Genomic DNA, 55,316 nt, shown 5'->3' with positions numbered 1-55,316 from the left:
GCCTGCTCGTTTTAGGCGCTGCATCCAAAGGACATGTCAAAAAATGCTCTTGCAGGCTCTGTCCGTACGTCAGCCTATGTCATAGTGCGTTCAGGGTGAAGTACACTATTGTGCGCTTAAGCCTGAGATACCCACCTCGCTCTGCGCGGAGCTGCATCAATGAACCAAGCTGTGAAAAGCCCATATGACAAGCAAATGTCTGATATTCTACAGGTTGCTCTAGGAGTGCAGCGAGCTTGGGCTGCACCAAATCAGCCCGGTGCGACGCTCGAAGCCGCGGGAGAAGCCTTTGCCAAAACAGTCGGACATCGTCTTTATACCGTAACGCAGATGTTGAGCGGCGGACTTGAGGTCGAGCGCATATACTCGACGAACATCACTATCTATCCTGTTGGCGGTCGTAAGCCGATGCTACCGAATGCGCACACTCAGCGTGTGCGCGCTGAGATGAAGCCGTTTCTTGCGAAAACCCCTGCTGAGTTCGCACCGCTGTTTCCCGATCACGAGACGATCACGAGCCTTGGTTTGGGAAGCGTGATGAACTTGCCGGTCGTTTTCGGTGGGCTGTTACTTGGAACGGTGAACCTGCTTGATAGTGAAGGGGCCTATCAAGAGCAGCATGTCGAGCAAGCCATGTTGATCGCCCAGCAGATTGCGCCGGCACTTCTGGGGCCTAGCGTCCAAGACGCGATCCATTGATCACAAAGGTCACCGGTCGAGATGCGAACCTCAACAGGCTTGTCCTGCCCGGCTAGGCCTTGCCTATTCGAAGTCACCCGGAAGACGGCGTTTGCCGCGAACTTCTCACAACCGGTTTATGAGAGTAACGACGTCATGGTTCAAACGCGAGTATCAGCCGCTAGGGCGGCTCGATTCGGTGAGGGCGTCGTTTTCGGCGGCATTATCGGTATTGGGTGGATGCGGCTACTGGCTCGACCTAAAGGCGCTGGGCAAGTGTCAGCCGCAGATCGCCTGCATGGAGAACAGGCTGCGCCGGATCGATGTGGTCGAGCTCCTGGATCTGGCCGAGATCATCGGCTTTGATCCGCATGAGATGCTGGACGAGCTGATGAAGACGCCCCGGAAATAGCCACTTCAGCTGGTCCTGATCACAATAGGACAAAAGGGCCTCGAAGAAAGCACTGTTCTTGCTCTCATTGCGCTCGACTTTTGCTCGCCGGCACGCATCCATGGAGCCGCCAACGACGCGGAGACAGACACGGGCAGCGGACTCATCATCGCCGAAAGCTTACGGGCCGCGAGCCGGCGGCTCGACACGGCGGTCACCCTCGCACGGGTCGCTCACTTGCGCTGAGGGCGGAGCGGAGACGGAGGCAGTGCGGATGACCCTTGAGCTGGGTCTGGAGGTGTTCCACAGCGAGGTGGTGACGCTGCTGCAGCGCATGAGCGGTGGTCCGGATGACACTCTCGGAGCCGCAGTCATCGCACCGGTCTCAAGCTAAACAGCCGTCTCTGGTCGATCACCTTTTAGGCGTTCTGAAAAAGCCGGATGCGATGGCGGTAGATCGGATCCACTTAGTGCTAGCTGCGCAGAGCGGCGTCGTCTTCAATCTTGCCCGACGATACGACAAGAGAAGCATCTGGAGACCGATGGATCATGCCTCGGGCAGTCGGATCTCAAAGGCAGCGCCTTTCCCGGCAGGCAAGAGTCTGATTGATCCGTGATGTGCTTGTAGCATCGCTTGGACAATGCCGAGGCCCATCCCCGTTCCGCCCGACTCCCGGCGTGTCGTAAAAAACGCCTCAAAGATTCTAGTTTGATTGGCCTTAGATATGCCCTCTCCATTGTCATGTACCGAGATGACAACAATCTGATTGGATACGAATGCGGATATCCGGAGGGTACCCGCCTTATGGCGAATGGAATTATCTGCAAGATGGGAGAATACGATAGACAGGTTCTCCGCAGACATCGCAACACGGCGGTCAATCGATCCATCGGCTTGGATGTTCAAGCTCGGGAACTTACTTAGAATTTCAGTAACAACTGTCGAAAGAGTCGTCTGCCCTCCTACAGGTGGATTTTCAGCACGGGCGAGCTCACGCAGTCGACGAAGCATGAGCGTTAAGTGAGAGGTGTCGGCAACGATGTTGTCGAGGAAGCGGAGCCGCTCAGGAGGCGTCATGGAGCCTGATGTAGCAACGACGTCATCCCGCAATAGCTCCGCCGCACCCTGAATTGAAGTCAGGGGTGTCTTGAGTTCGTGCGTCACATGGGCCGCAAACGTCGCGATATAGTCTGAGCGATCATGGAGGCGCCGGGCCATGTCGATGAAGCTTTGAGATAGGAGCGCGATTTCCCGGGTTCCATGATGAGCAAGCGGCTGCAGCGCTTCACGCCTGCCATGGCCCACCTCAACCGTTCGCGCGACCAGAGCATGGATCGGCCTTGTGATGGCACGCGAGAAAATCAGTCCGATGATCAGTGTTGCTCCGAGAACCGATAGTCCGGCAAGGATCAGTTTACGCTGCTGGTCGTATATATGCTTGATGATATTGTTCGGTGTGCGGGATGCATAGATCACGCCTGCCACGTGATCCCGCACGATAACAGGCATGGCCGTGAAGACGCGAATACTCGTGCCTCGGCTGAGGGAATAAAGCGGAGGCGGCGGCTCGTTGGAGATACGCGTGCGCAGGACCGCTTTGTAGCGCCCTTGAAGAGCGGCTTTTACTTCCTCAATGTGGCTCAGAGACAAACCTACTTCATCACGACCTGCAATGACCACACCCTGGGGGTCGAGCAATCTGAAGCCTGCCAGGGTTATGGATTGTGTCTGTTGAACAATCCCCTGCAGACGTTGACCGATCGTCATCAAAGAGACCGCGGGCGGTCGGAGGGCCGGGGCCGCGTCCGGCCTTGGACCCAGCACATTGTCGCTGGCCAGGTCGAGAGAGGGCTGCAGGAAGCGGCTAAAATCGTCATACCCTGATTGCACGGGAGGAGCCGTTGCACCAAACAATAAGTTTGCGTCAGGCATCTTCTCCACCTCCTGCCCGAAGATTGCAGCGAGTGCGGCACTTTGTGCAATCAGCTCAGCTTCGGTTTGGCGGACGAGCTCGTTCTCATAAAGCCGAAAGAAGAACAGACTGACGAGGGGAAGTGCTAGGACCATCACGAGGACCGCAAACACGATCATTCCGAGGGTTGGCCGCCACTTGGCTGCAACCTTGCTCGTCATTTGGCACTCTCGCAAAGGCCCAACATAAAACCGACTCCGTGAACCGTATCGACGATACTCGCACAACCTGCTGCTGCGAATTTCGCTCGGATATTCCGAATGTGGCTGTCGATTGTCCGGTCAGATACGTAGATCTGAATGTCGTAGGCGGCATTCATAATCTGCTCACGCGTCAGCACAATTCCAGGCCGAGTGAGGAAACTCTTTAGGATCGTGAACTCGATCGCTGTGAGCGTGACAGGAGATCCGTTGAATATCACGCTATGACCAAGTGGATCCATCGATAGGCGGCCCTGTGATAGGAGCTTGGCTTCAGGTGCCGATGCTTCTCTCTTCGCAGCGCTGCGCCTGAGGATGACATTGACGCGAGTCACGAGCTCCCTTGGGCTGAAAGGCTTGGTGACGTAATCGTCGCCCCCGATCTCCAAGCCGAGAATGCGATCGATCTCATCACGGGCTGAGAGAAACAGGATCGGGGTATCGGAGGCCTTCCGAATCTGACGGCAGATCTCCAACCCATCCATCTCGGGCATGCCGACATCGAGGACGATCAGGTCTGGGCGGATCTCTCGAAAGCGGTTGAGCGCCTCCCTGCCATCCCGGGCAACCGAGGTTGTCATGCCCCCCTTTTCGAGAGCAAAGCAGATAACCTCGCGGATGTGCGGGTCGTCATCGACGACAAGGATCCGATGTGCCACTCCTGTCTCCTATGGGATGATGGGCTGTTCGATCGTCGTGGAGACTGCTGCTTTACCATCCATTGGTCCGGTGAGATAGTGTTGCAGGCGCAGGTCGCGGAAAGTCCAGGCCCGCCAATCCTTCATGCGCTCGCTATGGGCGACAACGGTGCGGTTACGCCATTGGACAAGGTGGTCCGAAGCTGCGAGAAGCTTGCGGGCGATGTAGCGGTCGACGGCGGGGATGCTGTGCGGACCCAGTGTCCAGATGTAGTAAGTGTCGATCGATGTGACGCCTGGCGTAGTCTCGCGCTTGTAGGACAGGTTGTGGTTTGCGATCACGGCCGCGAAGTTGACGAAGCTGCAAGCATAGAGAGTGAGAGCGAGGGAAAGCACATTGGCACCCACAAGCCAGCCGTTGGAGCGCCTCAGGGCGATGCGAGCCATGATGAGGATGAGACCGACGGCCACGAGCAGCATCCAAACGAAGGCAGCCACGCGGAGCAGGGTCAGGGAGTAGGTGGCCACATACAGTTCGAGGCGCAGGATCGAGGAGATCACGAGCAGGACGTTCTGCGCGACCCAGAGATAAACCAGCCGCCGGATGACAGGCGATTGCTCACCGGCCCCGCGAGGGCGCATGGCAGCCAGCACAAAACCGGCGGCCAAGAGCGCGGTGATGATCAGGGGGTAGGCGCCGCGATGCGCGTAAGCGGCATAGGTCATGCCCTCAGGCAGCGCCGCTCCGCCCCACAGATATATGGCGTCGAGGCCGGATTGCACGGCGAACAGCAGATTGAAAACAACGAGCGACCGCAGGATGGCTCCCGGTCCGAAGAGAATGCTGCCTGTAATATTTGGCGCTTCGGCCTCCAGCAGGCCCTGTTTGATCAGTGGCTTCTCGCACAGGCGCACCGACAGGAAAGGCCAGATAACAGCGAGCAGAATGATCCAGACGACCATCCGCGCGACATCGACTTCCCAGCTCTGCCGGGACAGATCGAATACGGACAACCATTGTTCGATCAACGGATTGGCTGAGGCAAACAGAGCGACGAAGACGGCGCAGCATAGGACAGGGACAACCCACCCTGCCATTGCCTCCAATCGTAGCCACTTGCGACCTTGGCTTTGGGCTTCTCGTCTGGCCTGGATAAAATCAGGGATGAGCTGGAGCGCCCCGATGAGGAGCAGCCTTTGGGCCGAGGCGGCTAGAGTGTTCCATCCTCGGGGGATCCCTCCGGTTACGACAACCGCCGCCAGAGCTGTTCCCAAAACACCGAAGAAGATGGCGGCGATGCCGGTGGCTTCCAGAAGTGGCAGGAGCGCGAAGGTCAAGAGGATGGTTGCGATCAATAGGCTGCGACGATCACGTCTCGGGCTCACGAGGCATGCGCCGCCGGCAAGAATGATCAGGAAGATTACCAGCGAAATGCCGACATCATGATCGTAGAAGAGCCAGTCGCCGAACGCCGCGACCAAGAGGGCCAGAGCTAGCTTTGTGCTGAAGGTAGATTGGGCCAGATTGGCCAGAGGCTTCAGGGCAGTGGTCATGGGAAATCAGCCTGTCTTTGCGAGGAGTGAACTGCGATCCCATCCGAGTTCTTGTTCCCTTCAGCCCTGTCCCTCTGCCTTCGAGGAAAGGGAAGGATGACGGCTGTCGGCTTGTTATCCTCTTGAGAGAGCCACCAGCCATCTTTCAGAAGGCGGGTGGGCAAACCGGGAGGCGACTGGATGGATGAGTTCATGCCGGCAAAGCTGGCAGACCGCTTTGCACGGAGACCCCAAACTTTGCGCAGGATTTAAGGATTGTTCTGCAGGATTTGTGCAGAAGGAGCCGCTCGTCCCGCAACCGGACTGGGTGGTTTGGGGGCGGAGGAGGCGCCCAATATCGGAGGTGAAATTACCGTCACGACCGCCTTATAGAGAGGGCACAGAGAATAGTTATACCGCAATACCTTAATGAATGCCGGTACTTGTGAGGAACGTCAGAAATCAAGAAAGCTTGGATTTTCAGCGGCTTGATGAATGGCGGAGGGAGCGGGATTCGAACCCGCGATACGGTTTCCCGTATACACACTTTCCAGGCGTGCGCCTTCAACCACTCGGCCACCCCTCCAGCGCGAGCCCCAGGGGACTCAGCGACCCTTGAACTCACATTCTGCCGTGAGAGGGTCGTCCGCGGTGTCTGCGGAGCGCCCGTGTATCTCTAAATGAGGGCAAAAGGCAAGACTGATCTTGAGAGAAATACGTCTGAATCGCCTTTGCCATTGCGACAAAACGCACTACATATTTTCCTCTCTGTTCAGAGAGGTATCTCCTTGAAATTCGTTGCGCGTAGCCTTGGCCTCCTGCTCATCGCGGCGGGATTTATCGGGTTGGTGATCGATGGAACATGGTGCATCGTCAACAACGATGTATCGTTTGCGACTATTGGTAAAGTCATAGGCGTGCTGGTTCCGGGCGGCGTGGCGGGTCTTGAGGGGGCAGTTGCCCAGCGCGGTTACCCCTGGTTGTGGGACCCGATCGTGACCTCTTTCCTGCAGATGCCAGCCTCGCTCACTGGCTTCGTGATCGGAGTCCTGCTCATGTGGATCGGGCAGAAGCCGCTGGAGCCGATCGGGTACCTCGCCGAGCGCTGAACACCTTCACGGGAAGGTGACGCGAGCAGCCTCTCCCGCAAGCCAAGGGCAGTGCTTACATAACCGGGGTCACGCGAGGGATCCCCCATGTTCAACTTCCGCAAACGATTGGACCTGCCCAGTGCCGCCGAGGCTCTGCCGGGCCGGTCGAGCCCCATCCCCACCGCCGAGCGGCACTTCATCAATGGCAATCCGATCCTGCCGCCCTATCCGGAGGGCATGGAGAAGGCCGTCTTCGGCCTCGGCTGCTTCTGGGGTGCCGAGCGCAAGTTCTGGCAGCTGGGCGACGGCATCTGGGTCACGGCCGCGGGCTATGCCGCCGGGACGACGCCGAACCCGACCTACGAGGAGGTCTGCTCGGGCCTGACGGGCCACAACGAGGTGGTGCTGGTCGTCTTCGACCCGAAGAAGATCTCCTATGAGACGCTGCTGAAGACGTTCTGGGAGAACCACGACCCGACCCAGGGCATGCGCCAGGGCAACGATACCGGCACGCAATACCGCTCCGGCATCTACGTGTTCGACGAGGCGCAGCGGCAGGCGGCCGAGGCGTCGAAGGCGGCCTATGGCCAGGCGCTTGCCGCAAAGGGCTACGGACCGGTCACGACCGAAATCCGCGATGCCGGCCCGTTCTACTTCGCCGAGGACTATCACCAGCAATATCTGGCGAAGAACCCGAACGGCTATTGCGGTCTGGGTGGCACCGGCGTGTCGTGCCAGATCGGCGTCGGGGTCGCTGCCGAATAGTTCGTCCTGCTCGACGAAGAGAGCGGCCCGGACCCAGTGAGGTCCGGGCCGCTTTTTCATTTTAAAGGCCGCTCAGGGCGCATCGAGAACCCGGCGGCACTCGGTGGGCAGCTGGGCCATCGTCAGGGGCGGGCGGGGCTTTCCGGGCTTCGGATGCAGCATCTCCGGCGTGAACCATGCTGCCAGCTCCGGGCCGCAGCCATCGCCGTTCGGAGGCGGATCCTGATCGGAGCAGCCGGCCTCGCCGGCGGGGCAGGCGAGGCGGATATGGAAGTGGTAATTGTGGCCCCAGGTCGGCCTCACCTTGGTGAGCCATCCCCGGTCTGCTCCGGCTTCCCGGCAGAGCGCCTTCTTGATCGCCGGGTTCACGAAGATGCGGGCAACGCCGCGTTCCGACGCCACGGCGCGGATCAGGGCCGTGTGCTGCGGCGTCCAACGGGAGGGATCGATGTCGAGCCAGTCGCTACGCACCACATTGGTGGCGGACATCTCCTCCCGCTCGGCACGTGAGAGCCGGCGATCGGGCATCGGGGTGAGCCAGATGTCGGCATCGAGCCCGATCTGGTGCGAGGCATGGCCCGTGATCATCGGCCCGCCGCGCGGCTGCGAGATATCGCCGACGAGAAGGCCGGGCCAGCCGTTCACTGCGGGCAGCCGCGTCGCGAAACGCTGCAGGAAGTCGATCATCCGCGGATGGCCCCAATTACGGTTGCGGGACAGGCGCATCACCTGCCAGTTCTCGCCATCGATCGGGATTGCCGCCGCACCTGCGACACAGCCGCGGGCATAGCCACCGATCGAGCGCGAGCTCAGATCGGCCGGTGTGGCACGTCGCCCGAACAATTCCTTCGCCGCCAATTTCGGATCGCCCGGATTGGCGAGAGGCGGCAGGGGCTTCGGATCGAGCGTGCCCTTGTCCTGGGCGGAGGCCGTCCCGCCGGCAAGGAGAGCAAGAGTGATGGCAAGGCAGCGAATCGTGTTCATCGGACAAGGCTAGCGTGCATCCGCCAAGTTCGGAACGCGCCCGCCGCGGCCATCTTGTCGCTCTTGGAAAGGGGGGGGCCGAGCGGCCCGCTCCCGCCATCTCGTCAATGCCTCGGTTGTGAACGGCCTTCGCTTGCGACGCGCTGGCTCACATGCCCTGGTCCGAAGGTGTGCTTGTCATGCCCGTTGCCGCTGCGCCTTATGGTGTGCTGGTAGCGCGAAATCGGCCGCCGCCTGACTTCTCTGCGCGGACGGCGAGCGCCTACCATCCAAGGAGTGACAAACAACGCCGCGACTCCGGCCGCGATGCCTGCCAGGATTGCAGCGGACAGGAAGGGATGGAGCTGCGCTTCGAGCAGCAGGCTGGTCTTGCGCGGCTCGCCGGGCAGGGACGAATAGATGTCGCCGTCCTCACGCGCTTGATAGAGATTGTCGCGCATGGCCGGGCGCTCGGGGTGGTCCGTCGTCTGCGAGCCATGGCCCGTCCATTCCATGGCCTTGTCCACGAGGCGGGGCGCGACCTTGCCCATCGCGCCGATCACCCAGCCGCCGAAGCCGATCGTGATCTCCCGGCGCCGGTGCTCCGCCGCGAAGACGATGGCCTTCGCGACGAGATGCGGATCGTAGGCCGGTGGCGGAACGGCCGTTTCCCGGTCGAGATAGTTGCGGGCATGCTCGACGTAAGGCGTGTCGATGGAGGATGGCTTGATGAGCGTGACGGAAACCGGAGCGCCCTGGCTCTCGAGTTCCATGCGCAGCCCGTCGGTGAAGGCCTTCACCGCATGCTTGGAAGCCGAGTATTGGGTCTGCAGGATCATGGCGCGCTCGGACAGCACGCTGCCGACATTGACGATGGTGCCGCCGTTATGGCGCAGATGATCCGCTGCGATCATCGAGCCGTCGACGACGCCCCAGTAGTTGATGTCGAAGAGCTGCCGCTGATCCTTCATCGGGATCTCCGCGACGCTGCCATAGAGAGCCACAGCCGCGTCGTTCACCCAGGTGTCGAAGCCGCCGAAGGTGTCGATGGCCATGTTGGCCACCCTTTCCAGATCCTCGTGCCGGCTGACATCCGCGGCCACCGCGATCGCATAGGTGCGGCCGCCGCTGAGCTCATCGGCGATGCTGCGCAAAGCCTCTTCGTTGCGGGCGACGAGAACCAGGCCCCTGGCTCTTCGCGCACGGAACGCATGCGCCGTCGCAAGGCCGATCCCGCTGGATGCGCCGGTGATGACGATCACCTGTTCCTCGACCGGCTTCTGGCGAAAAGCCATGGCATTCTCCTTCCCGTTCCTCAGGGCTTCACGAAACGTGGATCAACGTGAGGGTCCTGAAGGGGGTTCCTATGGCAGCGCTTGGCGGGATGCCGGAAAGCCTGGAAATCCCTGGTGCCGCGGTCAAGGAACCGCCTTTTCCGCACATGCGTTGCTGTAGGATCCTGACAGAGGAAGGAGCGAGACAATGCAGACGACGGCTCAAAGCGGTGATCTTCGCGAAACCCACAGCCTGATCGCCAGCGACAAGGTCGAAGGGACACCGGTGCGCCGCTCCGACGGCGAGAAGATCGGCACCATCGAGCGCGTGATGATCGAGAAGCGGTCCGGCAAGGTCGCCTATGCGGTCATGAGCTTCGGTGGCTTCATGGGGCTCGGCGAAGAGTACTACACGCTGCCCTGGGGAGTCCTGAAGTACAATGTGGAGCTGGATGCCTACGAGCTGAACCTGTCCGAGGATCAGCTGCGGGGTGCCCCCCGCCGAAGCGCCGAAGGGCATGATGCATCCTATGACCGGGAGTGGGAGGAGCACGTCCACCGCTACTACAACGCCACGCCCTACTGGGGCGACAGCGACCCGATGAGCACGGGCCGCTAGAGCATTTTTCGGCGAAGTGGATCCGGTTCGCCGTCAAAAAATGCGGCAAAGCAAGGCAGAGAGGTGATTCCACGCAAGTGGAAACAGCTCCAGGCTCTCACCCCTCAAAAAGCAAAATCGCCCGGCTTTCGCCGGGCGATTTTTTATGCGCATGCGCCGATGAAGGATCGCTCCTTCCCGGCGCCTGCGGCATGGCGGTCCTAGCGCTTCTTCGCAGGGCTCTTGCGAGCGCTCTTCGAAGACCGCTTGGCGACCTTGCCCGACTTCTTCGTCGCCGAGGTCCGGCTCGAAGCGGCCGCGGCGCGCTTCGTGGTGCGAGCCTTGGAGGCGGAGGCCTTCTTCACCGCGCCGCGGCTGGTGCTGCGCGAAGCCGTCTTCTTTGCGGAAGAGCGGGACGCAGCGGAACGCGCCGGAGCCTTCCGTGCCGAGGACTTCTTGACGGCCGAGCGAGCCGTCGTCTTCTTGGCAGCGGTCTTCCGGGCGGTGGTCTTCTTGGCTGCCGTCTTGCGGGCAGTGGTCTTCTTCGCTGCCGATTTGGCGGTGGTTTTCTTGGCTGCCGTCTTCTTGGCAGTGGTCTTCCTCGCCGTGGTCTTCTTGGCAGCGGTCTTCTTGGCGGTGCTCTTCTTCGCAGCCGACCGCGAGGTCGACTTCGCTGCGGTCTTCGTTCCGGCCTTCTTGGCAGTCGCCTTCTTGGCGGTGCTCTTCTTCGCGGTCGACGAGCGGCGTGCGCTGCTCTTCTTCGCGGTCTTCTTGGTGCTGGTCGCACCTGTGTCACCCGTGAACAGCATCGTCAGCGGGTTCTTGGTGTCTGTCGGCATTGCCGCCTCCTTCAAGGGCCTTCGCGTGCAACCGTCACGCTTGCAAGGCAACGTCGTTATACCAAGGGGGTTCCGATTATCGGAAAGTGTAGACAGTAGATCGCTCACTTTTTCTGTGGATATTTCAAGCGCAACGACGCTCTTCGCTTGCAGGTCTGAGTCGCGAGATCGGGTTCAAGATGAGGCAGTTAGAGTCACCCTCGCAGGCGCATCTCACTCGGTGCATGTGATGAACCGCTGTAATGGATGTTCAGAAAACGACTTATCTTTTAATGACTTAGGGTGTTCGTAAAGATGACGTTTACGTCCTTGTGAGTATTCGAACGTCTTCAAGCTCGTTCAACATCGCAGCGTGAATCCTATCCACTTGGAGAGGGCGAAAAGCGGTTTTCGCGCCTCCAAAAATCTCTTCTCGCCGAGTCGAAAAATTTTTGTCTCTCAGGCCCTCGAAGCGGGCTGCGAACCATCGGACGAGTCGAGAATCACGTGCGAGTGAGTCGCTCGCGAGCCGAGATCGCCGACGTCGTCGCGTCCCAGCTGACCTGTGCGTCATCACCGCTGTGCCTCGTGTGACGATGAAGGCTTCACGCAATGAAGGAGGCAGGGTAATCGGAGGAGACGTTCACATCGCTTGGTCCGCCGTGCCCCATCGCAGCATTCTCGCCGTCGTCCTCTGGATGAGCGGCGCTCTTCTCGCCTTCTCCGCCACCGCCATCGCGGTGCGGGCTCTTGCGTCCACCTTCTCGATCTTCGAGATGCTGGCCGTCCGCAATGCCGCCGGCGTCCTGATCCTGCTTTTGCTCGCGCTCGTCAAACCGGAGCTGCGGCCGGGCCTGAAACCGAGGCGCTTCAAGCTCCACCTTGCGCGCAACGTGCTCCATTTCGCGGGCACGGACGGATGGGCCTTCGGCCTCACGCTGCTGCCGCTCGCGACCGTCTTCGCGCTCGAATTCACCACGCCTGCCTGGGTTGCGCTGCTGGCGATTCCGCTGCTCAACGAGACGATGACGAGAGGGCGTCTCGTCGCCGTCATTCTCGGCTTCATCGGGATTCTGATCATCCTCCGCCCGGGCATGGAAACCTTGCAGCCGGCCAGCTTCCTCATGCTCGGCGTGGCGTTCTGCTTCGCTCTCGTGGCCATCATGACGAAACGCCTCACGATGACGGAGAGCACCTTCGCGATCCTGTTCTTCATGAACCTGCTGCAGCTGCCCATGAACCTTCTCGGGGTAAGCCGGGCCTTCTGGCTTCAGGTTCAGACGTCCCATGTGGTGCCGCTCATCGGCATCTGCCTCGGCGGCCTGCTCTCCCACTACTGCCTGACCAATGCCTACCGACGGGGCGATGCGACCATGGTCGTTCCGCTGGACTTCATGCGCATCCCGCTGATCGCCTTCGTCGGCTGGCAGTTCTACGGCGAGGCGCTCGATCCTTACGTCTTCCTCGGCAGCTTCTGCATCATCGTCGGCCTTCTCTATTCCCTGCATCGCGAGGCGAAACCCGCATGACCTGGTCGCCGCAACAGGACGCTGCCCTGAAGGCCGTCGCCGATTGGCTCCGCCGTGGCGAAAGTCCGGTGTTCCGCCTCTTCGGCTATGCCGGTACCGGCAAGACGACTCTCGCCAAGCACATCGCCGAGACGGTGGACGGCGAGGTCGCCTTCGGCGCCTATACCGGCAAGGCCGCCCTGGTGCTGCGCACCAAGGGATGCGTGGATGCATCCACCATTCACTCCATGATCTACCGCTCACGGGAGTCGGACGAGAACGGGCCGCAATTCGTCCTCAACCGCCAGAGCCCGGCCTCGAAGGCCGACCTCATCGTCATCGACGAATGCTCAATGGTGGATGAAGAGCTCGGGCGCGATCTCCTGTCGTTCGGTCAGCCCGTTCTGGTGCTCGGCGATCCGGCCCAGTTGCCGCCGGTGAAAGGCGGTGGCTTCTTCACCGACGGAGAGCCCGACGTGATGCTCACCGAGGTGCATCGTCAGGCCAAGGACAATCCGATCATCCATCTGTCGATGATGGTGCGCGAGGGCGGGCGTCTCGAGCCCGGCAGCTATGGCGAGAGCCGCATCATCCGGCGCCGCGAGATCGATGCGGCCGCGGTCATGGCAGCCGATCAGGTGCTCGTCGGCCTCAACAAGACCAGGCGAATGTACAACACGCGCCTGCGCGAGCTGAACGGCTACCGCGATCCGATGCCGGCGGCGGGCGAGAAGCTGGTGTGCCTGCGCAACGACAAGACCAAGGGCCTGCTCAATGGTGGCACCTGGTCCATCCAGGCTCTGCGCGGCATCCGCAACGACTTCATCCGCATGGATGTGCTGCCCGACGACGATGCCCGGCGCAGGTCCGTGGACGTTTCGGTGCACAAGGCCTTCTTCGAGGGTACGGAGGAGGAGGTGCCCTTCGTCCTGCGCAAGGAATCGGACGAGTTCACCTACGGCTACGCGCTGACCGTGCACAAGGCTCAAGGCTCGCAATGGGACGATCTCGTGCTCTTCGACGAGTCTTATGCCTTTCGCGAGCATCGCAGCCGCTGGCTCTACACGGCGCTGACGCGGGCGGCGGAAAAGATCACCGTCGTCATCTGATCGGGCATGCGGGCTTCGGAACCGGATCAAGCTTGAGCGCTTATGTCCTGTAGCTGAACCGTTTCCATCAAAGGTGCAGGCATGCTGAAATGGGCCCTGATCTTTCTTGTCGTGTCGCTGGTCGCAGGCGCTCTCGGCTTCACCGGTGTCGCCTCGGGTGCGAAGACCCTCGCCAAGATCCTGTTCGGCCTCTTCCTCCTCGGCTTCATTCTCCTGATCCTGCTGGCCTGGGGAGCGGGTGAACTGATCTTCTGACGCGGCAAGACCGACTCGCACAAATTCTTTGGCTGTCTCCCGCGGATTCGCCGCAAAGCGGAGCTATGCATGCGCTGAACGCATGAACTCCCTGCCCAGGAAGGCCTCCCTTCTTCTGCAGGGGTCGCTATAGGGGCGTCTCAACCGTTCGTTTGAGAGCATCGCAGTGAAACTTTCTGTCTCGCATGCGTCCTCAAACGCATCTGAATGAAAGTGACGCTTATGAAACGCCGTGCATTCCTCCAGGCCGCCGCGCTCGGCGCAGCCGCGGGAAGTGTCGCCAAGCCTGCCATCGCGCAGTCGAGCCCCGAGATCCGCTGGCGCCTGACATCGGCCTTCCCGAAATCCCTCGACACCCTGTTCGGCGGCGGCGAGACCTTCGCCAAGCTCGTGTCCGAGGCGACCGACGGCAAGTTCCAGATCCAGACCTTCGCACCCGGCGAGATCGTCGGCACGCCGCAGGCGCTTGACGCCATTGCGGGCGGAACGGTGGAGATGGGCCACACCTGCTCGTATTATTACGTGGGCAAGGATCCCACCTTCGCCATCGGCACCAATCTGCCCTTCGGTCTCAATTCACGGCAGACCAATGCCTGGCTCTATCACGGCAACGGCACCGCGCTGCTCAACGAATTCTATGCCAAGCATAATGTCTACGCGCTGCCGGCGGGCAATACGGGCGCGCAGATGGGCGGCTGGTTCCGGAAGGAGATCAAGACCGTTCAGGATCTGCAGGGCCTGAAGATGCGCATCGCGGGCCTCGCGGGCCAGATCGTGCAGAAGCTCGGCGTGGTGCCGCAGCAGATCGCCGGGGGCGACCTCTATCCCTCGCTCGAGCGCGGCACGATCGATGCCGCCGAATGGGTCGCTCCTTACGACGATGACAAGCTCGGTCTGAACAAGGTCGCGCCGTACTACTATTATCCCGGCTTCTGGGAGGGTGGCCCTGCCATCCACATGTTCATCAATCTGCAGAGATGGAATGAGCTGCCGAAGAGCTATCAGGCGGCTATCCAGGCCGCTGCGGGCTATGTCAACGTGGACACGCAGGCCAAGTACGACGCCAAGAATCCGGCAGCCCTGCGCAACCTGATCGGCAACGGCGCGCAGCTGCGTCCGTTCTCGCAGGAAATCATGGAAGCGGCCTACAAGGCGGCCAACGAGATCTATGACGATCTCTCGTCCAAGAATGCCGACTTCAAGAAGCTCTACGACAGCTACAAGGCGTTCCGGAACGAGGAATATCTGTGGTTCCAGGTGGCCGAATACGCCTATGACACCTTCATGATCCGCGCCCGTGCCCGCGGCTGACGGAAAGGCGGGCTTCGGCCCGCCTTTGCGGCCTTGGCCATGGACACGCAACCGTTACGCTTCGTGCGCGTTGCCATGGAGAGCTCACGGCGGCTGGAGGCCATGGTGCACAGCATGAGGGAGTGGCGATCGTGGCCTTTAGGGGCCATCGTTCTGGCAGGGCTTGCCGGCGCCTCGCTTGCGCATGCCTCCAGCGATCCGCTCGATGCGACCGTTCCGAACCAGGCCATCGAGGCGCGGTTCAACGCTGCCGCGCAGCAGACGCTGGTGACCGGCAAGGCTGCGCCCGACCTGTGCTTCTCCCTGTCTCTTCCGGAAGAATGGCAGCAGACCGAAGAGGGTCTGAAGGCCGTTCGCTCGGACGCCTCTCTTACGGTCGGCCTGCGCTCGGCGGAGGAGTTGAGCAGCCTGCCTCAGCCCGATCTCGTCAGCCGCGATGCCGCCGCTCTGCAGCAGGATTATGAGGGATTGCTCGGACGGCCCGCGCAATCGGTCTCCCTGTCCACCGATGCCGGTGCCACCCGCTGGTCCGCGACCTGGGTCGATGCCAATCTGCCAATGGCCTCCCACGCCATGACGATCGAGACGCTGATCGTGCCGCTCTCGAACGCATGGGTGCTCGAACTCTCCCTGTCTGGAATCGAGACGCGGGAAGTCTATGATGCGCTGAGTGAGCGGATGCTCGCGCGGCTGAAGGTGCAGGGCAGGGCGGCCTGCCACGGCTGACACCATCCGCCGTCAATTTCTCCCCTCTCAGGGATCTGCCATGGACGTGATCATCTACCACAACCCGCAATGCGGCACCTCGCGCAACACCCTCGGCCTCATCCGCAACGCCGGGATCGAGCCGCATATCGTTGAATATCTCAAATCCCCGCCGACGCGCCTTCTCCTGCGCCAGCTCATCGCGCGGATGGGCGTGAGCGTCCGCGACGCGATGCGCAAGAAGGGCACGCCCTTTCATGAACTCGGGCTCGACGACCCCACGATCAGCGACGAGAACCTGCTCGATGCGATGATGGAGCACCCGATCCTGATCGAACGCCCCATCGTGGTCACGCCGCTCGGCGTCAGGCTCTGCCGCCCGTCGGAAACCGTGCTCGACCTCCTGCCGCCGCAGCTGGGCGAGTTCACGAAGGAGGATGGCGAGCCTGTGATCGATTCATCCGGACGGCGCATCGGCATCGCCTGAGGCAGCGGGAACCAGCGGCCCTGCCTCAGGTTCAGGATCAAGGACCCAACGAAAGGCAACGCCATGGAACTTCAAGGCAAGGTCGCGCTCGTCACCGGTGCGGGATCGGGAATCGGCAAGGCGGCCGCCCTGCTTTTCGCCCGCGAGGGCGCTGCGGTCGGCGTGCTGAGCCGCACGGAAGCCGAGATCCGCAAGACCGCCGAGGAGATCGAGCACGCGGGCGGCAAAGCCATCCCGCTCGTCGCCGACGTTGCGGAGGAAGGGCAGATGAAAAAGGCCGTTGCCGATCTGGTGCAGGCCTATGGCAGGCTCGACATCGTCTTCGCCAATGCCGGCATCAACGGCGTCTGGGCTCCCATCGACGAGCTGCAGCCGGCGGAATGGGACCGCACCATCGCCATCAATCTGCGCGGCACCTATCTCACGCTGCATCACGCCGTTCCGCATCTCAAGAAGGCGGGCGGCGGCGCCATCGTCGTCACGGCCTCGATCAATGGAACCCGCACGTTCACGAGCGCCGGCGCGACGGCCTATTCCGCCACGAAGGCCGGGCAGGTGGCGATGGTGCAGATGCTGGCGGTCGAACTCGCCAAGCACAGGATCCGCGTGAATGCGGTCTGTCCCGGCAAGATCGAGACGGCGATCACCGACAATACGGAGAAGCGGCACACGCAGGAAGCGGGAGTCGCCGACTTCAACGAGGACCGGATTCCGCTGACCGGCGATGTTCCCGGAACGAGCGAGGAGGTGGCGGAACTCGTGCTGTTTCTCGCCTCCGACCGCGCGCGCCACATCACCGGAACGCCGGTGTGGATCGACGGCGCGCAGTCGCTGGTCGTGTAGGTAACGGCGTTCAGGACGCCTCCAGCCGTGTGCCCACGGGAATGGCAGGTTCGGGAACGAAAGTTTCCTTGTCCTCCGTCGGAGGTGCTGCCCGCTGCAGGCTGCGATAGGCGCCCCAGATCGCCATGAGCGCCTGAGCGATGATGACCACATAGAGCAGGCCAAGGCGTCCGAATTCCGTCATCGCCATGCCGGCGATGACGGGGCCGATGGTGGCGCCCACGCCCTGCAGGATCAGCAATCCGCCCGCAGCGGCCACGAACTCGCCGGGCTTGACCATGTCGTTCACATGCGCCGTGACGATACTGTAGGTGGGAATGACGCTGCCGCCGAAGATGGTCACATATACGAAGACGAGCCGGACCGGCACCGTGATCGGCACGAAGTGGATCAGGACGAGCAGGATTGCCGCCGCCATGCCCGAGGCGCCGATGATCACATGGCGGCGGTCCATGCGGTCGGAGAGGAAGCCCAGCGGCCATGTGGTGAGAAAGCCGCCGAGCGTGCCGAAGGTCATGAAGAGCGCGATCTCGGCGGTGTCCAATCCGCGCTCCTGCGCCCAGATCGGCCCGAGTGCGAAGAACGAACTCGTGGTGATGCCGCACAGAACCGCCGCCACCACGCCGAAGGGCGATTGCCGGTAGAGCTGCATCAGGTTGATCTTCGTATCGCTCACCGCATGGGCCGGCGCGCTCGCCCGCGACAGGGCGGTCGGCACGAGGGCGAGCGAGATCAGGATCGCGACGAAGCAGAACAGCCGGTACCCGTAAGGATCGCCGGTCGGCAGAAGCAGCTGTCCGCCGATGCCGGCGACCAGTCCCGTCATGCCGTAGACGCTGAGCACCTGTCCGCGCGTCTGGGCGCTCGCGGAGGCGTTGAGCCAGCTCTCGACGGCGATGAACAGGCCCGCGAAACAGAAGCCGGTGAGCCCGCGCGCGGCGATCCACACGGCCGGGCTGATCACGAGCAGATGCAGCAATGCGGTCGAGGCAGCCACCGCCGCGAGCGCCGCGAAGGTGCGCGTATGGCCGACCTGCTGGATCACACGTCCGGCATAGAGCGAGCCGACGACGATGCCGGCCCAGAAGGCCGCGCCGACGGCTCCGATTTCCGTGGGCGTGAACTGCTCGATGCTGCCGCGCACGCTGAGCAGCGTGCCTTGCAAGGTGTTGCCGACCTGCATGAGGGCATAGCCGAGAAGCAGCGCGAAAAGGGTCGGCAGCGTGGTCCGCAGGGACGAAGTCATGGGCTCTCCTGTGAGGCTGAGATCCTGTGGTTCGGATGTGCGGTCGACGGGGCTGCCCATGCGGACGTGAACGTGCGGAAGCCCGGCCTCGAACGAGGCCGTTCTGCCGATATTCACCATGACGGACATTCAAGCCCCGCGCCCTGATTGAACTCAGGGGGCAGGGGGATGTTCCTGCTTTTGTTGCTGCAGTGCGAAGTCAAAATAAAAGGCCCAGCTTTTCGCGAGCTGGGCCTTTGAACCGTGCCAGATGGCCTGGATCAGGTATCCATCTTCAGTGCCGCGATGAAGGCTTCCTGCGGGATGTCGACCTTGCCGTATTGGCGCATCCGCTTCTTGCCTTCCTTCTGCTTGTCGAGCAGCTTGCGCTTGCGGGAAGCGTCGCCGCCATAGCACTTGGCGGTCACGTCCTTGCGCAGCGCGCGGATGGTTTCGCGGGCGATGATCTTGCCGCCGATCGCCGCCTGCACGGGGATCTGGAACATGTGCGGCGGGATGAGCTCCTTCAGCTTCTCGCACATGGCACGGCCGCGGCCTTCGGCACGGTCGCGGTGCACCAGCATGGAAAGCGCGTCCACCGGCTCGCCGTTCACCAGCACCGACATCTTCACGAGGTCGCCCTCGCGATAATCGGAGATGTGGTAGTCGAAGGAAGCATAGCCCTTCGAGACCGATTTCAGGCGGTCGTAGAAGTCGAACACTACCTCGTTGAGCGGCAGGTCGTAGACGACCATAGCGCGCTTGCCGACATAGTTGAGGTCGATCTGCACGCCGCGCCGGTCCTGGCAGAGCTTGAGCACGGCGCCGAGATAATCGTCGGGCGTGAGGATGGTGGCGCGGATCCACGGCTCCTCGATGGTCTCGATCTTCATCACGTCCGGCATGTCGGCCGGGTTGTGCAGCTCCATGGTCGAGCCGTCGCGCAGCTTGAGGTGATACACCACCGAGGGCGCAGTCGAGATGAGGTCGAGATTGAACTCACGCTCCAGGCGCTCCTGGATGATCTCCAGGTGCAGCAGGCCGAGGAAGCCGCAGCGGAAGCCGAAGCCGAGGGCGGCCGAGGTCTCCATCTCGTAGGAGAAGCTCGCGTCGTTGAGGCGCAGCTTGCCCATGGCGCCGCGCAGGTTCTCGAAATCGGCGGCATCCACCGGGAAGAGTCCGCAGAACACCACCGGCTGCACGGGCTTGAAGCCCGGCAGCGCCTGCGCCGTGGGCTTGCGCTCGTCGGTGATCGTGTCGCCGACGCGGGTGTCGGCCACTTCCTTGATCGAGGCGGTGAAGAAGCCGACTTCGCCGGGGCCGAGCTGCGCCAGCTCGGTCATCTTCGGCGAGAACACGCCGACGCGATCGAGGCCGTAGGAAGCGCCGGTGCCCATCATCTTGATGGTCTGGCCCTTCTTCATGGTGCCGTCGACGATGCGCACGAGCACGACCACGCCGAGATAGGCGTCGTACCAGGAATCGACGAGGAGAGCCTTCAGAGGCGCATTCGGGTCGCCCTTCGGCGGCGGCAGCTTCTGGACGATGGCCTCCAGCACGCCCTCGATGTTGAGGCCCGTCTTGGCCGAGATCGGCACGGCCTCCGAGGCGTCGATGCCGATCACCTCCTCGATCTGCTCCTTGATCCGGTCCGGATCGGCGGCGGGCAGGTCGATCTTGTTGAGGACGGGGACGATCTCGTGGTTGGCGTCGATGGCCTGGTAGACGTTGGCGAGCGTCTGCGCCTCCACGCCCTGGCTTGCGTCGACGACCAGCAGCGAGCCTTCGCAGGCGGCGAGCGAGCGCGAGACCTCGTAGGCGAAGTCCACGTGGCCGGGGGTGTCCATCAGGTTCAGGATATAGGTCTTGCCGTCCTGGGCCTTGTATTCCAGGCGCACGGTCTGCGCCTTGATGGTGATGCCGCGCTCGCGCTCGATATCCATGTTGTCGAGCACCTGCTCCGTCATTTCGCGGGCGGAGAGCGCCCCCGTCGCCTGGATCAGGCGGTCGGCCAGCGTCGACTTGCCGTGGTCGATATGGGCCACGATGGAGAAATTGCGGATGTTGTCGAAGGTGCGAGCGGTCATCTAATCTTACAAATGGGACGGTATCTGTTGGCAGGGCTTTAGCAGCCTAGACCTCCAAAGCCAAGGGAAGGGCCTGTGCGGCGGGCTCCGGCCTGCATCGAGGCCTGTCCTCAGGCCGGGCTGACGAACAAACGTCCTGGTTTCGCATGGTTCCGAGCCTGAGCATTCATGTAGGGAGCCTCGCGCCCGCTTAAACCTGCCGAACCGAATTTTGCCAAACCATGCGCCCTGTGACGACGAGTCTGTCTGGGGCCAACGGTCTTCCGCAACGCGTTAGCCGGTGAAGCGTTGTTCCCTGCGCGTTCCTGAAATGGATAAACGCCAAGCTCCCAGAAACAAACATCTTTTCCCATTCAAGGAGATGTTCCAATGGCCAAGATTCGCTCCCTGCCGCAGCGCAAGGCGGTCAGGTCTCTCGACACGCCGACCGATCTGAAGCCTGAAGGAGTCGCGGCAATTTCGGAGGCTCTCAACACACTTCTGGCCGACACCTTCGCCCTCTATCTCAAGACCAAGAATTTCCACTGGCACGTGAGCGGGCCGCATTTCCGCGACTATCATCTGCTGTTGGACGAGCACGCCGAGCAGATCTTCGCCACCACGGACGACATTGCCGAGCGTGTGCGCAAGATCGGCAGCACCACCCTGCGCTCCATCGGCCAGATCGCCGCCCTGCAGCGGGTTCAAGACAACGAGGCGGAATTCGTGCCTCCGTCCGACATGCTGCGCGAGCTTATGGAAGACAACAAAGCCTTCGCCGCCAACCTGCGCGAGACCCATGAGCTTTGCGACAAGCACGGGGATGTTGCGACGGCGAGCCTGATTGAGGTTTGGATCGACCAAACCGAGCGGCGCACCTGGTTCCTGTTCGAGGCAAGTCGAGGAGCCGACCGGACCGGTCATTGAGATCCTGGAAGCGCCCGGAAAGCCGGACGCCTCAAGTCCTGCAGGATCGTTTAGAGACGCGGGTAGTGACTCAGTTTCGCTCCGCCCTGTCATTCCGGGGCCGCGCAGCGGAACCCGGAACCCATACCCACCGACGGTTCAGAAGAGCGCGAAATCCTTGCCGCCTCTTTCTACACCTTCAGCGGTTATAGGTTCCGGGTTCGCCTGCGGCGCCCCGGAACGACAGGGTTGGGCCAAACTTAAGCCACTACCGAAACGCTGGTGCGTCAGCGGGCGCACTCCACGGGGACGCGCGTGTCGGTGCCCTGAACCAGGACGGTGCGGCAGGGAACGCCGTTGATCATACGGATCTCATGCGGAGCGGCGGTCGGGAAGGCGGAGGCGGGGGTGCCGGAAACCGCAGCACCCGGAGCAGGGGTGACGAGAACGCTGCCCGTGGTCATGGGATCCATGCCGACCATGCCGGACGGGGCGGCGCATTGCACCGGAATGCGGGTGTTGCTCTCGCGGTCGAGGACGGTGCGGCAGGGCATGCCGTTGATTGTCGTGATCTCGTGAGGCGCGGCATTCGGGAAGGGCGAGCCGGGCGTGCCGCTGGTCTGCGCCTGCGCGAGGCCGATGGTGCCGAGCATCATGAGGCCGGCGCTGGCGAGGATCGTTGCTGTCTTCAAGGAAACCTCCTGTGGGTGGGAACAGAGGCCGCTTTCGCGGACAGGAGGTTTAACGCCTGAGCGTCGGATGGTTTCCTTGTATCGCTGCTTTATTGCAAGTGTCGGAGCGCTAGAGCCGTTTCCACTTGCGTGGAATCAGCTCTCTTCTTTGCTTTGCCGCATTTTTTGACGGCGAACCGGATCCACTTCGCCGCAAAATGCTCTATCGCCCCTTCTCCAGGATGCGCGAGATCACCTTGGCCGTGTAGTCCACCATCGGCACGATCCGAGCATAGTTGAGCCGGGTCGGGCCGATGACGCCGAGAACGCCGACGATCTTCTGGCTGCCGTCCCGGAAAGGGGCCGCGATCATCGAGGAGCCGGAAAGCGAGAAGAGCTTGTTCTCCGAGCCGATGAAGATGCGCACGCCCTCGCCGCCCTCGGCCCGGCTCAGAAGATCGATCACATCGGTCTGCGTCTCGAGGTCGGAGAAGAGCAGGCGGATGCGCTCGAGATCCTCCGCCGCCTTCAGGTCGTCGAGAAGGTTCGCCTGGCCGCGCACGATGAGCTGGCGGGAATCCGCAGGCCCTGCCGTGGTGGCGAGCCCCGCCTCGACGAGCCGGGCGGTCAGCACGTCGAGCTCGCGCTCCATGTCGCCGCGCCGCGCCACGATCTCGCGCTTGATGTCGCCGAGGGTCTTGCCCTGGATGCGGGCGTTGAGGAAGTTGCCGGCCTCCACCAGGGCGCCCGCCGGCAGGCCTGCGGGCAGGTCTAGGAGGCGGTTCTCCACCGAGCCGTCCTCGGAGACCAGCACCACGAGGGCGCGAGTCGGATCGAGCCGCACGAATTCGATATGCTTGAGGCGCGCATTGGATTTCGAGGTCACGACCACGCCGGCGCCGCGCGAGACGCCAGAGAGCATCGTCGAGGCCTCGGCCAGGGCCGTTTCCAGGGTGTGGCCGGAGGCGGCCGCGCGCATCTGCGCCTCGATGCGCGCACGCTCGTCGGAGGTGACGTCGCCGATCTCCATCATGGCGTCGACGAAGAAGCGCAGGCCCGTCTCCGTCGGCAGGCGCCCGGCGCTCGTATGGGGCGCGAAAATCAGGCCCGCCGCTTCAAGATCGGCCATCACGTTGCGGATCGAGGCGGGGGAAAGCGCCATGGGCAGGATGCGCGAGAGATGGCGCGAACCCACGGGTTCGCCGGTCGTCAGGTAGCTCTCGACGATCTGGCGAAAAATTTCCCTGGAGCGGTCATTCAGCTCCGCGATGGCGCGGGCTTCCGACAGATGAGAAAAGGGTCCGGTTGGATGCATCCGACGGGTTCTACGCTCCGGGTTCTAGTCTTGGCCATTCGACCTTGCACATCAGCATTATGTGCGGGTCCGAAAGAGTTTAGGCAAGGCTCGACCCTTGCGCAAAGGGCCGCGGCGCTCCAAACAGGCGGGGAATCACAGTCTTCAAGGAGAATCCCGTCATGCGTCCGTCCAATCGCGCCCCCGACGAACTGCGTCCCGTCACCCTGGAGCGCGGGGTCGCGCGCTATGCGGAGGGCTCCTGCCTCGTCTCCTTCGGCAACACGAAGGTGATCTGCACCGCCTCGCTGGAGGAGAGAGGCCCGCCGTGGCTGCGCGGCACCGGACGCGGCTGGGTGACAGCGGAGTATTCCATGCTGCCCCGCGCCACGCACGAGCGCACCCGCCGGGAGGTCAATTCCGGCAAACCCTCAGGCCGCACGCAGGAAATCCAGCGCCTCATCGGCCGCTCGCTCCGCGCCGTCGTCAACCTGCCGGCCATCGGCGAGAAGCAGATCGTGGTCGATTGCGACGTGATCCAGGCCGATGGCGGCACCCGCACCGCTTCCATCACGGGCGCCTGGGTGGCCCTGCACGAATGCTTCGCCTGGATGCAGAACCGCTCGATCATCTCGATCAACCCGCTGCGCGAGCCCGTCGCCGCCATCTCCTGCGGCATCTACCAGGGCAAGCCGGTGCTCGACCTCGACTACGCCGAGGATTCCGCGGCCGAGACCGACGCCAATTTCGTGATCACGGGTTCCGGCGGCATCGTCGAGGTGCAGGGCACGGCGGAAGGCAAGCCGTTCTCCGAGGAGGAGTTTTTGAACCTGCTGCGTCTTGCCAAGGCGGGCGTGGCGCAGCTGGTGGAACTTCAGAAGAAGGCCGTGGCTTAGGGCACGACCTTAATGTCATCCCCGGCGCACGAAGTGCGGGAAGGGGATCCATAACGCTGAACCTGTGGGTGGATTCCCTTTCCCCTACGCTGCGCTTCGGCCGGGAATGACACTGTTTGCCTGGAGAATTTGATATGCACCGTCCCCTGACCGGCAAGGTCGTCATCGCCACCCACAATGCCGGCAAGCTGCGCGAGATGCAGGAACTGCTGGCGCCATTCGGGGTGGAGGCGGTGTCGGCCGGCGCGCTCGGCCTGCCCGTGCCCGACGAGACGGGCCACATGTTCGCCGAGAACGCCGCCATCAAGGCCCATGCGGCGGCGAAAGCCACCGGTCTGCCGGCGCTCTCGGACGATTCCGGTCTCTGCGTCCACGCGCTCGATGGCGCACCGGGCCTGTTCACGGCCGACTGGGCCGGCCCGAAGCGCGATTTCTATGCCGCCATGGAGCGGGTGAAGCGCGAACTCGACAAGCGCGAGGCGACGGACCCAAGGGCGCATTTCGTCTCGGCCCTCGTCATCGCCTGGCCCGACGGACATGAGGAGCTGTTCGAGGGCCGCGTCTTCGGCGAGGTCGTCTGGCCGCCGCGCGGCGACAAGGGTTTCGGCTACGATCCCATGTTCCAGCCGGACGGGTTTTCCGAGACCTTCGGCGAGATTTCGTCGGACGAGAAGCACGGCATCGACTGGTCGAAGCCGGAGCCGTCCGGCCTGTCTCACCGGGCGCGGGCCTTCGTGAAGCTCGCTGCAGGGTGCTTGAAGAGAGCCTAGCCTCACCGTCGTCATGCCCGCACTTGTTGCGGGCACCCACGTCTTTGCTGGGTTGAAAACGTGGATGGCCGGGACGAGCCCGGCCATGACGAAGAATGGGAAGCGCCCCGAAGGGCGCTCCGCTACTCGGTGGATGTCTTAGGCGGCCGTCGGGCCGTTGTTGGCGCTGCGGCGCTTGGCCATGTAGGCGTCGAACTCCTCGCGGTCCTTGGCCCGCTTCAGTTCCTCGACGAAGTTGCGGAAGTCGCGGGCTTCCTCGTCGAGCTTGCGGCGCTCTTCCTCGAGGCGCTCGAGCTCGCTGCGGCGGTAATCGTCGAAGGCCGCATTGCCGGTGCTGGCGAAGCCGCCGAAGCCGGCGCCGCGGGCGCGGAAGAGGTCGTCCTTGGCACGGCCGAAGGTCTCATTCAGGAAGGCCTTGGCCTCGTCGTATTTCGGATATCCACACATTTTCCACACCAGATAGGCCAAAGCGAGCGGCCAGACGAAGATGAAGCCCAGAATGATGCCGACGATCTCCAGACCGCGGCCGGGCTTGCGCCCGCAGCGGCGGTGAGTCCGGTTTTCCCACGGTCCCGTGTGCGGGCCCGCATTCCAGGCGGCGGAGGCAGTATCTGACATCGATGGGGTCCTATGTTAATGCTAACAACATTAACATGCGGATCGATTTTGGCGCTTTCAAGAGATCGGCGGCGAAAAATCGGAAGCGGCTACGCTTTGCCCTTAAGGGCGCCATGGACGAGGGCGAGGACGCCGGCGCGCAGGAGTTCGTACTTGTCCGGGAGCCCGGGGCCTTTCGGTAGCTGGCCGGCGGCGTCGAGGGTGGCGATGCCGTGGGAGAGGGCCCAGACCTCGATGGCGATGAAGCGCACGTCCACGCTCTGGAAACCTTGCGGGAATGTGTCCGAGAGGGCTTTGACCAGGAAATCGAAGGCGTTGCCGACAGGCTTGCCCCCGCTGTTCACAGCCTTGGCCCAGAACGGCCCACACGAATCCTCGCTCTCCGCCGGCTTGGCGGAGAACATGGCGGCGTAATAGCCCGGCTCCTGCTCGGCGAAGGCGAGATAGGCCTCGCCCATGCGGGTGAAGCGCTCGAGCGCCGTGCCTTCGCTCTGCAGAGCCCGCCCGAGGCGCTTGGCGAGTTCGTCGGAGCCGCGGAAGGCAACCTCAGCCACGAGGGCATCACGGCCCCGGAAATGGCGGTAGAGCGCCGCCGGGGTCACCCCCACGAGCTTGGCCGCATCGGCCAGGGTGAACCCGCCGATCCCGCGCTCGGCAATGAAGCGCTGCGCCGCCTCGATCAGCGCCTCCTTCAGATTGCCGTGATGGTAGCCCTGCCGGTCGAACGGGCCGCGCCAATGCCGCATGGTGGGTTCCTGTCTCCTGAACATCCGATCTTAAGGCTCTGCCGCAGCGGAGGCCAGAACGGAAGGCTCTTGAGGGGTGAACAACCTTGTGAAGGAAGAGGTCCGGAAATCTTTTGGGCGCCGCTTCCCTCCTTGCGGAGAGGGTGTGGGTTGTGCGCCCGGGTGAGACCGTCCCGTCACATCCACCACGTCATGGCCGGCCTTGTGCCGGCCATCCCGATCATGTGAAGCGTCGTGCTTCTCGCATCGGGATCACCGGCACGAGGCCGGTGATGACGTCGTGAGGGTTACGAGGCGCAGCGCCCCACCTACCGACCCCCACCCTCGATCCCTCCCCGCAAGGGGGAGGGAAGCTTGCAACGCGACATCGCCACCCGTGACGTTCGCCTCCCGACCTGCCATATACCCCCCATGATCGATCATCCGACGCGCGATGTGGGCTTTGGCGTTTATGTCCATTGGCCGTTCTGCGCCTCCAAATGCCCCTATTGCGACTTCAACAGCCATGTCCGCCACCAGCCGGTGGATCAGGAGCGGTTTCTTAGCGCCTTCCAGCGTGAAATCGCCCAGACGGCGGCGCGCATTCCGGGCCGGACGGTCACGAGCATCTTCTTCGGTGGCGGCACGCCCTCGCTCATGAGGCCGCAGACGGTCGGTGCGATTCTGGACGCCATCGGCGGCGCTTGGGCGATCGATTCCAACGCTGAAGTGACGCTCGAGGCCAATCCCACCAGCGTCGAGGCCGAGCGCTTTCGCGGCTATCGGGCAGCCGGCATCAACCGCGTCTCGCTCGGCGTGCAGGCGCTCAACGATCCCGATCTGAAGCGCCTCGGGCGCATGCATTCCGTCGACGAGGCCCTCGGCGCGGTGAAGATCGCGGCCTCGATCTTCGAGCGCTATTCCTTCGATCTGATCTATGCCCGTCCGGATCAGACGCCCCAAGCCTGGGGCGCGGAGCTGGAACAGGCGATCGCTCACGCGGTCGAGCACCTGTCGCTGTACCAGCTCACCATCGAGCCCGGCACCTGGTTCCAGCGTCTCTACGATGCGGGCAAGATCACGGTGCCGGACGAGGAGACGGGCCGCGCGCTCTACGACATCACGCAGGACACTTGCGAGAAACACGGGCTACCGGCCTACGAGATTTCGAACCATGCCAGGCCCGGCGCCGAATCCCGCCACAACCTGCTCTACTGGCGCTACGGCGAATATGCCGGCATCGGCCCCGGCGCCCATGGCCGGTTGGTGACCGGCAATGCGCGGCTTGCCACCGCGACGGAAAAGCACCCGGAAACCTGGCTCGAACGCGTGGAGCGCGAAGGCCACGGCATCATCGACGAGGAGGTGCTGACGTCCGAAGCGGAAGGCGACGAGTTCTTGCTGATGGGCCTTCGCCTGAAGGAGGGTGTCGACCCGCGCCGCTTCGAGGCCTTCACCGGCAAGACGCTCAATCAACGCGGCCTGCGGATTCTCACGGAGGAAGGCCTGATCCAGGCCGACGGCTCACGCCTCGCCGTGACGCCGAAGGGCTTTCCGGTGCTCAACGCGGTGATCGCGGAACTGGCGGCTTGATCATAACGTCATCCCGGACGGCGAAGCCGATCCGGGACCGTTGGACGAGAATGCGCGGGAGTCCCCTCCCTCCTTGTGGGGGAGGGCTAGGGAGGGGGGTGTGAGCGCCAACCTCTCAGAATGACGCGCCAGCACCCCCCTCTCCATCTCTCCCCCACAAGGGGGGAGAGGGCCGGTCGCGTTTCATTCTGATAGCGATCCCGGATCTTCGCTACGCTTCGTCCGGGATGACAGTCAGGTGTCTACCGCCTCACCTTGCTCTCGATCACGTCCCACACCGTCACCGCCAGATCCGGCCCGCCGAGCCGCTTGATGGCGCGGATGCCTGTCGGCGCCGTCACGTTGATCTCGGTGAGGTTGCCGTCGATCACGTCGATGCCGACCAGGATGAGGCCCATGCGCTTGAGGTCCGGGCCGATGGTCTCGCAGATCTCGCGCTCGCGCGGCGTCAGGTCGGTCGGTTTCGCGGCGCCGCCGCGCACCATGTTGGAGCGGATGTCGTTGACCGCCGGCACGCGGTTGATCGCACCCGCTGCCTCGCCGTCGATGAGGATGATGCGCTTGTCGCCTTCCGTGATCTTCGGCAGGAAGCGCTGGATCACCCAGGGCTCGCGGAAGAGGTTGGCAAACAGGTCGTAGAGCGAGCCGAAATTCGGGTCCTCGCGGCCGACCTTGAACACGCTGGCGCCGCCATGGCCGTAGAGCGGCTTCATCACCACCTCGCCATGCTCGCGCCGGAACTCCTCGATCTCGGCCTTGTCGCGGGAAATGAGGGTCGGCGGCATCAGGTGCGGGAACTTGGTGACGAAGATCTTTTCCGGCGCGTTGCGCACATGGGTCGGATCGTTGACCACAAGCGTCTTCGGATGGATGCGCTCGAGGAAATGGGTCGCAGTGATGTAGGCCAGATCGAAGGGCGGGTCCTGGCGCATGAGCACCGCATCCACAGTTCCCAGATCGATGCGCTCGGGCGTGCCCAGGGTGAAGTGATCGCCCTCGACATCGCGCGCCTCGATCGTCTCCGCCATGGCGATCACCTGGCCGTCGCGTAAGGAAAGGCGGTCAGGCGTGTAATGCAGCACCCGGTGACCCCGCCGCTGGGCTTCGAGCAGCAGCGCGAAGCCGGTATCGCCGGCGATCTTGATGCTGCGGATATGATCCATCTGGATCGCGACGGTGAGGGTCATGGGTCGGGCCTCCTTGGCAAGACACCTTGGGGAAGCAGGGTTATTGGCCTGAAACGGCAGGATGGCAACTCTCGCCTTCACCGGAATGAACGAAAGCAGGGGATCGGTGTTGTCGAACAGCCCCGCTTGTGCTCCGCCCCTTGCGGACCCCGTCAAGCTTTTCCATGTGATAGCCCATGCCACGCCGCGCCCTTCTGATCGTCAATACCAAGAGCCGCAGCGGCGCCGCCCAGTGCGACCTCGCCATAGAGCGTCTGAAAGCTCACGATATCGAGCCCGTTCATCTGGAATGCGGGCGGCGGGAGGAATTGTCGCCGCTCATCGTCGAGCATGCCGGGAACGTGGATTGCGCCATCGTCGGCGGCGGAGATGGCACCATCAATGCTGCAGCCTTCGGCGTGATCGAAGCGGGACTGCCTTTGGGTATCCTGCCGATGGGCACGGCGAACGATCTCGCCCGCACCCTCGGCATTCCCTTCGATCTCGACGGCGCCGCGGATGTGATCGCCGATGGCATCACCCGCAAGATCGATCTCGGCATCGTCAACGGCGAGCCCTTCTTCAACGTAGCGAGCCTCGGGCTGTCCGCGCAACTGGCGCAGAAGCTTACGCGGGACATCAAGCGCCGCTGGGGGCGTCTCGGCTATGCGCTCGTTGCCCTGAACGTTCTGTTCCACGCAAAGCCCTTCCGCGCCACGATCACCAGCGAGACCGAAACCGTGCGCGTGCGGACCCTGCAGATCGCGGTCGGCAACGGGCGCTTCTATGGCGGAGGCAATGCGGTGGAAAAGGATGCGGCCATCGACGATCAGCATCTCGATCTCTACAGCCTGGAACTCGACCGCGCCTGGAAGCTCGCTCTGATGGCGCGCTCCTTCCGCTATGGTCAGCACGGTGCCTGGAGAGAGGTGAGGGCGGTGCGGGCCCAGGAATTCGACATCCGCACCCGCAAGCCTAGGCCCATCAATGCGGATGGCGAGATCGTGACCCGCACACCCGCCCATTTCTCGATCCGGCCAGCAGCCGTGACCGTTTTCGCGCCCAAGACGGGAGCCTAATGCCGGCCGCAGCGGACGGCGTCCTCGAGGTTGCCGGCGCTGATGCCGATATCGTGCAGGGCAGCCTCGTCGAGGGCTCCGACCTCGCGCAGGGCCCGGCGGATCTCGATCTCATGCATCAGCGACGCGAACAGGCTCTTGATGCGCGAGGGCTTGGCGGCAGGCTTCTCGGAGGTCCAGTCGCAGGTGGTGGAATAGGTGGTCATGGCTCATCTCCTCGTTCGATGAAGAGATGATGCGCTCGGCCCTTGCATAAGTGAAACGAATGTTCATTATATTGGGAATAACGATCACTTATTGAGGTCGACCATGGCGCACAATCTCGATGTCAGCCTTCTCAGGGCCTTCGTGGCGGTGGTGGATGCCGGCGGAATGACCGCGGCGACCGGGGTTCTCAACCTGACCCAGGCTGCGGTGAGCCAGCAGATCAAGCGGCTGGAAGAAACGATCGGCGAGGAGCTCATCACCCGCGACCGGCGCGGTATGAAGCTCACGACCGCCGGCGAGCGCCTGTTCGGACGGGCGAAAAGGATGCTCGCCCTCAACGACGAAATCTGGACCGAGATGACTACGCCCGAATTCGAGGGCGAGGTGCGGCTCGGCATTCCGAGCGACATCATCACCACCTATCTGCCGACCTTCCTGAAGGATTTCGCGCGCCGCTATCCGCGCGTGCAGATCTCGCTCAACAGCGGTTCCAGCGCGTCGCTGCGCTCCAAGCTCTATGGCGGCAAGGTCGACGTGGTGCTTGCCACCGAAATGGCCTGCGATCCCGACGGCGAGAATCTCGTCATGGATCGCCTCGTCTGGGTCGGTGCGCGCGGCGGCGACGCAGCACGCCAGCGTCCGCTCCCCGTTTCCATCGGCTGCTCGGATTGCGCCTTCCGTGCACCGATCCGCGAGGTGCTGCAGAAGGCCGGCATCGAATGGCGCTCGGTCTCCGAGGTCACGAATACATCGGCGCAGGTGGCAACGGTCGCCGCCGATATCGCGGTGATGGCGTGGATGGCCTCGACGATTCCAAGCGGCTTCGAGGTCCTCGGGCCTGAATCGGGCCTGCCGTCGCTGCCGCCCTTCATGGTCAATCTCTACCTGCCGCGCGACGGCGGCAGCCACGTCGTGCAGGAGCTGGCACGCCACATCCGCGAGGCGGTGGCGGACAGGCATCGGATGGCGGCTTAGAATATCACCACCGTCATGGCCGCACTTGTTGCGGCCACCCACGCCTTACGCGGTTTTAAGACGTGGATACCCGGGACAAGCCCGGGCATGACGGCGCAGAAGCTGCCTTCACCGCATCTCCAGCTCGAACGCGCTCACGATGTGCCGCGGCCACCGCCTCGTCGCGATGAACACCGCATCGGCGCGCCATGTCTTGTTCGCGGCCCAATCGTTGCGCGAGAGCCAGGCGCGCGCGGCGCGGGAGAAGCGCTGGCGCTTGCGCGCGGTGATGGCGGTCAGCGCATTGTCCATGAGGCCGCGCGCCTTGACCTCGACGAAGGCGATGGTGTCGCCGCGCATGACGATCAGGTCGATCTCACCGCCCGAGGCAGCATAGCGGCGCGCGAGCGGGCGATAGCCCTTCATGAGAAGAAACAGCAGCGCGATCCATTCCGCGCGATGCCCGCGCAGGAAGGTGGCCTGCCGATGCTGAAGCGCGCTCGTCATGCGTCCTTTTTCGCGAGCACTAGCGCACGGGCATAAACCTCGCGCTTGGGCAGATCGAGTTCGGCTGCGACGAGCGCCGCCGCATCCTTGATGGAATGGTTCTTCAGCGCCGCCTCCAGCTTGCCGTCGAGTGCCGCATCGGCTTCCGCCGCATGCATCTCCTTGGTCGCCTCGCCGATCAGCACCACGATCTCGCCCTTGGGCGGGCCTTCCTCGGCGAATTGCCTGGCGAGCTCGGGCAAGGTGCCGCGCCGGATCGTCTCGAACATTTTCGTCAGTTCGCGCGCCACCACGGCCTGCCTTTCGCCCAACACCTCGGCTGCGTCCACCAGCATCTCGGGCAGCCGATGCGGGCCCTCGAAGAGCATCAGCGTGCCGGGGATGGTGCCGATCTCGGCAAGGCGCGTGCGGCGTGCGGCGCTCTTCGACGGCAGAAAACCTTCGAAGAAGAAGCGGTCCGTCGGCAGGCCCGAGGCGACGAGAGCGGTGAGCACGGCGGAAGGACCGGGGATCGGCGTGACGGGTAGTCCTTCCTCGATCGCCGCCTGCACGAGCTTGTAGCCGGGATCCGACACCAGCGGCGTGCCCGCATCCGAGACCAGGGCCAGCGCCTGACCTTCCCTGATCCTGTGGACCATGCGTTCGCGCACGGCATCGTTGGAATGCTCGTGATAGGCGACCAGCGGCGTGGTGATGCCGTAATGGGCGAGCAGGGTTTTCGTCACCCGCGTGTCCTCGGCCAGGACCGCATCCGCGGCGGCGAGCACGTTCAGGGCGCGGAAGGACACGTCCTGCAGGTTGCCGATGGGGGTCGCGACCACATAGAGGCCGGGTGTGAGGGGCTTTGCTTCGGCGGCAAGGCCGAAGGCGGTGAAGGTGGCGGCCCGTTCGTTCGGCTCGCGCCGTTTGGTCCGGTTGTCGATTCTCTGGCTCATCGTCGGTCACTGTCGCATGAAGCCCATTCCGGCAAAAGCCGGGTCGTCAGGCCTGAAATCCTGCATGGGAAACAATGTTTACTTTTTGCTGCCACGCTTCACCCGTGACTGAAGCTGTTTCCAGAGGGGGTGGAGATGGCGCTCGTAAGGTTGAATACAGCCAGAAGGCCTGCGGGCCGCATTGCATGGGTTGCGGTTCTCATCGGGTCGCTCGCCCTTGCCGGATGCGTCGGATCGAGCCGGTTCTCGTCGCCGCGAAAGGCGAACCAGCCCGCTTCCGCTCCGGCACAGACCGAGCCGGCCTACGCTGCGGGGCCACCGCCCGGCGCGCCGCTCGGTGGCGGAGACCGCATCGGCTCCGGACCCGTCAAGGTCGCCCTGATCCTGCCCATGACCGGGCCGGGGCAGGGGGCCGTCGTGGCGCAGAGCATGCGCAACGCCGCCGAGCTGGCGCTCGGCGAGTTCCAGAGCTCCGACATCACGCTTCTGGTCAAGGATGATCTCGGCACGCCCGAAGGGGCGCAGGCCGCCGCGCAGCAGGCCCTGGCGGAGGGCGCCGAGCTCATCGTCGGCCCGCTCTTTTCCGGTTCCGTCCAGGCGGCGGGGCAGGCGGCGCGCGAGCGGGCTAAGCCCGTCATCGGCTTCTCCTCCGATGCGGCCGTCGCCAGCCAGAGCGTCTATCTCCTGAGCTTCCTTGTGCAGGAGGAGGTCGAGCGCATCGTTTCTTTCGCGGCATCCCAGGGCCGGCGCTCCATGGCGGCCCTGATCCCCGACACGCAATACGGCCGCGTGGCCGAGGCGCGGCTGCAGCAGGCGGCTTCGCGCCAGGGCATCCGCCTCGTCGCCCTCGAGCATTATCCGCCGGGACAGCCGCAAGTGGGCGTGCAGCGTATGGCGCATGTCATCGGCGGCGCGGCGCCTCAGGCCGATACGCTCTTCATCCCCGATAACGGCGACGGGCTTCCCGCCGTCGCGCAGGCCCTGCAGATGGCGGGCTTCGATCCCATGCGCGTCAAGCCGCTCGGCACCGGCGTGTGGAACGAGCCGCGCGTGCTTGGGCTTCCTGCGCTTCAGGGCGGCTGGTTCGCCGCCCCCGACAATCGCGGTTTCGAAGCCTTCGCCGAACGCTACCGCGCGCGCTTCAACACCGATCCGATCCGTCTTGCGACGCTCTCCTACGATGCCGTGACGCTCGCCGCAGCGCTCGCGCGGATGCAGGGTGGGCAGGGGTACAGCGAGGCGGTGCTCACCAATCCGGCGGGCTTCGCCGGCGCCGACGGTGTCTTCCGCTTCAACCCGGACGGCACCAACAATCGCTCGCTCACGGTGCAGGAGATCCGTGGTGGCGCTGCCGTTGCAATCAGCGGCGCGCCAAGAACCTTGGTGGCGGGAAACTGACGTCATTTCAGCGTCCTCGACCTATCCCGATCATCACACCACGTCGTCACCGGCCTTGTGCCGGTGATCCCGATACGAAGGACGCTGCGCCCATCAAATCGAGATGGCCGGGACAAGCCCGGCCATGACGTGGAGGAATTCAACGAACCGAGCGAGCAAGCAGGCAATCCTACTTCCGCGTTAGGGTCGCGCTCAGCTCGGGCTTGTTGTTGAGGCTCTGGAACACGACGCAGTAGCGTTCGGTGAGCTTGAGCAGCTGGTCGATCTTCTCCTGCGGCGCATCCGTGTCGACCTCGAAGGAAAGACGGATGTTCCTGAAGCCGACGGCTGCGGTCTTGTCGACGCCGAGCGTGCCGCGGAAATCGAGGTCGCCTTCCGCCTTCACGGCGCCGTGACGCAGGTCGATCTCAAGGGCGGTCGCAACGGCTTTCAGCGTCACGCCTGCGCAGGCGACGAGGGCCTCGAGCAGCATGTCGCCGGAGCACAGCTCCGCGCCGGAACCGCCGGTGGCCGGATGAAGGCCAGCGACCGCGAGCGCGCGGCCGGTCTCGACCTTGCACGCGATGTGCTGATCGTCGAGGGTGCCCTGCGCCTTCAGGGTGATTACGGCGGAATTCGGATCGCTGCGGTACTGGTCCTTCAACGGCGCCTGGAGGGCGCGAAGCGCGGTCGCATCCATGATGTTGTCCTTGGCTGAGTTTCTACCACCACAGCGCGGCGGCTTGCCGATCGCGTTCGCGCTGGGGCTGCTGCTGAGGTGCTTTTAGGGAATGGTCGAGCGCAGTCAAGACGCGGCGCACGGAGGTTTCGAAGGGAAGGCCCGTCTTGTCGCGCGGACGCGAGAGGGTAAGCGGCAATTCGTCGAAGATGCGGCCAGGCTTCGGCTGCATCACGACGGCGCGGTCCGCGAGCGTCACGGCCTCCTGCACGTCGTGCGTGACGAGCACCACGGTCGGGCGCGTCTCGTCCCACAGGCTTAAGAGATGCTCGTGCAGGCTCGCGCGTGTGAAGGCGTCGAGCGCCGAGAACGGCTCGTCGAGGAGCAGCACCTTGGGATTGGTGACGAAGGCGCGCGCGATCGACACGCGCTGCTGCTGGCCGCCTGAGAGATCGCGCGGCCAGCGATCCGCATGTTCGGAGAGGCCGATCTTGTCGAGCGCATGCGACACGCGCGCCTTCTTCTCGGCGGCGCTCAACCCGTCGAGACCGAAGGCGATGTTGTCGAAAACCGACAGCCAGGGCAGCAGGCGCGGTTCCTGAAACACGATGCCGATGTCCGAATGCGGACCCGACAACACCTCGCCGTCGAGGCGGATGCGCCCGGCGCTTTCCCGGTCGAGGCCAGCGACGAGGCGCAGCAACGTGGTCTTGCCGCAGCCGGAGCCGCCGATCAGCGAGACGATCTCGCCTTCCTGCACCGTGAGATTGATGTCGGAGAGCGCCCGCGTGCCGTCGGCATAGGTCTTGGAGAGATGTTCGAGGCTCAGCATGGAACACCTCTTGCGTCATGGCCGGACTTGTTCCGGCCACCCACGTCTTGGGAACCGCCATGCTGCAAAGACGTGGGTCCCCGGCACAAGGCCGGGGATGACGGCGGAGTGTGTGAAGACGCCATCACAACCTCTCCCGCACCGTGTCCTGCCAGCGCACCAACGGCTTGGTGCCGGCGACGAGCAGGCTGTCGGCGAGCTTGCCCAGCAGCGCGAAGGCGATGATGGCAGCGAGGATCTGGTCGGGCTTGCCCATCTGCTGTCCGTCGACGAGCAGGTAGCCGAGGCCCTCCGATGCGCCCATGAATTCCGCCGCGACCACGAACATGAAGCCGAGGCCGAGGCCTGAGCGCAGGGCGATCACCGCCTCCGGCAAAACGGCCGGCAGCAGGATGCGGCGGGCAAGCTGCACGCGCGAGAGACGGAACACATGGCCGACCTCCACGAGCTTGCGGTCGACGGAGAGGATCGCGCCCGCGATGCCGAGATAGACGGGGAAGAACACGCCGACAGCGATCAGCGCGACCTTCGAGGCCTCGAAGATGCCGAGCCAGAGAATGAACAGCGGCACCCAGGCGATGGAGGGAATGGCGCGTAGCGCCTGCAGGGTCGGGTCGAGCAGGCGCCGCATGGTCTGGCTGGAACCGGAGAGCGCGCCGAGCACGATGCCGGCGGCGGCCCCGACGACGAAGCCGACGAGAACGCGCCAGAGCGTCATCCAGGCATGGGTCCAGAGTTCACCGGTCTCGGCGAGGCCCCAGAGCGTCGCGATGATGCGGCTCGGCGGCGGCACGAGGCGCCCTTGAGCGAGGCCGAGGGCAACGGTCGCTTCCCAGAGAAGCGCAATGGCGATGGGCAACAAAAAGCCGAGAAGGAGGCGCCAGTCGAAGGCGCGTCTCTTCTCGGTTGAGTCAGGGGCCGCGAGAGCGGCGGCACCCTCATGGGAGGACCAGGCTTGGCTCGTAGCTCCGCCTGTCACGGCGCTCTCCCGTGATGAAGACATCAGCGCGATGCGGTGGCGAACCGTCGGTCGATCAGGGAATCGACGGCGGCGCGCACATTGGTGTCGGGGGTGATGACGCCGGCCTGCTGCAGGGCGAGGCCCGCAGCGAGGATCGTATCCGCCTGCGGCTGGCCGATGGCCGAATGGGTCAGCTCAGTGCGCTCGAGCTGGCGCTCGATCACGGCGTCGGACAGCTTCGTGTAGGTCACGAGCGTCTTCTTCAGCTCGTCCTTGTTGGCGAGAGAATACTTGCGGGCTTCCTCATAGGCCTTGAGCACGCGCTGCACGAGGGCCGGGTTGTCCTTGGCGAAGGATTCGGAGACGTTGAGCACGCCCCAGGTGTTGGCGCCCGCATTGCGGTAGAAGAGCTGGGCACCGGCTTCCACTTCGGCCGCCGCCATCAGCGGATCGAGGCCGGCCCAGGCATCCACGTCGCCGCGCTCGAGAGCGGTGCGGCCATCCGGGTGCTGGAGCAGAACGAGCTTCACGTCCTTCTCGGTGAGCTTCGCCTCCTGCAGGGCGCGCACCAGGAAGATGTGCGGATCGGTGCCGCGGGTCACGGCCACGCGCTTGCCCTTCAGGTCTTCGACCTTGGTGATGCCCGTATCCTTGCGGGTCACGAGCGCCGTCCATTCGGGACGGGAATAGACATAGATCGACTTGATCGGGTTGCCGTTGATCTTGCCGATCAGGGCGGCGGCGCCGGCGGTCGAGCCGAAATCGATCGAGCCGGCATTGAGGAATTCGAGCGCCTTGTTGGAGCCGAGCGACTGCACCCAGCGCACGGTGATGCCATCCTTCTCCAGTTCCTTCTCGAGGAAGCCCTTGTCCTTCAGGACCAGGCTGACCGGGTTGTAGGTGGCGTAATCGATGCGGATTTCCTTCACCTGCGCTGAAGCGGCGGTGGCGAGGGAGGCGAGGCCGGTGGCGAGGGACGCGGCGATCAGAAGGCGGCGGGTCAGGCTCATTTGTTCGTTCCCATGTTCTGCGCATGGGAGCTTGGACCTTGGGGTCTTCGCGCGCCCGGCGCTTTAGCTGCACTTGTTTCGCGCCCGCAATCTGCATGCTCAAATCGGCGCGTGTCCGGTTTATAGAACCGTGCGTTTTTTATGTCAAACTCTATCTTCTATAAAGAACGGCCCAAGCATCGAGGCGCATAATGCCGCTCGGCCCTTGGGCGGAGGGCGGATCGAGTATAAGTCAAACACTTCCTCTCAGACGGTTGTTCCATGTCCGCCCACAGTTCAAAGAGCGTTCTGAAAAACCTCGGTTCCGAGCCGATCCGCGATGCCGCGGATCTGCGCGCCAGACTTGTTCCAGAGCTGAAGGCCCTCCTCGACCAAGGACACCTGGATGCACAGGAGAAGCTTCAGGAGAGCAATAACGGCCTCGTCTGCGCCCGCCTTCTCTGCGAGCGCATGGACGAGCTTGTGCAGATCGTCCATGACGCGGTGGTCCGGCACCTCTACCCGGCGGCAAATCCTTCCGCCGGGGAGCGCCTCGCGGTGGCCGCGACCGGCGGCTATGGGCGCGGGACCCTGGCCCCAGGCTCCGATGTCGATCTCCTGTTCCTCTTGCCCTACAAGCAGACCGCCTGGAGCGAGAGCGTCGTCGAGGCGATGCTCTACGTGCTCTGGGACCTCAAGCTGAAGGTCGGCCACGCGACCCGCTCGGTGGAGGAATGCCTGCGCGAGGCGCACGGGGACATGACGATCCGCACTTCGCTGCTCGAGGCGCGATTTCTGTTCGGGGACCGGGAGCTCTTCGACAATCTGGAGAGGCGCTTCGACCAGGAGGTCGTCGCGACCACGGCTGCGGAATTCGTCGACGCCAAGCTGAAGGAGCGCGATGCCCGCGTCGCCAAAGCGGGCGCGTCGCGCTATCTCGTCGAGCCGAACGTGAAGGACGGCAAGGGCGGCTTGCGCGATCTCAACACGCTGTTCTGGATCGCCAAATACGTCTACCGGGTGAAGGAGCCCAAGGATCTGGTGAAGGCAGGCCTCTTCACGCAAGGAGAGTTCAATCTCTTCATGCGCTGCGAGGAGTTTTTGTGGCGCGTACGCTGCCACATGCATTTCGAGACCGGCCGCGCCGAGGAGCGCCTGACCTTCGATCTTCAGCGCACCATCGCCGAACGCATCGGTTACACGCCGCGGGGCGGCCTGTCCGCGGTCGAACGCTTCATGAAGGCCTACTTTCTCATCGCCAAGGATGTGGGCGATCTTACCGCCATCGTCTGCGCCGAACTCGAAGCGCGCCAGACGAAGCGCCGTCCCATGCTCGACCGCATGTTCGGCCGCTTCCGGCGCCAGCGCGGCGGGGCTCTGGTGGGTGACGACTTCACCGTCGACAACAACCGCCTCAACGTCGCCTGCGACGAGGCCTTCGAGCGCGATCCGGTCAACCTGATCCGCCTGTTCTGGCTTGCCGACCGGCACAACCTCGCGATCCATCCCGATGCGACGCGGCTCGCCACCCGCTCGCTCAGGCTCATCGGGCACAACCTGCGCAACGATCCGGAGGCGAACAAGCTGTTTCTGGAAATCCTCACTTCCAGGAATGCGCCCGAGGTGGTGCTGCGGCGCATGAACGAGACCGGCGTGCTCGGACGCTTCGTTCCGGATTTCGGCCGCATCGTCGCGATGATGCAGTTCAACATGTATCACCACTACACGGTGGACGAGCACCTGATCCGCTCCGTCGGCGTGCTGACGGAGATCGAGGCGGGGCAGCTCGGCAGCGAGCATCCGCTCGCCAACGCGATCTTTCCCACCATCCGCAACCGCCGGGCGCTCTACGTCGCCGTGTTCCTGCACGACATCGCCAAGGGGCGGCCTCATGATCATTCGGAGGCGGGTGCGGTCATCGCCCGCAAGCTGGGCCCGCGCTTCGGTCTCACCGAGGCGGAGACCGAGACGGTGGCCTGGCTCGTCGAGTATCATCTGCTCATGTCGAACACGGCCCAGAGCCGCGATCTCTCGGACCCCGCCACCATCAAGAGCTTCGCCGAGGTGGTGCAGACCATGGAGCGATTGAAGCTCCTGCTCGTGCTCACCATCGCCGACATCAAGGCCGTCGGCCCGGGCACCTGGACCGGCTGGAAGGGGCAGCTCCTGCGCAACCTCTACCAGGAAACCGAGGTGTTTCTCGGCGGCGGGGCGGTGGATCTCGCCCGTTCCGAGCGGGTGCGCATCGCGCAGGATCAGCTGCGCGCCGAACTGCCCGACTGGACGGATGCGGAATTCGAGGCCTACGCCGCCCGCCACACCCCCGGCTACTGGCTCAAGACCGACGAGACGAGGCGGGCGAAGCAGGCCCGGCTGCTCAGGGAGACGGACAAGGCCGGGCACACGGTGCGGACGGACTACGAGACCGACCAGTTCCGCGGCGTGACCGAGCTGACCATTCTTTCCCCGGACCATCCGCGCCTGCTCGCCATCGTCACCGGCGCCTGCGCGGCGTCCGGCGGCAACATCGTCGACGCCCAGATCTTCACCACCACGGACGGGGTGGCGCTGGATACCATCGTGCTCTCCCGCGCCTTCGATCGGGACGAGGACGAGCTGCGCCGGGCCGAGCGGGTCGCCAAGGCGATCGAGCGGGCGCTGAAAGGGGAGGTGAAGATCGCCGATCTGGTCGACGGCAAGCGTCCCGCCAAGGAGCGCTCGAAGGCGTTCCACGTGCCGCCGGAGGTCACCATCGACAATTCCCTGTCGAGCCGCCAGACCGTGATCGAGGTCTCCGGGCTCGACCGGCCGGGCCTGCTCTACGACCTCACGACGGCGCTGGGGAAGCTTAACCTCAACATCGCCTCCGCCCACATCGTCACCTTCGGCGAGAAAGCGGTGGACGTGTTCTACGTGACCGACCTGACGGGCACCAAAGTCACCCATGCGGGCCGCCAGGCCACCATCACCCGCACCCTCCTCGAAGTGTTCAAGGCCGAGGAAACCGAGCCGCTTCAGCGCCGCAGCGCTTGATTTGTGGGCCGAGGAACCTGATATGTGCCGAAACCTTTCTCATCCCATCACAGTTGGTCGACCATGAATCCGAACGACACGGAAAACCCGAACGTTGCCCCGCAGGCCGAGCCCGCCAACGATGCCGCCCCGGCTGCGGCGCCCGAGGCCGATCCGATCGCCGTTCTCGAGGCCGAGAAGGCCGATCTGAAGGACAAGCTCCTGCGCCTGATGGCCGACATGGAGAACCTGCGCCGCCGCACCGCCCGCGAGATCACGGATGCCCGCACCTATGCGGTGACCAATTTCGCCCGCGACATGCTGAACGTGGCCGACAACGTCCGCCGCGCGATCGAGAGCGTGCCGGAGGAGGAGAGCCGCACCGCCGAGGGCGCCTTCAAGGGCCTGATCGAGGGCATCGACCTCACCGAGCGCGACCTTTTGAAGAACCTGGAGCGCCACGGGGTCAAGAAGCTCGATCCGCAGGGCCAGAAATTCGACCCGAACCTGCATCAGGCCATGTTCGAGATCCCCAATGCGGAGGTTCCGAACGGCACGGTTCTGCAGGTGGTCCAGTCCGGCTACGTCATCGGCGACCGCGTCCTGCGCCCGGCCCTGGTCGGCGTGTCCCGCGGCGGCCCGAAGGCCGCGGCGAACGGCAACGGCTCCGAGGCGGCAGACAATCCGTCGGCGGCTCAGTAAAGAACCGATCGGCCTGATTTACAGGCGCGGCGGTAGCGGCTGCGCCTGAAAATGCTGTAAGCGAACACCCAGGAGCCCTCATCCGGAGGAGGCCGTCAGGCCGTCTCGAAGGACGAGGGCGTCTCCAGTGCGCTCTGGGTCCTCCTTCGAGACGCCACTTCGTGGCCCCTCAGGATGAGGCTGGAGTTTATGGCAGGTGTTCTCGGTGGACTTCCTTCAACGCATCCCCTTCGAATCCATCGGCGTCGCCGTCTTCGCCCTGTCCGGCGCGCTGATGGCAGCCCGCAAGGGCATGGACCCGTTCGGGTTCGCGCTTCTCGCCACGCTCACCGGCGTCGGCGGCGGCACCCTGCGCGATCTGCTGATCGGCACCCGGCCGGTCTTCTGGGTCGGGGATCCGACGGATGTGCTCGTCTGCATCGTGGTGGCGGAGCTGGTCTTCGCCCTCGGCCCCAGGCGGGTCGCGATGATGGAGGGCGGGCGCCGGGGCCGCCTGCTTCTCTGGGCCGATGCCTTGGGGTTGGCCCTCTTCGCCGTCACGGGCACCGGCAAGGCGCTGGCGGCAGGCGTGCCGGCCCTCTCCGCCATCGCGCTCGGCACCACCACCGCCACCTTCGGCGGCATCATCCGCGACATCTTTGCCGGAACGACGCCCCTCGTGCTGCGTCAGGAGATCTACGTCACCGCCGCGGCCCTGGGCGCCGGCGTCATGGTCAGCCTCCTGGCGGCCGGGCTCGATGCCTTCATCTGCGCCACGGCAGGCTTTGCCGCCGCCTTCACCCTGCGCGCGCTCGCGATCCTGCGCGGCTGGTCACTGCCGGCCTTCCCGGCGCGGGATTAGAGCATCGGACCCATAAGTGGATTTGCACTTTTGGGACCCATCCGATGCTCAGCCCAGGCCACAAGATCAGGGACTGATCTCGATCCCGTCGATGACGTTGCGGAAGCGTGGCAGGTTCCGGTCGCGCTGCTCGACCCTCGTAAGGCCGACCATGCGCACGTAGCGGTCGGGCTCGAAACGGATGGTCTGCATCACGATGATCGGCTGGCCGGATTCCGTCTCGACCGCCTTGGCGACGATCTCGTGCCAGTCCTGGCCCCGGAAGCGGAAGGATTCCGAGCGCTCGACCTTGATGTCCTTGAGGATCTGGTTCGAGTTCAGGGCCGCATGGGCGAACTGGCCGCGCCGCTCCGCCGGCGGCACGGGCACGTTGAGGGAGGCCGCGACGATGAACATGGGCTGCTCCACCGCCTTGATCACGTCCTCCGGCCCGTCGGTGAACAGGACCGAGTTGCCCGACATCACCCGCACCGGGCGAAAGCCCGCCTTGTCGCCGAGACGGAAGGGCAGGGCCGAGACCTGCTCGTCGATGGAGACGGGGCCGCGCAAGGCGATGCTTTTCAGGGCATCGCGCATCTGCGCCTCGCTGTATCCGTCCGCGCCGCCGCGCACCTGCGCGATGATGAGTGCGGTGACGCCCGGATCCTTGACCGCCATCACCCATTTGCGGCCCTGCACGGGGCCGCTCATGGTGCCGCCGATCAGGATTCCCGTCCGCGTGCCGAGCTTCAGGTTCTCGCGCGAGGTCTCGCTCATGCCCTGGCGCTTCAAGGCGTCCTTGGTCAGCCCGTTGACAAGCGCCGGATAGGCGTCGGCCGGCATTTCCACGAAATTGATCGCCGCGGCCTTTTCCGGGTTCTCGAAGCCGGAAAAGCGCTTCGACACCATCATGTCCTCCGGCGGCACGATGCCGATCCGCGAGGCGGGCGGATAGACAGGCTCGGCCGCGAAGGCCGTCGGCACCGACAGAAGCAGTCCTAGTGCGGCGGCGGCGAAAGCTCTCATCGATGCCCCTCCAATGATCTTTCGAAGCTAAAGCGGCTTCTCCACCTTGCGCAAGGTGAGATTGAGGCGTCCGCCCTGCGGCAGCAGGTCCGAGCTGCCCGCACTCAGCCGGTCGATGCCATGATAGATCAGGCGCGCAGGCCCGCCGAACACGATCGCGTCACCGGAGCGGAGCCTGATCGATTTCGTCGGATCCTTGCGCTCCATACCGCCATAGCGGAAGAGGGCCGTGTCCCCGAGGGAGAGCGAGACGACGGGCGCTGCGAACTCCTCCTCGTCCTTGTCCTGGTGCAACCCCATGCGAGCCGAGGGCTCGTAGAAATTGATCAGGCACGCATCGGGCGGGTGCGGATAGCCGCTCAACTCCTCCCAGGCGCGCAGCACCTGATCCGGCATGGCGGGCCAGGGCCGTCCCGTCTCGGGATGGGTCGGCTGATAGCGATAGCCGTCCACATCGGACACCCAGCCCAGCCGCCCGCAATTGGTCATGCGCACCGAGAACGGTTTTCCCGTGCGCGGCATGCGCGGGGTGAAGAGAGGTGCATCCCGCGTGATCTCGCGCAGGCTCTGGAGCAGCCGCTCCTGCGCCGGGCGGTCGAGATAGTCCGGGTAGTAGGTGAGGCCGGGGGCGAGGGTGAGGGGGGACATGATATGATTTTGCAGGCCGCCGCCGTTCGCGTCATCCCCTCCGCCGTCATCCCCGGGCTTGTCCCGGGGACCCACGTCTTTGCAGCACTGCGGCTCCCAAGACGTGGGTGGCCGCAACAAGTGCGGCCATGACGTGTGAGGATGTGGGAACGGTTACCCCTCCAGCACCTTCTTGCTCGCGACGGTGGTGTCGTCATTGAGGTCGTAGATCAGCGGGATGCCGGTGGCGAGTTCGAGGCTCGGGATGGTCTCGGAGGTCAGGCCGTCGAGCACCATCACGAGGGCGCGCAGCGAATTGCCGTGGGCCGCCACCAGCACGCGCTCGCCGCGCATCACCCGGGGCAGGATCTCGCGGATGTAATAGGGCAGCACGCGGGCGACCGTGTCCTTCAGGCTCTCGCCGCCGGGAGGCGGAACGTCGTAGGAGCGGCGCCAGACATGGACCTGCTCTTCGCCCCAGCGGGCGCGGGCATCGTCCTTGTTGAGGCCCGCGAGATCGCCGTAATCGCGCTCATTCAGGGCCTGGTTCGCGATGGTCTTGAGATCGGGCTGGCCGATCTCTTCCAGGATCAGCTTGCAGGTGCGTTGCGCCCGGCCGAGATCGGAGGTGAAGGCGACGTCGAACTGCACGCCCATTTCCTTCAGGCGACGGCCGGCATTGCGCGCCTCCTCGATGCCGAGATCGGTGAGCCCCGGATCCTTCCACCCCGTAAACAGGTTCTTGAGGTTCCATTCGCTCTGGCCGTGGCGGGCAAGCACAAGAAGGCGGTTCATGCTGGAAGTTCTCCGCTGTGATGCCCTCCCCCTTGCGGGGAGGGATAGGGTGGGGGTGGTGCGACGGGGTGAGCGAGGTTCAGAGTCAGGGGCTGTATTGATCCTGTACCTTACTAGATCAAGTGAAGCGTACTGACTTTCCGACCCCCACCCTCGATCCCTCCCCGCAAGGGGGAGGGAAGACGCGCTAAAGCCGATCGAGCCCCAGAACATCGGCCATGGTGTAGTAGCCGGGCTTCTTGTCGAAGCCCCAGAGAGCGGCTTTTACAGCGCCGCGGGCGAAAATGCTGCGGTCCTCGGCCCGGTGTCCGAGCTCCAGACGCTCGCCGGCGCCCGCAAAAATCACCGAATGCTCACCCACCACCGTACCGCCGCGCAGGGTCGCGAATCCGATGTCGCCGGGATTGCGCGCGCCGGTATGCCCGTCGCGGCTGCGCACCGAACGATCTTTCAGCGAGATCTGACGGCCCTCCGCCGCCGCCTCGCCGAGGAGGAGCGCGGTGCCCGAAGGCGCGTCCACCTTCATGCGATGGTGCATTTCCAGGATCTCGATGTCGAAGTCCTCGCCCAGGGTCGCGGCGACCTTGCGCACGAGGCCCGCGAGCAGGTTGACGCCGAGGGACATGTTGCCGGACTGGACGATGCGCGCGTGGCGCGCGGCCGCTTCGAGCTTGGTGAAATCGGCTTCCTGCAGGCCCGTGGTGCCGATCACGTGGACGATGCGCGCCTGGGCGGCGAGCGCCGCGAAGGCGGTGGTGGCGGCGGGCGCCGTGAAGTCGAGCACGCCGTCGGCCTGGGCGAAGACGGGCAGCGGATCGTCGGTCACGTCCACGTCGAGCAGGCCCACTCCCGCGAGCAGCCCGGCGTCGTGGCCGAGAGCGGCCGAGCCTTCGCGCTCGATGGCGCCGACGAGGGTGCAGCCCTCCGTCTCGGCGACCGCTTTGATGAGCATGCGCCCCATGCGTCCGGCGGCTCCCACCACGACAAGTCGCATCTCGCTCATGCCAGCTCTCCTGTTGTCACGGGGTCCGGGTATAGCGGCTCGGGATGCCGCTGAGAAGCGCTGAGGATCGTGCTCCTCCTGTCATCCCCGGCGGTCCGCAGGACCGGGAAGGGGATCCACGATCAGGCGCAGCGTATGGATTCACTTCCCCTCCGCTGCGCTCCGGCCGGGAATGATACCCTCTACGTCATCACCGGCCTTGTGCCGGTGATCCCGATTGGAAAAGCGCGACGCTTCACCTTATCGGGATGGCCGGGACAAGCCCGGCCATGACGTTTGAAAAGTTAGCCCGGCTGCGGGCCCTCGTAGCCCTCAATGATGATGATGTCCGCCACCGCGTGGCCGTCGCGCTCGGCCTTGGCGGCCTGGTACTCCGGCGAGTCCCAGCATTCCAGCGCCGCCTGATAGGACGGGAATTCGATCACAACGTTGCGGGCGCGTGCGCCGCCTTCGGCCACGCGGTAGGTGCCGCCGCGCACCAGGAAGCGGGCGCCGTATTTGGCGAAGGGCACCGCATTCGCCTTCACGTAGTTCTGGTAGGCGTCCGGGTTCGAGACGTCGACGCGGCCGATCCAATAGCCCTTCATCGCTTACGCTCCTTCCACCAGCACGAATTCCGCGACGCAGGCGCCTTCGCGCTTGGCCTTGGCGGCCTGATACTCGGGCGAATTGTAGTAGGTCCTGGCCTGCTCGACGGAATCGAACTCGATCACCACGTTGCGCGCACGCGCCTCGCCTTCGAGCGCCTCGTAGGCGCCGCCGCGCACCAGCGGCCGACCGCCATATTGGCGGATCGCCTCCGTCGCGCCCTTCGCGTATTCCGCGTAAGCCTCGGGATTGGTGACGGTGACGCGGGCAATGACATAGCCTTTGGGCATGAGGCGCTCCTCTCATGTTAGGGATGTGGCAGCGAAAGGCGGCAGGGGCCGATCGTCAAGCGGTCGTTTCAGCGATCTCGCGCACGATGGCTTCCACCGCCGCCTTGGGATCGGCGGCTTTCACGATGGGCCGGGCCACGACGAGGTGGTCGGCGCCGAGCCGGATGCCTTCCGCCGGCGTGACGATGCGCTTCTGGTCGCCCGCATCCGCGCCGGATGGGCGGATACCGGGGGTGACGATGAGGCGGTCCGGCCCGACGATGGCGCGCACGCTTCGCGCTTCGGTCGCGGCGCAGACGATGCCGTCGATGTTCAGATCACGGGCCTGTCCCGCGCGGCGGGCGACGAGATCCGCGGCCGAGACCGGCGCATAGCCCGCCTCGACGAGGTCGTTGTCGTCGTAGGACGTCAGCACCGTCACGGCGAGGATCTTCAAGTTCGTGCCGGCTTTTCCCGCCACGGCCGCGCGCATGGTCTGCGGATAGGCATGGACGGTGAGGAACGTCGCTCCGAGTTTGGCCACCGAGCGCACGCCCGCCTCGACGGTGTTGCCGATGTCGTGGAGCTTGAGATCGAGGAAGACCTTCTTGCCCTGGCCGATCAGCTCGCGGGCGAACTCGAAGCCGCCGGCGTAGGCGAGCTGGTAGCCGATCTTATAGAAAGTGCCCGCGTCCCCGATGCGGGTGACGACGGCGCGCGCCTCCTCCACGGAGGGGATGTCGAGGCCGATGATGAGCTTGTCGCGAATGTCTCCTGCGGAAATGGGATTCGTCGGAAGAGACATCGCAGCGCTCATGGATGGTTGACCTTGTTGTAGACCCACACGCGGGCCGGGGGCAGGTTGCGCCAGATCCGGTTGGAGGCCCTGGCCTTGTAGCTCTTGGAGCGCGCCGGGATCGGCGGGACCACCGCATAGGTGAACTGGATGAAGGGCGCGCCCGGATGCATCACTTCCTGCGCGGCCTCGAGAAGATCGAGACGCTGATCCATGGGCTTGGTGAAGAGCGGCAGGCTCGACACGGTCGCCGCGGCCGGCTCCTTCAGGATGTCGGAGAGCGTCTCTTTCAGATCGTAGGCATCGCCCTGGATGATCGTCGCCTTCGGAAAGCGGCGCTTCAGGAGCTGGCAGAATTCGGGGCTGTATTCGATTAGAACGAGGCGCTCCTGCGCCACGCCGCGCCGGATCAGGGCATCTGTCACCGGGCCCGTGCCGGGGCCGAGCTCGATCACCGGGCCCGGAATGCGCGGATCCACGAAGGATGCCATGGTCCGAGCCAGAATCTTGCCGGAGGGGGTGACGGCTCCGACGACGAGCGGCCGTTCGAGCCAGGAGCGCAGGAACCGGGCCTCATCCTGGAAGCGATCCTTCTTGAGAGGGATTTTCCGGGCGGTTGGCCGTTGGAACGACTGATGCACTGAGGAAGCCCCTTGCGCGGCGGATCACGGTTGTTCTTTAGAACCCAATGAAAACGACCGTCAAGTTAAGTTGATCCACCGAGTCCGTCGATAAACTCCCGGAAGCGCGAGAAAAAGCCTGAACTTTCAGGATGGTTTTCCTTCGAGCACTCCTGGTCGAACTCCGTCAGCAGCTCGCGCTGGCGCTTGGTGAGCTTCTGCGGGGTTTCCACAACAACCTGGATATAGAGGTCGCCCACGTCCCTCGAACGCAGCACCGGCATGCCCTTGCCCTTGAGCCGGAACTGCTTGCCGGTCTGGGTGCCTTCGGGCACCTTCACGAGGGCCTCGGAGCCGCCGAGCGTCGGAACGCTGAACTCGCCGCCGAGCGCCGCCGTCACCATGGAGATCGGCACGCGGCAGAACAGGTCCGCCCCGTCGCGCTGGTAGAACGGGTGGGCCTGGATCGACAGGAAGATGTAGAGATCGCCCGCGGGCCCGCCGCGCAGGCCGGCCTCGCCTTCGCCGGCGAGCCGGATGCGGGTGCCGTCCTCGACGCCCGCCGGAATGTTGACCGAGAGCGTGCGCTCGCGGGTGACCCTGCCGGCGCCGCCGCAGGCTGCGCAAGGGTCGTCGATCACCTCGCCGCGCCCGTGGCAGTTCGGGCAGGTGCGCTCGATGGAGAAGAACCCTTGCGTCGCCCGTACGCGCCCGGCGCCGCCGCAGGTGGGGCAGGCCTTGGGCTTGGAGCCCGCCTTCGCGCCCGATCCCGAGCAGGATTCGCAGGTGATCGAGGTCGGGATCTTGAGTTCGGCATTCTTGCCGTGGAAGGCCTCGTCGAGCGAGATCTCGAGGTTGTAGCGCATGTCGGCGCCGCGCTCGCGTCCGCCGGTGCTCCGGCCACGCCCGCCGCGTCCGGTGGCATCACCGAAGAAATTCTCGAAGATGTCCGACATGAAGTCTGAGAAGTCGCCGCCGAAGCCCGGTCCGCCGCCGCCGGGTCCGCCATTGGCGAAGGCGGCATGGCCGAAACGGTCGTAGGCCGCGCGCTTCTGCCCGTCGGAGAGGGTCTGATAGGCTTCGTTCAGTTCCTTGAACTTGACCTCCGCCTCGTGATCGCCCGGATTGCGGTCCGGATGGTACTGCATCGCGAGCTTGCGGAAGGCGGATTTCATCTCCGCGTCGGTCGCGGTTCTCGCAACGCCGAGAACCTCGTAGTAATCGCGCTTGGACATGTCAGGCGCCCCCTGGAGCTGTCAGTCGCTCCATCATGCCGCCGATCCGTTTCGATCGCGTCTCTGGCTTCTTCGCCTCCTCGATCCAGCGCAGATATTCACGCCGGTGAGAAGGGGGCAGCTTGTCGAAGACGCGACGGGCCTCGGCATCTTTAGCCAAAGCATCACGGATATCGGGCGGTACGTCCATCATTCTTGGTGCCAGCCTTTCGGCCATTCATGAAAACGGCACCCGGCCATCAAACCGGGTGCCGAATTCCTCAAAGTGCGGCCATCGATCAGGCGCGCTTCTTCTTGTCGCCCTCGTCGACTTCCTGGAAGTCGGCGTCGATGACGTCGTCCTTCTGGGCGGCCTCGCCCTCAGGCTGCTCGCCGCCTTCGCCGGCATTCTGTTGCGCCGCGTACATGGCCTCGCCCAGCTTCATGGAAGCCTGCATCAGGTCCGTGGTGCGGGCCTTGACGACCTCGGAATCCTCAGCCGCAAGAGCCTGGCGCAGGGCGTCGATGGCGGTGGTGATGCCCTGCCTGTCGGACTCGGAGACCTTGTCGCCGTAATCGGCGAGCGACTTCTCCGTGGCGTGAATCAGGCTCTCGCCCTGGTTCTTCGCCTCGACGAGCTCGCGACGCTTCTTGTCTTCCTCGGCATGGGCCTCGGCGTCCTTGACCATCTTGTCGATGTCGGCGTCGGAAAGGCCGCCGGACGCCTGGATGCGGATCTGGTGCTCCTTGGCGGTCGCCTTGTCCTTCGCCGTGACGTTCACGATGCCGTTCGCGTCGATGTCGAAGGTCACCTCGATCTGCGGCACGCCGCGCGGTGCCGGCGGAATGCCCACGAGGTCGAACTGGCCGAGCAGCTTGTTGTCCGCCGCCATTTCGCGCTCGCCCTGGAAGACGCGGATGGTGACCGCGTTCTGGTTGTCTTCCGCGGTCGAGAACACCTGGCTCTTCTTCGTCGGGATCGTCGTGTTGCGGTCGATCAGACGGGTGAACACGCCGCCGAGCGTCTCGATGCCGAGCGAGAGCGGGGTCACGTCGAGGAGCAGAACGTCCTTCACGTCGCCCTGGAGCACGCCGGCCTGGATGGCGGCGCCGATGGCCACGACCTCATCCGGGTTGACGCCCTTGTGGGGCTCCTTGCCGAAGAAGGTTTTGACCACTTCCTGGATCTTCGGCATGCGGGTCATGCCGCCGACCAGGACCACCTCGTCGATGTCGCCGGGCGAGATGCCGGCATCCTTGAGGGCCTTGCGGCAGGGCTCGATGGTCTTCTGGACGAGGTCGTCCACGAGCTGCTCGAACTTGGCGCGCGACAGCTTCAGCGCCAGGTGCTTCGGACCGGAGGCATCGGCCGTGATGTAGGGCAGGTTGATCTCGGTCTGGCTAGCCGAGGAGAGCTCGATCTTGGCCTTCTCGGCCGCCTCCTTCAGGCGCTGCAGGGCGAGCTTGTCCTTGGTCAGGTCGATGCCCTGCTCCTTCTTGAACTCGGCCGCGAGGTACTCGACGAGGCGCATGTCGAAGTCTTCACCGCCGAGGAAGGTATCGCCGTTGGTCGACTTCACCTCGAACACGCCGTCGCCGATCTCGAGGACCGACACGTCGAAAGTGCCGCCGCCCAGATCGTAGACCGCGATCATGCCGGTCTGCTTCTTGTCCAGGCCATAGGCCAGGGCAGCCGCAGTCGGCTCGTTGATGATGCGCAGGACCTCGAGGCCGGCGATCTTGCCGGCGTCCTTGGTCGCCTGACGCTGAGCGTCGTTGAAGTAGGCCGGAACCGTGATGACGGCCTGGGTGACCGGCTGCCCGAGATAGGACTCGGCGGTCTCCTTCATCTTCTGCAGGGTGAAGGCGGAGATCTGCGAGGGCGAATACTGCTTGCCGTCGGCCTCGACCCAGGCGTCGCCGTTCGAACCCTTGATGATGTGATAGGGAACGAGGCCCATGTCCTTCTTGGTCATGGGATCGTCGAAGGTGCGCCCGATCAGGCGCTTGATGGCGAAAAACGTGCGCGACGGGTTCGTGACCGCCTGGCGCTTGGCCGGCTGGCCGACGAGGCGCTCGCCTTCGTCCGTGAAGGCCACGATGGACGGGGTCGTCCGGGCGCCTTCCGCGTTTTCGATAACTTTGGGCGTCGTGCCTTCCATGACAGCGACGCAGGAATTGGTAGTGCCGAGGTCGATACCGATGACCTTACCCATGGCGGGATCCCTCACTTTCAAGCAGACCGCCGGGCCCTAAAAGCAGCCCGGCCCATGGCTTACTGGATGTTGCTGACGAAATGCCGGGACCGCCTCAAGCCGAGCCATGTCCCATGCTGGCGCTGATATAAGAAGGGGATTTGGGGGGTGCAAGACGAAGTTGAGGCCTTGTTTGGGGCATTTCGTCCGATCGGAGGCCCCCCACCGTCATTCCGGGGCCGCGTAAGCGGAACCCGGAACCCATACCCGCGGCTTTTCCGAAGAGAGCTGGACGTTCGCCGTCTTGTTCTGCAGCCTTGGCGGCTATGGGTTCCGGGTTCGCCTTCGGCGCCCCGGAATGACGGCGGGTGGTTTTTATCGGTTCAGGAGGGCATGGACCCTGAGCCAGAACCGCACCGCAACCGGGTTCCTGTCCCGCTCCTCCAGGAACGCCCGCAGCAGCACCTCCGCGCCTGCGCCTTCGCCGTAGCAATCGGCCATGATCCGGGTGGCCTGAACGGGGTCGAGGCGGCGCCATAACGCGGCTTCGCGGGAGAGTTTCCAGGATCTTGTCACTGGTTGGACTTCATGAGGGAGAGGGGATCGACGCCCAGAGCTTCGGCAATGTCGATAAACTCCCTCAAAGTAAGCTCCCGCTCGCCGCTTTCGTACTTGCTGACATAGCCTTTATAAGTGCGAAGACGCTTTTCCAGTTGGATCTGCGTGAGGCCAGCCTTTTTCCGGGCGTGCCTGAGCAGCATGCAAAGCTTGTCCTGCTGCGTCGGTTCGAATGATCTCATGAAGCCGCCTTCATCCCAGACGGCAGATCAAATATGCAATTTTATGGAATTCCCCAAAACACTGGAAAAATCTCCTATTTTGGAGAATTCGGCCCGGAGGCCCCGCCGTCATTCCGGGGCCGCGCAGCGGAACCCGGAACCCATAACCGTGACATTTCCGAAGAGAGCTGGGCGCTCGCCGTCTTGTTCTGCAACCTTGGCGGCTATGGGTTCCGGGTTCGCCTTCGGCGCCCCGGAATGACGGCGGGGGGGGTTATCGGTTCAGGAGCGGGTACAGATCGGACCAGTCCGGGTTCATGTCCTCGATGAGGCGGATCTTCCAGTCGCGCCGCCATTTCTTGAGGCTCTTTTCCCGTGTGATGGCCTCGTCGATGCGCTCGTAGGTCTCATACCATACCAGACGCGTGACGTCGTATTCGGCCGAAAAGCCGGGAATAACCTTGCTTCTGTGCTCGTTCACCCGGCGCGGCAGATCGTTGGTGACGCCGAGATAGAGCGTGCCATGGCGGCGACTGGCCAGGATATAGACGTAGTAGGCCACCGGGGACCACCCTGCATGCGATGGACGGAGGAGAGGATCTTGTTGCAATCGGTCGGCGTCAAGCCCTCCCCCTGTCATTCCGGGGCCGTGTAAGCGGAACCCGGAGCCTATAGCTGCATCCGGAGGAGCCGGACGAGCCTCCTATTCGGTCGCTCCGAGCCGGCGCAGGAGGTCCGCGGCTTCCGGATGCTGGCTGCCCTGGGCCTCCAGCATCGGCGTCAGGCCGTCCGGCCGCCGCGATTGCAGCTTGGCGCCCTTCGCGGCGAGAAGCTCGATCGCGTCCGTGGAGCCGACCCAGGCCGCCACATGCAGCGGCGTCTCGCCGTTCTGGTTTGCGGCTTCAAGATCGGGACGGGCGTCGAGCAGCAGCCTCAGCATGTCGATCTTACCGTTCAGGACGGCCTGGTGCACAGGCGTGATGCTGCTCGCATTCCGTGCATTCACGTCGGCGCCTTTGGCCAACAGCAGCTTGGCCACGTCGAGATAGCCCAACCGCGCCACCACGAGGAGCGGGGTTCTCTCGCTGGCATCGCGGGCATCGATCCGGGCGCCATTGTCCAGGAGCAGCGCCACGATGTCGGGATGATTGTAGTTGGCCGCCACATGCAAAGGATAAGACCCGTCTCGCTCCTGCCGCCCGTTGACGTCGGCATGTTTGGCGATCAGGAGCTTGGCTATTTCGACATTGCCGTCGAATGCGGCGAGATGAAGAGGCGATCCAAGGTCCCCCGGATCGTTGATGTCGGCGCCGGCCACAAGCAGGGCTTCAACGGCATCTGCCTTCCCGGCGAGCACGGCATCGTGCAGCTCGCCTGCATATCCGGAACCTGGAATGGAAAACGCAACCAACATGCCAGAGAGGAGATGGACCGGCCATTTCATGATGGCGCCCTCCCGTCATGGGATCCTGGATCCCCTGTTGCGGCCAGAAGATTACCACAGATCGCCCGCCGCCTGTAGCGAAACCGAGGATGCTCTTAGGGGCTCGTCCATTCCCGCGTGCCCGCCGCCTCGCCCTGAGGTAGGATGGGGTTTCATCGCGTTTCTTCGACGCTCCAATGAGCGCCGCAAACCTGTCCCCTGTGGAAGCGGCCCATGTCGATCAGGCTTTTCCTCCCGGCGATCCTTCTTGCGATTGGGCTCAATCAACCGGCTGCCGCCCACGACATCTACTCGCATCTCACGGATTCGTGGGGCAACAGCTGCTGCAACGGCAAGGATTGCCGGCCGGCGCGCTATCGCGTCACGCCGACCGGCGTATGGATGCTCGTCGACGGAGATTGGGTCGAGGTGCCGGGCTATACTATCCAATACCGCGCGCTTGCAGACGATACCGGCGAGACGAATGGCGGCCATTGGTGCGGCCGGACCTACCAGCGGGTCGACAACAGCTGGTTCCATGTCACCCAATGCGCCGTCCTGCCCCCCGGCGCCGCAGCCCTGATCAGGCTGCGGCTCGGCCTTGTCGGAACCGGTGGGGAAAGAGGGCCTTAAGCCGCCTTCCGGCTCGCGCTCTGCCCTGCCTCCCAGCCCAAAATCGCCTGCTTGCGGGTGAGGCCCCAATGGTAGCCGGTCAGCGCGCCGGAGCGGCCGAGCACCCGGTGGCAGGGGACGACGAAGGAGACCGGGTTCTTGCCCACCGCGGCACCCACGGCCCGGCAGGCGGCGGGCTTGCCGATATGGCGGGCAATGTCGGAATAGGTGGTGGCCCTGTCGCGGGGAATGCGCAGCAGGGTCTGCCAGACCCGGACCTCGAAATCCGTGCCGATGAGCACGACCCGCAGGGGCTGCTCCTCCTGCCATTGCGAAGGGTTGAAGACGCGCCGGGCGAGCGTGGCGGTGGCGGCCTCGTCCTCCACATAAGATGCCTTGGGCCAGCGGCGGGTGAGATCCGCAAGCGCCGCCTGCCGGTCGCCGTCGTCCACGAAGCCGAGGCCGGCAAGACCGCGGTCGGTGGCGATCAGCACCGCCTCGCCGAAGGGGGAGGGGTGGAAGCCGTAGCGCATGACGAGGCCTGCGCCGGCCGCCTTGTAGTCGCCCGGCGTCATCGCCTCGTGGGTGACGAAGAGGTCATGCAGCCGGGCCGGGCCGGAGAGACCGACCTCGTAGGTGGCATCGAGCACGCTCGCGGAATCCGAGAGCAGCGCCTTGGCGTTGTCGAGGGTCAGCGCCTGCAGGAAGGCTTTTGGGCTCAGCCCCGCCCAGCGCCGGAAGAGATGGTGCACATGGGTGGTGGAGAGGCCGACATGGTCCGCGATCGCCTCCAGCGAAGGCTGCTCGCGCCAGCGCTCCGAGATGAACGCAATGATCCGCCGCACCCGCTCGTAATCCGAATGCGGCTCGTCCGGCACCGTGATGGCGCCCGGTTCGATGGTGATGTCGCGCAATGTATTCAGCATGACTTTCATCCCTGATTGAAGGCCATCCTAGCGAGCCCGATGGAGGGGCGACACCCGATTTCTGTGGTGGTCTGCCGTTGCTGATCGGGAATGACAGCCTCTCCCAACACCCTCTGCTGGCATCCCCGCAACCCTCGCCGTCATGCCCGGGCTCGTCCCGGGCACCCACGTCTTATCCAGCGCGGCGGTTCCTCAAGACGTGGGTGGCCGCACCAAGTGCGGCCATGACGCCGAGGGGACGAGGGGCGAGGCGGCAGGATGGGAGCGTGATGTTATGTTCTCACTTTGTTCTTGACATCATTCCCAATCTTGGCTATAT

General features: G+C 64.1%; 59 protein-coding genes and 1 tRNA gene. 23 read left to right on the top strand and 37 right to left on the bottom strand.

Annotated features, from left to right (window positions below; all coding sequences use genetic code 11):
* Positions 1-159 precede the first annotated feature (159 nt).
* Both JKL46_RS21950 and JKL46_RS21945 read left to right on the top strand, forming a co-directional pair.
* The gene (locus JKL46_RS21950) at positions 160-699 is read left to right on the top strand and encodes a GAF domain-containing protein (RefSeq protein ID WP_201837336.1); all 540 of its coding nucleotides are present in this window, start codon (positions 160-162) and stop codon (positions 697-699) included.
* Between the two features lie 91 nt (positions 700-790).
* Positions 791-1,090 carry a hypothetical protein gene (locus JKL46_RS21945; protein ID WP_201837334.1) on the top strand — a complete coding sequence of 100 codons (300 nt, stop codon included), beginning with the start codon at positions 791-793 and terminating at the stop codon, positions 1,088-1,090.
* A gap of 526 nt (positions 1,091-1,616) precedes the next feature.
* On the opposite strand, the gene JKL46_RS21935 is transcribed toward JKL46_RS21945, so the two are convergent.
* From JKL46_RS21935 to JKL46_RS21920, 4 genes are all read right to left on the bottom strand, one after another.
* Positions 1,617-3,203 carry an ATP-binding protein gene (locus tag JKL46_RS21935; RefSeq protein WP_201837330.1) on the bottom strand — a complete coding sequence of 529 codons (1,587 nt, stop codon included), beginning with the start codon at positions 3,201-3,203 and terminating at the stop codon, positions 1,617-1,619.
* On the bottom strand, positions 3,200-3,901 hold the full coding sequence (locus JKL46_RS21930; protein WP_201837328.1) for a response regulator: 702 nt from the start codon (positions 3,899-3,901) through the stop codon (positions 3,200-3,202). Before JKL46_RS21930 ends, JKL46_RS21935 begins: the two co-directional genes overlap by 4 nt.
* A 9-nt stretch (positions 3,902-3,910) precedes the next feature.
* Complete coding sequence (locus tag JKL46_RS21925) at positions 3,911-5,434, bottom strand: DUF4153 domain-containing protein (RefSeq protein WP_201837326.1); 1,524 nt, start codon at positions 5,432-5,434, stop codon at positions 3,911-3,913.
* Between the two features lie 475 nt (positions 5,435-5,909).
* Positions 5,910-5,999, bottom strand: a tRNA-Ser gene (locus tag JKL46_RS21920).
* 202 nt (positions 6,000-6,201) lie between these two features.
* Between JKL46_RS21920 and JKL46_RS21915 the strand changes: the two genes are divergently transcribed.
* A complete protein-coding gene (locus JKL46_RS21915; RefSeq protein WP_201837324.1) occupies positions 6,202-6,522 on the top strand; it encodes a hypothetical protein in 321 nt (106 codons plus the stop codon).
* An 87-nt stretch (positions 6,523-6,609) separates the two neighbouring features.
* Entirely contained in the window at positions 6,610-7,269 is a 660-nt protein-coding gene (gene msrA / locus JKL46_RS21910) for a peptide-methionine (S)-S-oxide reductase MsrA (protein ID WP_201837322.1), read from the top strand.
* A gap of 72 nt (positions 7,270-7,341) precedes the next feature.
* On the opposite strand, the gene mepA is transcribed toward msrA, so the two are convergent.
* Together mepA and JKL46_RS21900 are read right to left on the bottom strand one after the other, a co-directional pair.
* On the bottom strand, positions 7,342-8,253 hold the full coding sequence (mepA, locus tag JKL46_RS21905) for a penicillin-insensitive murein endopeptidase (protein ID WP_201837321.1): 912 nt from the start codon (positions 8,251-8,253) through the stop codon (positions 7,342-7,344).
* Between the two features lie 104 nt (positions 8,254-8,357).
* A complete protein-coding gene (locus JKL46_RS21900; protein ID WP_201837320.1) occupies positions 8,358-9,527 on the bottom strand; it encodes an SDR family oxidoreductase in 1,170 nt (389 codons plus the stop codon).
* Between the two features lie 187 nt (positions 9,528-9,714).
* Here JKL46_RS21900 and JKL46_RS21895 point away from each other — a divergent pair, with 187 nt between their 5' ends.
* Entirely contained in the window at positions 9,715-10,125 is a 411-nt protein-coding gene (locus JKL46_RS21895; protein ID WP_201837319.1) for a PRC-barrel domain-containing protein, read from the top strand.
* Between the two features lie 200 nt (positions 10,126-10,325).
* Here JKL46_RS21895 and JKL46_RS21890 read toward each other — a convergent pair whose 3' ends face one another.
* Positions 10,326-10,943, bottom strand: coding sequence for a histone H1-like repetitive region-containing protein (locus JKL46_RS21890; protein WP_246529450.1), 618 nt, complete (start codon positions 10,941-10,943; stop codon positions 10,326-10,328).
* 641 nt (positions 10,944-11,584) lie between these two features.
* Between JKL46_RS21890 and JKL46_RS21885 the strand changes: the two genes are divergently transcribed.
* The 7 genes from JKL46_RS21885 to JKL46_RS21855 all read left to right on the top strand — a co-directional run bounded on the left by JKL46_RS21885 (position 11,585) and on the right by JKL46_RS21855 (position 17,140).
* Complete coding sequence (locus JKL46_RS21885; RefSeq protein WP_201837318.1) at positions 11,585-12,451, top strand: EamA family transporter; 867 nt, start codon at positions 11,585-11,587, stop codon at positions 12,449-12,451.
* On the top strand, positions 12,448-13,539 hold the full coding sequence (locus JKL46_RS21880; RefSeq protein WP_201837317.1) for an ATP-dependent DNA helicase: 1,092 nt from the start codon (positions 12,448-12,450) through the stop codon (positions 13,537-13,539). The genes JKL46_RS21885 and JKL46_RS21880 overlap by 4 nt, the downstream gene beginning before the upstream one ends.
* A gap of 81 nt (positions 13,540-13,620) precedes the next feature.
* On the top strand, positions 13,621-13,794 hold the full coding sequence (locus JKL46_RS21875) for a DUF1328 domain-containing protein (protein WP_201837316.1): 174 nt from the start codon (positions 13,621-13,623) through the stop codon (positions 13,792-13,794).
* Between the two features lie 222 nt (positions 13,795-14,016).
* Entirely contained in the window at positions 14,017-15,105 is a 1,089-nt protein-coding gene (locus JKL46_RS21870) for a TRAP transporter substrate-binding protein (protein ID WP_201837314.1), read from the top strand.
* Positions 15,106-15,144: 39 nt separating this feature from the next.
* Positions 15,145-15,831 (top strand): hypothetical protein, encoded by a 687-nt coding sequence (locus JKL46_RS21865; RefSeq protein ID WP_201837312.1) that lies wholly within the window; start codon positions 15,145-15,147, stop codon positions 15,829-15,831.
* 40 nt (positions 15,832-15,871) lie between these two features.
* Positions 15,872-16,297 (top strand): arsenate reductase (glutaredoxin), encoded by a 426-nt coding sequence (gene arsC, locus JKL46_RS21860; protein WP_201837309.1) that lies wholly within the window; start codon positions 15,872-15,874, stop codon positions 16,295-16,297.
* Between the two features lie 63 nt (positions 16,298-16,360).
* The gene (locus tag JKL46_RS21855) at positions 16,361-17,140 is read left to right on the top strand and encodes an SDR family oxidoreductase (protein ID WP_201837307.1); all 780 of its coding nucleotides are present in this window, start codon (positions 16,361-16,363) and stop codon (positions 17,138-17,140) included.
* A 10-nt stretch (positions 17,141-17,150) separates the two neighbouring features.
* On the opposite strand, the gene JKL46_RS21850 is transcribed toward JKL46_RS21855, so the two are convergent.
* Positions 17,151-18,386 (bottom strand): MFS transporter, encoded by a 1,236-nt coding sequence (locus tag JKL46_RS21850; RefSeq protein ID WP_201837305.1) that lies wholly within the window; start codon positions 18,384-18,386, stop codon positions 17,151-17,153.
* A gap of 260 nt (positions 18,387-18,646) precedes the next feature.
* Positions 18,647-20,452 (bottom strand): translation elongation factor 4, encoded by a 1,806-nt coding sequence (lepA, locus tag JKL46_RS21845; protein WP_201837303.1) that lies wholly within the window; start codon positions 20,450-20,452, stop codon positions 18,647-18,649.
* A 369-nt stretch (positions 20,453-20,821) separates the two neighbouring features.
* On the opposite strand from lepA, the gene JKL46_RS21840 reads away from it, so the two are divergent.
* The gene (locus JKL46_RS21840; RefSeq protein ID WP_201837300.1) at positions 20,822-21,358 is read left to right on the top strand and encodes a Dps family protein; all 537 of its coding nucleotides are present in this window, start codon (positions 20,822-20,824) and stop codon (positions 21,356-21,358) included.
* Between the two features lie 266 nt (positions 21,359-21,624).
* On the opposite strand, the gene JKL46_RS21835 is transcribed toward JKL46_RS21840, so the two are convergent.
* Together JKL46_RS21835 and hrcA are read right to left on the bottom strand one after the other, a co-directional pair.
* The gene (locus JKL46_RS21835; RefSeq protein WP_201837298.1) at positions 21,625-22,029 is read right to left on the bottom strand and encodes a hypothetical protein; all 405 of its coding nucleotides are present in this window, start codon (positions 22,027-22,029) and stop codon (positions 21,625-21,627) included.
* Between the two features lie 202 nt (positions 22,030-22,231).
* Positions 22,232-23,323: a heat-inducible transcriptional repressor HrcA gene (gene hrcA, locus JKL46_RS21830; RefSeq protein ID WP_201837296.1), complete on the bottom strand. Its 1,092-nt coding sequence runs from the start codon at positions 23,321-23,323 to the stop codon at positions 22,232-22,234.
* Positions 23,324-23,484: 161 nt separating this feature from the next.
* On the opposite strand from hrcA, the gene rph reads away from it, so the two are divergent.
* Both rph and JKL46_RS21820 read left to right on the top strand, forming a co-directional pair.
* Positions 23,485-24,198, top strand: a complete 714-nt coding sequence (gene rph / locus JKL46_RS21825) for a ribonuclease PH (protein WP_201837294.1) — start codon at positions 23,485-23,487, stop codon at positions 24,196-24,198.
* A gap of 134 nt (positions 24,199-24,332) precedes the next feature.
* Positions 24,333-24,968 (top strand): non-canonical purine NTP pyrophosphatase, encoded by a 636-nt coding sequence (locus JKL46_RS21820; protein ID WP_201837292.1) that lies wholly within the window; start codon positions 24,333-24,335, stop codon positions 24,966-24,968.
* A gap of 138 nt (positions 24,969-25,106) precedes the next feature.
* On the opposite strand, the gene JKL46_RS21815 is transcribed toward JKL46_RS21820, so the two are convergent.
* Together JKL46_RS21815 and JKL46_RS21810 are read right to left on the bottom strand one after the other, a co-directional pair.
* Positions 25,107-25,586 carry a DUF2852 domain-containing protein gene (locus JKL46_RS21815; protein WP_201837290.1) on the bottom strand — a complete coding sequence of 160 codons (480 nt, stop codon included), beginning with the start codon at positions 25,584-25,586 and terminating at the stop codon, positions 25,107-25,109.
* An 89-nt stretch (positions 25,587-25,675) separates the two neighbouring features.
* On the bottom strand, positions 25,676-26,332 hold the full coding sequence (locus tag JKL46_RS21810; protein ID WP_201837288.1) for a TetR/AcrR family transcriptional regulator: 657 nt from the start codon (positions 26,330-26,332) through the stop codon (positions 25,676-25,678).
* A gap of 411 nt (positions 26,333-26,743) precedes the next feature.
* Here JKL46_RS21810 and hemW point away from each other — a divergent pair, with 411 nt between their 5' ends.
* The gene (gene hemW / locus JKL46_RS21805) at positions 26,744-27,904 is read left to right on the top strand and encodes a radical SAM family heme chaperone HemW (protein WP_201837390.1); all 1,161 of its coding nucleotides are present in this window, start codon (positions 26,744-26,746) and stop codon (positions 27,902-27,904) included.
* 242 nt (positions 27,905-28,146) lie between these two features.
* On the opposite strand, the gene gshB is transcribed toward hemW, so the two are convergent.
* A complete protein-coding gene (gene gshB, locus JKL46_RS21800; protein WP_201837286.1) occupies positions 28,147-29,091 on the bottom strand; it encodes a glutathione synthase in 945 nt (314 codons plus the stop codon).
* 176 nt (positions 29,092-29,267) lie between these two features.
* Here gshB and JKL46_RS21795 point away from each other — a divergent pair, with 176 nt between their 5' ends.
* Positions 29,268-30,149, top strand: a complete 882-nt coding sequence (locus JKL46_RS21795; RefSeq protein WP_201837284.1) for a lipid kinase — start codon at positions 29,268-29,270, stop codon at positions 30,147-30,149.
* Here the strand turns inward: JKL46_RS21795 and JKL46_RS35685 are convergent.
* Entirely contained in the window at positions 30,146-30,355 is a 210-nt protein-coding gene (locus JKL46_RS35685) for a YjiS-like domain-containing protein (protein WP_246529449.1), read from the bottom strand. The two genes, JKL46_RS21795 and JKL46_RS35685, sit on opposite strands and share 4 nt — an antisense overlap.
* Before the next feature lie 103 nt (positions 30,356-30,458).
* On the opposite strand from JKL46_RS35685, the gene JKL46_RS21785 reads away from it, so the two are divergent.
* Complete coding sequence (locus JKL46_RS21785) at positions 30,459-31,331, top strand: LysR family transcriptional regulator (protein ID WP_201837282.1); 873 nt, start codon at positions 30,459-30,461, stop codon at positions 31,329-31,331.
* 108 nt (positions 31,332-31,439) lie between these two features.
* On the opposite strand, the gene JKL46_RS21780 is transcribed toward JKL46_RS21785, so the two are convergent.
* Both JKL46_RS21780 and rsmI read right to left on the bottom strand, forming a co-directional pair.
* Positions 31,440-31,817, bottom strand: coding sequence for a YraN family protein (locus tag JKL46_RS21780; protein WP_201837280.1), 378 nt, complete (start codon positions 31,815-31,817; stop codon positions 31,440-31,442).
* The gene (rsmI, locus tag JKL46_RS21775) at positions 31,814-32,752 is read right to left on the bottom strand and encodes a 16S rRNA (cytidine(1402)-2'-O)-methyltransferase (RefSeq protein ID WP_201837278.1); all 939 of its coding nucleotides are present in this window, start codon (positions 32,750-32,752) and stop codon (positions 31,814-31,816) included. The genes JKL46_RS21780 and rsmI overlap by 4 nt, the downstream gene beginning before the upstream one ends.
* A 135-nt stretch (positions 32,753-32,887) precedes the next feature.
* On the opposite strand from rsmI, the gene JKL46_RS21770 reads away from it, so the two are divergent.
* A complete protein-coding gene (locus tag JKL46_RS21770) occupies positions 32,888-34,150 on the top strand; it encodes a penicillin-binding protein activator (protein ID WP_201837276.1) in 1,263 nt (420 codons plus the stop codon).
* Between the two features lie 169 nt (positions 34,151-34,319).
* On the opposite strand, the gene JKL46_RS21765 is transcribed toward JKL46_RS21770, so the two are convergent.
* The 4 genes from JKL46_RS21765 to JKL46_RS21750 form a co-directional block, all read right to left on the bottom strand.
* The gene (locus tag JKL46_RS21765; RefSeq protein WP_201837274.1) at positions 34,320-34,829 is read right to left on the bottom strand and encodes an OsmC family protein; all 510 of its coding nucleotides are present in this window, start codon (positions 34,827-34,829) and stop codon (positions 34,320-34,322) included.
* Positions 34,830-34,851: 22 nt separating this feature from the next.
* Complete coding sequence (locus JKL46_RS21760; RefSeq protein WP_201837272.1) at positions 34,852-35,640, bottom strand: ABC transporter ATP-binding protein; 789 nt, start codon at positions 35,638-35,640, stop codon at positions 34,852-34,854.
* A 124-nt stretch (positions 35,641-35,764) separates the two neighbouring features.
* Positions 35,765-36,619, bottom strand: coding sequence for an ABC transporter permease subunit (locus tag JKL46_RS21755; protein ID WP_201837270.1), 855 nt, complete (start codon positions 36,617-36,619; stop codon positions 35,765-35,767).
* Between the two features lie 23 nt (positions 36,620-36,642).
* Positions 36,643-37,611, bottom strand: coding sequence for an aliphatic sulfonate ABC transporter substrate-binding protein (locus JKL46_RS21750; protein ID WP_201837268.1), 969 nt, complete (start codon positions 37,609-37,611; stop codon positions 36,643-36,645).
* A gap of 261 nt (positions 37,612-37,872) precedes the next feature.
* On the opposite strand from JKL46_RS21750, the gene JKL46_RS21745 reads away from it, so the two are divergent.
* The 3 genes from JKL46_RS21745 to JKL46_RS21735 all read left to right on the top strand — a co-directional run bounded on the left by JKL46_RS21745 (position 37,873) and on the right by JKL46_RS21735 (position 42,145).
* A complete protein-coding gene (locus tag JKL46_RS21745; RefSeq protein ID WP_201837265.1) occupies positions 37,873-40,623 on the top strand; it encodes a [protein-PII] uridylyltransferase in 2,751 nt (916 codons plus the stop codon).
* A gap of 63 nt (positions 40,624-40,686) precedes the next feature.
* On the top strand, positions 40,687-41,304 hold the full coding sequence (grpE, locus tag JKL46_RS21740; RefSeq protein WP_201837386.1) for a nucleotide exchange factor GrpE: 618 nt from the start codon (positions 40,687-40,689) through the stop codon (positions 41,302-41,304).
* 205 nt (positions 41,305-41,509) lie between these two features.
* Positions 41,510-42,145, top strand: a complete 636-nt coding sequence (locus tag JKL46_RS21735; protein ID WP_343074091.1) for a trimeric intracellular cation channel family protein — start codon at positions 41,510-41,512, stop codon at positions 42,143-42,145.
* Between the two features lie 66 nt (positions 42,146-42,211).
* Here JKL46_RS21735 and JKL46_RS21730 read toward each other — a convergent pair whose 3' ends face one another.
* From JKL46_RS21730 to JKL46_RS21660, 15 genes are all read right to left on the bottom strand, one after another.
* Positions 42,212-43,150 (bottom strand): hypothetical protein, encoded by a 939-nt coding sequence (locus JKL46_RS21730; protein ID WP_201837263.1) that lies wholly within the window; start codon positions 43,148-43,150, stop codon positions 42,212-42,214.
* 27 nt (positions 43,151-43,177) lie between these two features.
* On the bottom strand, positions 43,178-43,798 hold the full coding sequence (locus tag JKL46_RS21725; RefSeq protein ID WP_201837261.1) for an alpha-ketoglutarate-dependent dioxygenase AlkB family protein: 621 nt from the start codon (positions 43,796-43,798) through the stop codon (positions 43,178-43,180).
* 153 nt (positions 43,799-43,951) lie between these two features.
* A complete protein-coding gene (locus JKL46_RS21720; protein WP_201837259.1) occupies positions 43,952-44,572 on the bottom strand; it encodes a 2,3-bisphosphoglycerate-dependent phosphoglycerate mutase in 621 nt (206 codons plus the stop codon).
* A 187-nt stretch (positions 44,573-44,759) separates the two neighbouring features.
* Entirely contained in the window at positions 44,760-45,566 is an 807-nt protein-coding gene (dapB, locus tag JKL46_RS21715) for a 4-hydroxy-tetrahydrodipicolinate reductase (RefSeq protein WP_201837382.1), read from the bottom strand.
* Between the two features lie 293 nt (positions 45,567-45,859).
* Entirely contained in the window at positions 45,860-46,162 is a 303-nt protein-coding gene (locus tag JKL46_RS21710; protein ID WP_099510742.1) for a DUF1330 domain-containing protein, read from the bottom strand.
* Between the two features lie 3 nt (positions 46,163-46,165).
* Positions 46,166-46,453: a DUF1330 domain-containing protein gene (locus JKL46_RS21705; protein WP_201837257.1), complete on the bottom strand. Its 288-nt coding sequence runs from the start codon at positions 46,451-46,453 to the stop codon at positions 46,166-46,168.
* A 55-nt stretch (positions 46,454-46,508) separates the two neighbouring features.
* Positions 46,509-47,237 (bottom strand): orotidine-5'-phosphate decarboxylase, encoded by a 729-nt coding sequence (pyrF, locus tag JKL46_RS21700; protein ID WP_246529448.1) that lies wholly within the window; start codon positions 47,235-47,237, stop codon positions 46,509-46,511.
* An 8-nt stretch (positions 47,238-47,245) separates the two neighbouring features.
* Entirely contained in the window at positions 47,246-47,869 is a 624-nt protein-coding gene (locus tag JKL46_RS21695; protein ID WP_201837253.1) for a methyltransferase domain-containing protein, read from the bottom strand.
* 65 nt (positions 47,870-47,934) lie between these two features.
* Positions 47,935-49,083 (bottom strand): molecular chaperone DnaJ, encoded by a 1,149-nt coding sequence (dnaJ, locus tag JKL46_RS21690; protein WP_201837251.1) that lies wholly within the window; start codon positions 49,081-49,083, stop codon positions 47,935-47,937.
* Between the two features lies 1 nt (position 49,084).
* A complete protein-coding gene (locus tag JKL46_RS21685) occupies positions 49,085-49,276 on the bottom strand; it encodes a YdeI/OmpD-associated family protein (RefSeq protein WP_201837249.1) in 192 nt (63 codons plus the stop codon).
* A gap of 85 nt (positions 49,277-49,361) precedes the next feature.
* Entirely contained in the window at positions 49,362-51,278 is a 1,917-nt protein-coding gene (gene dnaK, locus JKL46_RS21680; protein ID WP_201837247.1) for a molecular chaperone DnaK, read from the bottom strand.
* Positions 51,279-51,632: 354 nt separating this feature from the next.
* Positions 51,633-51,833 (bottom strand): hypothetical protein, encoded by a 201-nt coding sequence (locus JKL46_RS21675; protein ID WP_201837245.1) that lies wholly within the window; start codon positions 51,831-51,833, stop codon positions 51,633-51,635.
* Entirely contained in the window at positions 51,830-52,018 is a 189-nt protein-coding gene (locus JKL46_RS21670; protein ID WP_246529447.1) for a helix-turn-helix domain-containing protein, read from the bottom strand. Before JKL46_RS21670 ends, JKL46_RS21675 begins: the two co-directional genes overlap by 4 nt.
* A gap of 292 nt (positions 52,019-52,310) precedes the next feature.
* Positions 52,311-52,598 carry a GIY-YIG nuclease family protein gene (locus JKL46_RS21665; protein ID WP_201837241.1) on the bottom strand — a complete coding sequence of 96 codons (288 nt, stop codon included), beginning with the start codon at positions 52,596-52,598 and terminating at the stop codon, positions 52,311-52,313.
* Positions 52,599-52,739: 141 nt separating this feature from the next.
* The gene (locus tag JKL46_RS21660; protein WP_201837239.1) at positions 52,740-53,480 is read right to left on the bottom strand and encodes an ankyrin repeat domain-containing protein; all 741 of its coding nucleotides are present in this window, start codon (positions 53,478-53,480) and stop codon (positions 52,740-52,742) included.
* A 213-nt stretch (positions 53,481-53,693) separates the two neighbouring features.
* Here JKL46_RS21660 and JKL46_RS21655 point away from each other — a divergent pair, with 213 nt between their 5' ends.
* Complete coding sequence (locus JKL46_RS21655) at positions 53,694-54,092, top strand: hypothetical protein (RefSeq protein ID WP_201837237.1); 399 nt, start codon at positions 53,694-53,696, stop codon at positions 54,090-54,092.
* On the opposite strand, the gene JKL46_RS21650 is transcribed toward JKL46_RS21655, so the two are convergent.
* Positions 54,089-54,997, bottom strand: coding sequence for a methylated-DNA--[protein]-cysteine S-methyltransferase (locus JKL46_RS21650; protein ID WP_201837235.1), 909 nt, complete (start codon positions 54,995-54,997; stop codon positions 54,089-54,091). The two genes, JKL46_RS21655 and JKL46_RS21650, sit on opposite strands and share 4 nt — an antisense overlap.
* Positions 54,998-55,316: the final 319 nt, after the last annotated feature.

Origin of the sequence: Microvirga zambiensis WSM3693 (assembly GCF_016735695.1) — a bacterium.
GTDB classification, from domain to species: Bacteria; Pseudomonadota; Alphaproteobacteria; order Rhizobiales; family Beijerinckiaceae; genus Microvirga; species Microvirga zambiensis.
The sequence above is the reverse complement of the archived record's forward strand: the minus strand, read 5'-3'. Positions and strand labels throughout refer to the sequence as shown.

Coding starts and splice junctions, on each gene's coding strand:
- dnaK (WP_201837247.1), bottom strand. CDS start 51,278: ATGGGTAAGGTCATCGGTATCGACCTCGGCACTACCAATTCCTGCGTC.
- JKL46_RS21780 (WP_201837280.1), bottom strand. CDS start 31,817: ATGACGAGCGCGCTTCAGCATCGGCAGGCCACCTTCCTGCGCGGGCAT.
- msrA (WP_201837322.1), top strand. CDS start 6,610: ATGTTCAACTTCCGCAAACGATTGGACCTGCCCAGTGCCGCCGAGGCT.
- JKL46_RS21655 (WP_201837237.1), top strand. CDS start 53,694: ATGTCGATCAGGCTTTTCCTCCCGGCGATCCTTCTTGCGATTGGGCTC.
- JKL46_RS21810 (WP_201837288.1), bottom strand. CDS start 26,332: ATGCGGCATTGGCGCGGCCCGTTCGACCGGCAGGGCTACCATCACGGC.
- JKL46_RS21785 (WP_201837282.1), top strand. CDS start 30,459: ATGGCGCACAATCTCGATGTCAGCCTTCTCAGGGCCTTCGTGGCGGTG.
- JKL46_RS21875 (WP_201837316.1), top strand. CDS start 13,621: ATGCTGAAATGGGCCCTGATCTTTCTTGTCGTGTCGCTGGTCGCAGGC.
- JKL46_RS21855 (WP_201837307.1), top strand. CDS start 16,361: ATGGAACTTCAAGGCAAGGTCGCGCTCGTCACCGGTGCGGGATCGGGA.
- JKL46_RS21720 (WP_201837259.1), bottom strand. CDS start 44,572: ATGAACCGCCTTCTTGTGCTTGCCCGCCACGGCCAGAGCGAATGGAAC.
- JKL46_RS21890 (WP_246529450.1), bottom strand. CDS start 10,943: ATGCCGACAGACACCAAGAACCCGCTGACGATGCTGTTCACGGGTGAC.
- JKL46_RS21745 (WP_201837265.1), top strand. CDS start 37,873: ATGTCCGCCCACAGTTCAAAGAGCGTTCTGAAAAACCTCGGTTCCGAG.
- rph (WP_201837294.1), top strand. CDS start 23,485: ATGCGTCCGTCCAATCGCGCCCCCGACGAACTGCGTCCCGTCACCCTG.
- JKL46_RS21750 (WP_201837268.1), bottom strand. CDS start 37,611: ATGAGCCTGACCCGCCGCCTTCTGATCGCCGCGTCCCTCGCCACCGGC.
- JKL46_RS21870 (WP_201837314.1), top strand. CDS start 14,017: ATGAAACGCCGTGCATTCCTCCAGGCCGCCGCGCTCGGCGCAGCCGCG.
- JKL46_RS21650 (WP_201837235.1), bottom strand. CDS start 54,997: ATGCTGAATACATTGCGCGACATCACCATCGAACCGGGCGCCATCACG.
- JKL46_RS21765 (WP_201837274.1), bottom strand. CDS start 34,829: ATGGATGCGACCGCGCTTCGCGCCCTCCAGGCGCCGTTGAAGGACCAG.
- JKL46_RS21705 (WP_201837257.1), bottom strand. CDS start 46,453: ATGCCCAAAGGCTATGTCATTGCCCGCGTCACCGTCACCAATCCCGAG.
- arsC (WP_201837309.1), top strand. CDS start 15,872: ATGGACGTGATCATCTACCACAACCCGCAATGCGGCACCTCGCGCAAC.
- hemW (WP_201837390.1), top strand. CDS start 26,744: ATGATCGATCATCCGACGCGCGATGTGGGCTTTGGCGTTTATGTCCAT.
- pyrF (WP_246529448.1), bottom strand. CDS start 47,237: ATGTCTCTTCCGACGAATCCCATTTCCGCAGGAGACATTCGCGACAAG.
- JKL46_RS21760 (WP_201837272.1), bottom strand. CDS start 35,640: ATGCTGAGCCTCGAACATCTCTCCAAGACCTATGCCGACGGCACGCGG.
- rsmI (WP_201837278.1), bottom strand. CDS start 32,752: ATGAGCCAGAGAATCGACAACCGGACCAAACGGCGCGAGCCGAACGAA.
- JKL46_RS21935 (WP_201837330.1), bottom strand. CDS start 3,203: ATGACGAGCAAGGTTGCAGCCAAGTGGCGGCCAACCCTCGGAATGATC.
- JKL46_RS21880 (WP_201837317.1), top strand. CDS start 12,448: ATGACCTGGTCGCCGCAACAGGACGCTGCCCTGAAGGCCGTCGCCGAT.
- JKL46_RS21660 (WP_201837239.1), bottom strand. CDS start 53,480: ATGAAATGGCCGGTCCATCTCCTCTCTGGCATGTTGGTTGCGTTTTCC.
- lepA (WP_201837303.1), bottom strand. CDS start 20,452: ATGACCGCTCGCACCTTCGACAACATCCGCAATTTCTCCATCGTGGCC.
- JKL46_RS21820 (WP_201837292.1), top strand. CDS start 24,333: ATGCACCGTCCCCTGACCGGCAAGGTCGTCATCGCCACCCACAATGCC.
- JKL46_RS21795 (WP_201837284.1), top strand. CDS start 29,268: ATGCCACGCCGCGCCCTTCTGATCGTCAATACCAAGAGCCGCAGCGGC.
- JKL46_RS21725 (WP_201837261.1), bottom strand. CDS start 43,798: ATGTCCCCCCTCACCCTCGCCCCCGGCCTCACCTACTACCCGGACTAT.
- hrcA (WP_201837296.1), bottom strand. CDS start 23,323: ATGCATCCAACCGGACCCTTTTCTCATCTGTCGGAAGCCCGCGCCATC.
- grpE (WP_201837386.1), top strand. CDS start 40,687: ATGAATCCGAACGACACGGAAAACCCGAACGTTGCCCCGCAGGCCGAG.
- JKL46_RS21770 (WP_201837276.1), top strand. CDS start 32,888: ATGGCGCTCGTAAGGTTGAATACAGCCAGAAGGCCTGCGGGCCGCATT.
- JKL46_RS21840 (WP_201837300.1), top strand. CDS start 20,822: ATGGCCAAGATTCGCTCCCTGCCGCAGCGCAAGGCGGTCAGGTCTCTC.
- JKL46_RS21815 (WP_201837290.1), bottom strand. CDS start 25,586: ATGTCAGATACTGCCTCCGCCGCCTGGAATGCGGGCCCGCACACGGGA.
- JKL46_RS21670 (WP_246529447.1), bottom strand. CDS start 52,018: ATGCTGCTCAGGCACGCCCGGAAAAAGGCTGGCCTCACGCAGATCCAA.
- dapB (WP_201837382.1), bottom strand. CDS start 45,566: ATGCGACTTGTCGTGGTGGGAGCCGCCGGACGCATGGGGCGCATGCTC.
- dnaJ (WP_201837251.1), bottom strand. CDS start 49,083: ATGTCCAAGCGCGATTACTACGAGGTTCTCGGCGTTGCGAGAACCGCG.
- JKL46_RS21865 (WP_201837312.1), top strand. CDS start 15,145: ATGGACACGCAACCGTTACGCTTCGTGCGCGTTGCCATGGAGAGCTCA.
- JKL46_RS35685 (WP_246529449.1), bottom strand. CDS start 30,355: ATGACCACCTATTCCACCACCTGCGACTGGACCTCCGAGAAGCCTGCC.
- mepA (WP_201837321.1), bottom strand. CDS start 8,253: ATGAACACGATTCGCTGCCTTGCCATCACTCTTGCTCTCCTTGCCGGC.
- JKL46_RS21900 (WP_201837320.1), bottom strand. CDS start 9,527: ATGGCTTTTCGCCAGAAGCCGGTCGAGGAACAGGTGATCGTCATCACC.
- JKL46_RS21685 (WP_201837249.1), bottom strand. CDS start 49,276: ATGATGGACGTACCGCCCGATATCCGTGATGCTTTGGCTAAAGATGCC.
- JKL46_RS21925 (WP_201837326.1), bottom strand. CDS start 5,434: ATGACCACTGCCCTGAAGCCTCTGGCCAATCTGGCCCAATCTACCTTC.
- JKL46_RS21950 (WP_201837336.1), top strand. CDS start 160: ATGAACCAAGCTGTGAAAAGCCCATATGACAAGCAAATGTCTGATATT.
- JKL46_RS21730 (WP_201837263.1), bottom strand. CDS start 43,150: ATGAGAGCTTTCGCCGCCGCCGCACTAGGACTGCTTCTGTCGGTGCCG.
- JKL46_RS21895 (WP_201837319.1), top strand. CDS start 9,715: ATGCAGACGACGGCTCAAAGCGGTGATCTTCGCGAAACCCACAGCCTG.
- gshB (WP_201837286.1), bottom strand. CDS start 29,091: ATGACCCTCACCGTCGCGATCCAGATGGATCATATCCGCAGCATCAAG.
- JKL46_RS21850 (WP_201837305.1), bottom strand. CDS start 18,386: ATGACTTCGTCCCTGCGGACCACGCTGCCGACCCTTTTCGCGCTGCTT.
- JKL46_RS21710 (WP_099510742.1), bottom strand. CDS start 46,162: ATGAAGGGCTATTGGATCGGCCGCGTCGACGTCTCGAACCCGGACGCC.